The following is a 55,405-nucleotide window of genomic DNA, read 5'->3' as shown; positions in this document are numbered from 1 at the left end:
TGCTGGCCGGCATCTCGCACGACCTGCGCACGCCACTGGCGCGGCTGCGGCTGGAAACCGAGATGAGCGTGGCCGACGAAGACGCGCGCGACCACATGGCCGCCGACATCGCGCAGCTCGACGCCATCATCGACAAGTTCCTCGACTACGCCCGGCCCGACCATGTCGACCAGCGCCCCGTGCTGCTGCGCGACGTGATCGACGCCTGCACCTACGCCGTGCAGGACTACGAAGAGATGAACATCCACGTCGACGTGCCCGCCGACCTGAAGGTGATGGGCGACGAGGTGGAGCTCACGCGCGTGATCTCCAACCTGGTCGAGAACGCGCGGCGCTACGGCAAGACGCCGTCGACGGGCGTGGCCGACGTCACGATCCAGGCGCAGGCCAACAACGACGCGGTGCTGATCAAGGTGCGCGACCACGGCGCGGGCGTCGAGCCCGCCCTGCTCGTGCAGCTGACCAAGCCCTTCTTCCGCGGCGACGCAGCGCGCACCTCGGCGGCCGGCGCCGGCCTGGGGCTGTCGATCGTGGCGAAGAACATCGAGCGCATGGGCGGCACCTTCGCGCTCACCAGCACGCCGGGCCGGGGCCTTGCGGCCCACATCCGGATGCCGCGCGCGATGCCGGCGGGCAGCAGCAAGCCCGGCGAGGTGCCGGGCAAGAAACAGGTCGCCTGAAGAAGAACCCCGGGCTCAGCGGTGCAGCAGCACCGCGGCGCGGGCTTCCATCGCCCGCCCCTCGCCCACCGGGCCGAGCTTCTCGGCCGTCTTGGCTTTCACATTGACCTGATCGCGCGCAATGCCCAGCGTGTCGGCGATGCGCTGGCACATGGCCGGGATGTGCGGCGCCAGCTTGGGCGCCTGCGCGATCACGGTGCTGTCGACGTTGCCGATCTCCCAGCCGCTGGCCCGCACGCGGCGCGCCGCCTCGGCCAGCAGCACGGCCGAATCGGCGCCGCGGAACTGGGCGTCGGTGTCGGGAAAATGCCGACCGATGTCGCCCAACCCGGCCCCGCCGAGCAGCGCGTCGGTGATGGCGTGCAGCAGCACGTCAGCGTCCGAATGCCCGAGCAGGCCGGTGGTGTGCGGCACCTCGATGCCACCCAGGATGAGCTTGCGCCCCGCCACCAGCTGGTGGACGTCCCAGCCTTCGCCGATGCGGATGTTGAACGGTGTCGTCGTCATGCCATGGCCTTCTTGCGGCCGAGCAGCACCGCCTCGGCCAGTGCGAAATCTTCGGGGAAGGTGACCTTGAAGTTCTGCGCGCTGCCGGGCACCAGCAGCGGCGCCAGGCCGAGGGTCTCGATGGCGCTGGCCTCGTCGGTCACCACGTCGCCCACGCGCTCCAGCGCGTCGAGCAGCATGCCGATGCGGAACATCTGCGGCGTCTGGGCCAGCCACTTGTCGGCGCGCGGCAGGGTCTGGGTCGCGCGGCTGTCGGTCGACGAGACCTTCAGCGTGTCGGCCAGCCGCTGCGCCAGCAGGCCGCCGACGGCGTCGTGCTCGCAGGCGGCAATGAGCGCCTCGATCTGGCTGGACGTGACCAGGCAACGCGCCGCGTCGTGCACCAGCACCCAGTCGTGCGGCCCGGCGCCCTTCTGGCGCAGTGCCACCAGGCCGTTGCGCACCGAGGCGGCGCGCGTCAGGCCGCCCACGCGCAGCAGGTATTCGCCGGTCGCCGGAAAGCGCGGCAGCGCCGTCTGCACCTCGCGGTCGTCGGGCGACACCACCACGGCCACGCCCGCGAAACGCCCGGTCAGCGCACGGAACGCGTCCACCGTGTGGGCCACCATCGACTGGCCCGCCAGGCGCCGGTACTGCTTGGGCTGCGTGCCGCCGGCGCGGTGACCGGAGCCGGCACAGGGGATCAGCACGTAGAAACGGGAAGATGACATGGAAGATGCGGCACGGGCCAATGGCCGACAAGCGAATAAGGGGCCGCCATTCTAGAATTGACATTCGCACACCCCTCGCCGTCCGGCGCGGGGTGTCGTGCATTTTTCGAGCCGCTCCATGGACCTCCCCCTTCTCCCGGCGGGCAAGCGTTTCACGCTGCCGCGCCCCCCGTTGTCCGCCGATGCGCTGATGCTGGCCCAGCTCGGCATGCGCGAGAAGGCCGTGGGCCGCGCCACCGCGATGTTCACCGCCGACGCGAACGACGCCCAGCGGCTCATCGACGAAATCGCCTTCTTCGCCCCCGAGCTGCGCTGCGCCCTGTTCCCCGACTGGGAAACGCTGCCCTACGACAGCTTCTCGCCGCATCAGGACCTGATCAGCGAGCGCCTGGCCACGCTGTGGCGCATCAGCCAGAAAGAGGCCGACGTGGTGCTGGTGCCCGCCACCACCGCGCTGTACCGGCTGGCGCCGCCGGCCTTCCTGGCCGGCTACACCTTCCAGTTCAAGGCCAAGCAGAAGCTGCAGGAGTCCAAGCTCAAGGCGCAGCTCACGCTGGCCGGCTACAGCCACGTGACGCAGGTGGTGAGCCCGGGCGAGTACGCGGTGCGCGGCGGCCTGATCGACCTGTTTCCCATGGGCTCGCTGGTGCCGTTCCGTGTCGACCTGTTCGACGACGAGATCGACTCCATCCGCACCTTCGACCCGGACACCCAGCGCAGCCTGTACCCCGTGCCCGAGGTGCGCCTGCTGCCGGGCCGCGAGTTCCCGATGGACGACGACGCTCGCGCGCGCTTTCGCAGCCGCTGGCGCGAACTGCTCGATGGCGACCCGACCAAGAGCCGCATCTACAAGGACATGGGCAACGGCGTGGCCACCGCCGGCATCGAGTACTACCTGCCGCTGTTCTTCGATGAGACGGCCACGGTGTTCGACTACCTCGGCCCCGACGCCACCGTCGTGCTGCACGGCGACCTCGAACCCGCGTTCCAGCATTTCTGGCAGGACACGAACGAGCGCTACCGGCTGGTGCAGGGCGACCCCGAACGCCCGGCGCTGCCGCCCGACGCGCTGTTCCTCAACGCCGAGCAGTTCTACCAGCGCGCCAAGCCGCATGCACAGCTCGCCATCCGCGGCGACATCGCCACCGACGCGCCCTACGCCGAGTTCGACAAGCTGCCGCCCTTTGCCGTGGTGCGCGGCGCCGAGGACCCGCTGGTCGGCCTGAAGGCCCACATTGCCGCCACGCCGCACCGCGTGCTGCTGATCGCCGAGAGCGACGGCCGCCGCGAGAGCCTGCTCGACTTCCTGCGCGCCAGTGGCGTGAACCCGCCGGCCTTCGACTCGCTGGCTGAGTTCGAAGCCTCTGGCGACGAAAAAATCGGCATCGCCACCGCCGCGCTGGCCTCGGGCTTCGCGTGGCGCGAACAGGCGATCGACTTCGTCACCGAGACCGAGCTGTTCGCCACCGCGCCCACCACGCGCCGGCGCAACAAGAAGCAGGAACAGGTCAGCGACGTCGAGGCGCTGATCAAGGACCTGTCCGAACTCAACGTGGGCGACCCGGTGGTGCACAGCGCGCACGGCATCGGCCGCTACCGCGGCCTGATCCACATGGACCTGGGCCAGGGCACGGGCGCCGACGGCAAGCCGCTGCTGCAGGAAATGCTGCACCTGGAGTACGCCGACAAGGCCACGCTCTACGTGCCCGTGAGCCAGCTGCACCAGATCAGCCGCTACACCGGCGTGAGTGCCGACGAGGCGCCGCTGCACAAGCTGGGCTCCGGCCAGTGGGAAAAGGCCAAGCGCAAGGCCGCCGAGCAGGTGCGCGACTCGGCCGCCGAGCTGCTCAACATCTACGCCCGCCGCGCCGCGCGCGAGGGCCATGCCTTCCGCTACTCGCCGGCCGACTACGAGGTGTTCGCCAACGACTTCGGCTTTCAGGAAACCGCCGACCAGAAGGCCGCGATCCACGCCGTGGTGCAGGACATGATCTCGCCCCAGCCGATGGACCGCCTCGTGTGCGGCGACGTGGGCTTCGGCAAGACCGAGGTCGCGCTGCGCGCTGCCTTCATCGCCGTCACCGGCGGCAAGCAGGTGGCCTTCCTGGCCCCCACCACGCTGCTGGCCGAGCAGCATTACCAGACGCTGGTCGACCGCTTCGCCAAGTGGCCGGTGAAGGTGGCCGAGATGAGCCGCTTCCGCTCGGCCAAGGAAATCACGGCCGCCGCCAAGGGCCTGGCCGAGGGCCAGGTCGACATCGTGGTGGGCACGCACAAGCTGCTCTCGCAGTCGGTCAAGTTCAAGAACCTGGGCCTGCTGATCATCGACGAGGAGCACCGCTTCGGCGTGCGCCACAAGGAGGCGATGAAGGCGATGCGCGCCGAGGTCGACGTGCTCACGCTCACGGCCACGCCGATTCCGCGCACGCTGGGCATGGCGCTCGAAGGCCTGCGCGACCTGAGCGTGATCGCCACCGCGCCGCAGCGCCGGCTGGCGATCAAGACCTTCGTGCGCAACGAAGGCACGGGCGTGATCCGCGAAGCCGTGCTGCGCGAGCTGAAGCGCGGCGGCCAGGTCTACTTCCTGCACAACGAGGTCGAGACCATCGAGAACCGGCGCCAGAAGCTCGAAGAGATCCTGCCCGAGGCCCGTATCGCCGTGGCCCACGGCCAGATGCCCGAGCGCGAGCTGGAGCGCGTGATGCGCGACTTCGTGGCCCAGCGCTACAACATGCTGCTGTGCTCGACCATCATCGAGACCGGCATCGACGTGCCCACCGCCAACACCATCGTGATGAGCCGCGCCGACAAGTTCGGCCTGGCGCAGCTGCATCAGCTGCGTGGCCGCGTCGGTCGCTCGCACCACCAAGCCTATGCGTACCTCATGGTGCCCGACACCGAAGGCCTGACCAAGCAGGCCTCACAGCGGCTCGAGGCCATCCAGCAGATGGAAGAACTGGGCTCGGGCTTCTACCTGGCGATGCACGACCTGGAGATCCGCGGCACCGGCGAGGTGCTCGGCGAAAACCAGAGCGGCAACATGATGGAGATCGGCTTCCAGCTCTACAACGAGATGCTGAGCGAAGCCGTGCGCTCGCTGAAGGCCGGGCAGGAGCCCGACCTTCTCTCGCCGCTGTCGGTCACGACCGAGATCAACCTGCACGCCCCCGCCCTGCTGCCCGACGACTACTGCGGCGACGTTCATCTGCGCCTGTCGTTCTACAAGAAGCTCGCCACCGCGAAGAACCCCGACCAGATCGACACGCTGCTGGAAGAAATCGTCGACCGCTTCGGCAAGCTGCCGCCGCAGGCCCAGACGCTGATCGACACGCACCGCCTGCGCGTGCTCGCGCGGCCCTACGGCGTGGTCAAGGTCGATGCGGCGCCGGGCATCATCAACATCACCTTCCGCAAGGACGCGCCGGTGGACGGCATGGCCATCATCCAGCTGATCCAGAAGAACAAGCACATCAAGCTCGCCGGCAACGAGAAGCTGCGCATCGAGCGCGAACTCAAGGAGCCGAAGGACCGCGCCCAGATGGTGCGCGACGTGCTGCGCAGCCTCGGACAACCCCTCGTCAAGGAAACCGCCCCCGCATGAGCGCTACGACAGAAATCTCCCCCGGCCTCGTCCTCCAGCGCGTGAAGCCGCCGCTGAAGCTCGCCGACTTCAAGCTGATCGCGTTCGACATGGACTCGACGCTGATCAACATCGAGTGCATCGACGAGATCGCCGATGCCGTCGGCAAGAAGGCCGAGGTGGCTGCGATCACCGAGGCCACGATGCGCGGCGAGATCAAGGACTTCAAGGAAAGCCTGCGCCGCCGCGTGGCGCTGCTGCAGGGCGTGCCCGTGGCCGCGCTGCAGCAGGTGTACGACGAGCGCCTGAAGCTCAACCCGGGCGCCACCGAACTGGTCGCAGCCTGCAAGAAGGCCGGCCTCAAGGTGCTGCTGGTGTCGGGCGGCTTCACCTTCTTCGCGAACCGCGTGAAGGACCGCCTGGGCATCGACTTCGCACGCTCCAACCTGCTCGACGAAGCCGACGGCCAGCTCACCGGCCAGGTCGTGACGCAAAGCTGGGGCGACATCTGCGATGGCGCCGAAAAGCGCCGCACGCTGCTCGAAGTGGCCTCGCTCATGGGCATCTCGCCGCAAGAGACCATCGCCGTGGGCGACGGCGCCAACGACCTGCCGATGATGGGCGAGGCCGGGCTTTCGGTGGCCTATCACGCCAAGCCGAAGGTGCGCGAGCAGGCCATGGTGGCGATCAACGAAGGCGGACTCGACCGCGTGCTGGAGATCCTGAAATGACAGAAGCCGCCCCGCTCTACCGCGCCGACGCGCTGCGCGACTACGCCAGTGCCCTGCTGCAGAAGGCGGGGCTCGCGGCCTCGATGGCCGACAGCGTGGCACGCACGCTGGTCGAAGGCGACCTGCTGGGCCACGACACGCACGGCCTCGCGCTGCTGGCAGGCTATGTGAAGGAAATCGAATCGGGCGGCATGGCCCGCGACGGCGCGCCCGAGGTGCTGTCCGACCGCCCCGCCGCCGTGCTGTGGGACGGCAAGCGCCTGCCCGGTCCCTGGCTCATGGACCAGGGCATGGACCTGCTGGTGCCGCGTGCGCGCGAACTGGGCACGGCCTCGCTCGTGATCCGCCGCAGCCACCACATCGCCTGCCTGGCCGTCTACATGCTGCGCGCGCTGCAGGAAGACATGCTGATGCTGCTGGCCTGCTCCGACCCCAATGCCGCCAGCGTCGCGCCCTTCGGCGGCACGCAGGCGGTGTTCACGCCGAATCCGCTGGCGATGGGCTTTCCGCTGTCGCAGGGCGGCGTGATGGTCGACATCTCGGCCTCCATCACCACCAACGGCATGAGCAACCGCAAGCGCGCGGCCGGCGAGACCTTCGCCGAGGAATGGCTCATCGATGCATCGGGCAAGCCGTCGAACAACCCGCAGGTGCTGTTCGACCAGCCGCCCGGCACCCTGTTGCCCGTGGGCGGCCTGAGCCACGGCCACAAGGGCTACGGCATGGCGCTCTTGGTCGAGACGCTCACGGCCGGCCTCGCGGGCCACGGCCGCGCCGACCCGCCCGAAGGCTGGGGCGCGACGGTGCACCTCACGCTGCATGACCTGCACGCCTTCGGCGGCAAGGACGCTTTCCTGCGCCAGATGGACCACGTGGCCGAGAAATGCCGCGACAACGCGCCCGTCGACCCGGCCAAGCCTGTGCGGCTGCCGGGTGAAGGCGGGTTGAAGCGTCGGGAAGCGCAATCGGCGAACGGGGTGCGGCTGCACCCGTCGATTGCGCGCTCGCTGCAGGAAGTGGAGCAGCGGCATGGCCTGCGGCTGGCGCAGGCGCTGATCTGACGGGGCTTATTCCTCGTCGTCGTTCTCGGTGTGCGCGGGTGCGCCCGCCGGCCGCGGCTGGCGCTTGCCGGGCTTGGCCAGGATCTCGATGTAGAACTGCTTGCCGCCCTCTTTCACCACACCGTCGATGAGACCGGTGATGGCTGTGAGGTGGATGGTTTCGGCGGATTCCTGGGCGGTGCCGAACCGGCAGTCGAAGTCCCAGAAGTCGGCGCCTTCGGGCAGGTCGCGGCGGCGCTCGCGCTTGATGTACTTGCGGATCTCGTGCTTGACGGCTTCGAGGTGACGGTCGGGGTGCTTGCCCTCGACCTGAAGCTGGAAGGTTTTTCTCATGGGTGATGGTAACCCGCTGTGTACAGTCGGCGCATTCAACGGATTACAGGTGAAAGCATGGCACGCGCAAACGACTGGGCAAGCAAGGTGATGGCATTGGTGAACGGCGGCAACGCCCCGGCGGCGATCGCGCAGATCAAGGTCGCTCCCTCGGTCAAGGACCTGAAGGCACTGCAGACCATCATGACGCTCTCCAAGATGAAAGGCCGCTATCCGAACGTGGATGCGTCCATTTCAGAGAACCTGGACCTGCTGGCGGCGCCCCGCCTGCACCGGTCCCCCTGACGATTTACAGGGCCTGGCCGAGGCGCTTCACGCCCTCTTCGATCTTCTCGATGTCGGCCGTGGCAAAGCTCAGGCGCAAGGTCGCCACGTCGGGCTTCTCGGCGAAGAACGGCGCGCCGGGCACGAAAGCCACCAGCTTCTCGATCGCACGCTTGGCCAGCTCGTTGGCATCGGCCAGCTTGCCGTTCGCGCCCGTCAGGCGCGCCCAGAAGAACAAACCGCCGTTGGGCTGCGTGAAGCTCACCGCATCGCCCAGCTCGCGCGTCAGCGCGGCGCCCATGGCCTGCGCACGCTGGCCGTAGACCTCGCGCACATGCGCCAGCGTGCCGGGCATGCGGCCGCTCTTGAGGTACTGCGCGGCCGTGGCCTGCGCGAAGGTGCTGGTGTGGGCGTCGCTGAACTGCTTGCACATCGTGGCCTTGGCCAGCAGCTCGGGCGGCGCGATCATCCAGCCGATGCGCAGGCCGGGGCTGAGCACCTTGCTCAGGCTGCCGCAATGGGCCAGCAGCTCGCGGCTGCCGGGCACGTCCTTGCTCAGCGACATGATCGACGGCGGCGGCGCTTCGCCGAAGTACAGGTCGCCGTAGGGGTCGTCCTCGACGATCAGCGTCTGGTACTTCACCGCGAGTTCGAGCACCTTCTTGCGGCGCTCCAGGCTCAGCATGGCCCCGCTGGGGTTGCCGAAGGTGGGGATCAGGTAGACGAACTTGGGCTTGTGCTCGGCGATGAGCTTCTCGAGCTCGTCGGTCTTCACGCCATTGGCATCGATGGGCGCGCTGATGAGCTGCGCGCCGTACAGGCGAAAGCACTGGATCGTGGCCAGGAAGGTCGGGCCTTCGACGATCACCTTGTCGCCGGGCGAGATCATGGTCTTGCCCAGCAGGTCCAGCGCCTGCTGGCTGCCGGTGGTGACGATCAGGCCGCTGGGGTCGACGTCGACGCCCTTGGTCTTCATGAAGGAACTGAGCTGGTTGCGCAGCGGCTCGTAGCCTTCGGTGGCGCCATATTGCAAGGCCGCGCCGGGCTCTTCGGCCAGCGCCTTCTGGCTCGCCTCCTTCAGGCCCTCGACGTCGAACATGGCGCTGTCGGGAAAGCCGCCCGCAAAACTGATGATGCCGGGCTTGCCCAGCAGCTTGAAGAGTTCGCGGATGGCGGAGGTTTCGACGTTGTCGAGGCGGGAGGCGAATTGCATGGTCAGTCTCACTTTCTGGGCGTCATTGTCGCGAAAGCCCGGGCAGGAAAGCTGCGTAGGGCCATGCCTTTTCGACGATATATTGCATCCATCGCCGCAAACGCCGGTGCTCGCCCTGCCTTCCGCGGCATGCGCCCCGCGAGCCCCCGCCGTGAACGGTGGCCCCCACGATCCATGAAAAAATCCGACATCCCCCTCTTCTTCGCCACCCTGCAGGCCGCCAACCCCGAGCCGCGCACGGAGCTCGAATACACCACGCCCTTCGAACTGCTGGCCGCCGTGCTGCTGTCGGCACAAGCCACCGACGTGGGCGTGAACAAGGCGACGCGCCGGCTGTATCCGGTGGCGAACACGCCGCAGGCGATCCTCGACCTCGGGGTGGAAGGGCTGGAGTCGTACATCAAGACGATCGGGCTGTACCGCAGCAAGGCCAAGCACCTGATCGAGGCCTGTCGCATGCTGGTCGAGCTGCACGGTGGCGAGGTGCCGCGCACGCGCGCCGAACTCGAGGCGCTGCCGGGCGTGGGGCGCAAGACGGCCAACGTGGTGCTCAACGTGGCCTTCGGCGAGGAGACCATCGCGGTCGACACGCACATCTTCCGCATCGGCAACCGCACCGGGCTCGCGCCCGGCAAAACGCCGCTGGACGTGGAACTCAAGCTCGAAAAGCGCATCCCACCCGAATTCCGCCTGCACGCGCACCATTGGCTGATCCTGCACGGGCGCTATGTCTGCGTGGCGCGCAAGCCGCGCTGCTGGGAATGCGCGGTCTCCAGCTTCTGCTCGTTCAAACCCAAGACACCTGCCCCCAAGACCGCCTGAGCGGCACCACACCATCTCGCACATGACGACGACAACGATTTTCAAGAAGACGCCTTCCGCCGCCCTCCTCTTCCTCGCAGCGCTGTGCAGCGCGGGCGCCGCCTGGTCGCGCGACGGCGTGCTGCCGCCGGAGACGATGGCGCTCTACGGCGGGCGCTGGTCCGCCAACTGCGCCGACGCAGCCGCACCGACGCTGCAGGTGCGCGAAGACATGCTGATCGCCGAGCGCGGCAAACGCCGCGTCGTGGGCCGCCAGCCGGACACGGCGCACAGCTTCTTCGGCAACCAGCCGCCCCCGCCGAACTTCGACGTGGCGCTGATGAGCCGCGTGGGCAAGGGCGACAACGCGATGATGAATTTCCTGGTCTTTCGCGATGCGCGCGGCCAGTCGATCACGCTGAAGGCCGACAAGCCGGTCATCGGCCAACTGGGCCCGGAGTTGATGAAGCAACGCTACTGGCGATGCGACGGTCCGGCTCGCGCCGCGACGCCGCCCGCAGAACCTGCTGCCACGATCAAGCCACCAGCACCGGCCACGGGCAGCCCGGCCGCCCTCGCCCGGGGCCCCGCGATGGACAAGGCCTGGCGCGCCGCGCTGGGCACGCGCGAAACCGAACGCTGGCTGGTGCGCCGCGAAGGCCCGGCGCCCGAGCCGCAATGGGTGACGGTGGACGGCACGCGCTACCTGCTGCATGCCTTCTGCAAGCCGCACGACTGCTACGACCACAACGCGATCGCGCTCTACGACCAAGGCTCGGGCCGGCTCTATGGCCTGGTGCAGCGCAACGGGCAGAACCAGCTCCTGGGCGGCCCTTCGCCGCAGTTCGCGGGGCAGCTCGACCGGCTCTGGCGCGAGCAGTGGCGCGCCAAGAACTGACAACGCCTCGTCAGCCGACCGGCGCCGCGACCACGCGCCAGTCACCGAAAGCCGCCGCGTCGTTGGGCCATTGATCGGCCCGCTCCGGGCACGACACGCCCTGCGACAGCAACTGCACCGCCCGCAGCACGCCCGCATGCGTGACCCACAGTGCATCCGCGCCGGTCGCCAGCCAATCGGCATGCGCCAAGGCCACGCGCTGCATGAAGGCGCGCACGCTTTCGCCGTCGCCTCCCGCCGGGGCATCGGCGAAGCGATTCGTCCAGGCCTCGAATTCCTCGCGGGCCACGGCCGACCAGAGGCGCCCTTCCCAGGCGCCAAAACTCATCTCCGCCAGCCGTGCATCGCGCCGCACCGACAGATCCGGCCGCAGCGCGACGATGGCATCCGCCAGCATGGCGCAACGCCGCAGCGGCGAACTCCACAGCGCGATCCCGATCGGCAGCACCGCCGCGATGCGCGCGGCAGCGGCCTGCGTGCCGTCCGTGTGGGCGTCGAGGTCGGTCGCGCCGTAGCACAGGCCCGCCGGCGCGATCACCGGCGCGTGGCGCTGGAGCCAGAGCTGGGCGGTCGCGGCGCTCATGCCTTCCACGCCAGCGCGAGGTAGATCGTCAGTTCACACACCTGCTGCGTCGCACCGAGCCCGTCGCCCGTGAAGCCCTGCAGCCGACGCACGAAGAGCCGCGCCATCCAGCCCCCCGCGAGCACCAGCGCCACGAGCGCCGCGCCCACGTGCACCGCGTCGTGCGCGCACAGCAGCAGCGCCACGGCGGGCGCGACCCAGAGCACGGCGACGAACAACGCACCGCCGCTGATCGCATCGGCCAGCGGCTTGGCCTTGCTGCCGCTGCTGTCGCCCACATAGGGCAGCCAGCGGATCAGGAACAGCGGCGCCAGCCGCGACAACACATGCGCGCCGACGATGGACACCGCCGCCACGTCCAGCCCGCGCGCGGCCAGCGCGGCCAGCAGGCCGAATTTCAGGCCCAGCGCCAGCACCAGCGCGACCGCGCCGAAGGCGCCGATGCGCGAGTCCTTCATGATCTCCAGCGCGCGCTCGCGGCTGGCCGAGCCACCGAGGCCGTCGGCCACGTCGGCCAGGCCGTCTTCATGGAAGGCGCCAGTGAGCATCACAGTGGCGACGGTGCTCAGCACGGCCGCGACCAGCGCCCCTGCCACGCCCGGCAGGCCCGCGCCCACGGCGACGAACACGGCCGCCGCCACCCCGCCCGCGATCCAGCCGATGGCCGGCAGGTGCGCCGCGGCAGCGCGCAGCATCTGCGGGCTGAAGCCGACCCAGGCGGCGAGTTTTCCCGTCACCGGCACGCGGGTGAAGAACTGGACGGCCAGCAGGAAATGGCGCACGCCGTTCATTGCTGGCGCGACACGCCCGCCGATTCGAAGCTCGCCATCTCGCGCAGGATGCGGCAGGCCGATTCGAGCAGCGGCCACGCCAGCGCACCGCCCGAGCCTTCGCCCAGACGCAGCTCAAGGTTCAGCAGCGGTTCGAGCCCGAGGTGCTTCAGCAGCAGCGTGTGCCCCGGCTCGGCCGAGCTGTGCGCCGCCACGCAGCGCTGCGTGACCTGCGGGCGGATCGCCTGGGCGACCAGCACGGCGGCGCTGGCGATGAAGCCGTCCACCACGATCACGCGCCGCTCCTGTGCCGCCTGCAGCACGGCGCCGACCAGCGTCGCCACCTCGAAGCCGCCGAACGCGGCCAGCGCGTCGAGCGGCGCGGTCGCGCCGGCGTGCAGGGCGAGCACCTCGCGCAGCACCTCGCGCTTGCGCGCCAGGCCGTCGGCATCGAGCCCCGTGCCGGCGCCGGTGCACAGGCCGATCTCCAGCCCGGCCAGGCGCGACAGCAGCAGCGCGGCGGACGAGCTGTTGCCGATGCCCATTTCGCCCAGCAGCAGCGCGTTGCCCGGCAGCGCGCGCACCACCTCGCGGCCGTTGGCGATGGCCTGGGCGCACTGTTCGGGCGTCATGGCGGGGCCGGCCGAGGCGTCGGCCGTGCCGGCGGCGATGCGCCGCGACACCAGGCCGGGGCGCGGCTGGAAGTCGCGCCGCACGCCGCAATCGACCACGGTGAGCGCCAGGCCGTGCTGGCGCGCCAGCACGCTGACGGCCGCGCCGCCGGCCAGGAAGTTCTCGACCATCTGCCAGGTCACGTCGCTCGGGTAGGCCGACACACCGCGCGCCGCCAGCCCGTGGTCGCCCGCGCACACGAGCATCTGCGGCGCCTCGAGCACGGGCTGCTCGGTGCCCAGGATGGTGCCGATGCACAGCGCCAGCGCCTCGAGGCGGCCCAGCGCGCCGACGGGCTTGGTCTTGTTGTCGAGTGCGGCCTGCAGGCGCGCCGCAAGTGCGCCGTCGGCGATGTCAGGAATGGCGGGAATCAAATCGGTGTCGGTCATGCGATCAGGCCGGCGAGCACGCCAGCGTCGAAGTGGGTGTCGATGAAGTCGGCCAGGCCGTCGAAGGTGGCGTCCAGCGTGGGCGCCGTGGTGCCGAACAGCGCCTGCAGCGCGGCCGGGTCTTCGAACAGGCCGTGCAAATAGAGGCCCAGCACGTTGCCGCGCGCGTTCTGCCAGGCCAGGCCCTCGGGCATCACGGCGCGGCCGTCGTGGGCCAGTTGCGGGTGGGCGGCCGTCTGGCCGTGGTGGATTTCGTAGCCGGCGATGCGCACGCCCGCCAGCGCGGCCCAGGGGCCTGCGACGAGGTCGCCCGAGAAGGTCGCCTCGCGGTGCCGCACGGTCTTCTCGCGCTCGAACACGGTCACGAGCGGCAGCAGCCCGAGCCCGGGCGCGTTGCCGTCGATGCCGTGCGGATCGACCAGCGCCTCGCCCAGCATCTGCAGCCCGCCGCACACGCCCAGCACCGCGCCACCGCGCCCGGCATGCTCGGCCACCGCGCGGTCCAGCCCCTGCGCGCGCAGCCAGGCGAGGTCGCCGCTCGTGTGCTTGGAGCCCGGCAGCACGATCCAGTCGGCGCCGGCCACGTCGGCCGGCGTGCGGGCCCAGACCAGGCGCACGCCGGGTACGTTCTTCAGTGCCTGGAATTCGTCGAGGTTGCTCAGGCGCGGGTACGCGACCACCGCCACCGTGCGCGTGACCACGCCGCTGGCGCGGCTGCGGTCGTCGAACACGCCGTCTTCCTCGGGCAGGCCGTGCTGCCACCACATCGGCAGCGTGGCCACGGTGGGCACGCCGGTCAATTCCTGCAACTGCTGCGGCGCGGGCGCCAGCAGCGACGCGTCGCCCCGGAACTTGTTGAGCACGAAGCCATGGATGAGCGCCCGGTCGGCCTCGGGCAGCAGCGCCCAGGTGCCGTACAGGTGGGCGAAGGCGCCGCCGCGGTCGATGTCGGTCGCCAGCAGGCAGCGCGCCTGGGCGTGGCGGGCGACGCGCAGGTTGACGATGTCGCTGGCCATGAGGTTGATCTCGGCCGGCGAACCGGCGCCTTCGATGACGACCACATCGTTCTCGGCCCGCAGTTCGTCGAAGGCCTGCGCGATCTGCGGCCAGACGCGCTCGCTGCGCCCGCGCCACGGCAGGGTCGACAGCGCCTCGCTCACCTGGCCCATCAGCACCACCTGGCTGTGGGTGTCGCGCTCGGGCTTGAGCAGCAGCGGGTTCATGCGCACGTCAGGCACGGCGTTGGCGGCCAGGGCCTGGAAGTACTGGGCGCTGCCGATCTCGCCGCCCTCGACCACGCGGGCGTTGTTGCTCATGTTCTGCGCCTTGAAAGGCGCCACCCGCAGCCCCTGGCGGGCATACCACCGGCACAGCGCGGTGGCCAGCCAGCTCTTGCCGGCACCGCTGGTGGTGCCCAGGACCATGACGCAGCGCGCCGGCCCGCGTGTCGCTCTAGAACTCATCCGGGGATTGTCGTTGAGCGCTGAACCGAATCCGGAAAGCCGAATCGGACGTACCAAGGGGTGCGGCCCGCTGCGGGCCGCATCCGCAAGCCATGTCCGCCCTCAACGATCTGGCGCTGACGGTCGAGGAACGCGAGCCGGGCCGGTTCTACTGGCTCCTGCTCGAAGCCGTCCACGACACCGGCAGCACCTCCGACACGCTCGGCTACCGGCCGTTGCGGGTGGCTGCGCGCCCGCAGGCCAGCTATTCGAGTGCGCTCGCGCTGGGCGCGGTGGCGCTGAAACAGGCGGCCGCCACGGCGACGCATCCGGGCCCTGGCGACGGCGCCTGAGCCCGGATCGACCCGATCAGCGGGTCGCCACCTTCTCCGTGGCCGGCACTTCCCAGCCGCCGCCGATGGCGCGGATCAACCCCACCGTCGCCTGGTACTGGGCCGACTTCACCTGCAGCGCCTGGCGCCGGTTGCGCAGTTCGCTGCGGCGCGCGTCGAGCAGGTCGAGCTGGCTCACGTAGCCGTTGCGGTAGCGCGTGTCCGACAGGCTGGTGGCGCGCTGGGCCGAGGTCACGGCCTGCGCCTGCACCACCGACTGCTCCTGCAGGATGCGGATGGCGGCCAGCTGGTCTTCGACCTCCTGGAACGCCACCAGCACCTGCGAGCGGTAGCTGGCCAGTGCACCGTCGAGCTGGGCGTTGGCGCCCTGCACACCGGCCTCGCGGCGCCCGCCGTCGAAGATCGGCAGCGACAGCAGCGCACCCACGCCCCACGAACGGGCCGACCACTTGAAGAGGTCGCCGATCTCGGGCGAGGCGTAGCCGGCCGCGCCGGTCAGCGAGATGTTCGGGAACCACGCGGTCTGCGCCACGCCCACGCGGGCCTGCGCCGCCATGACGGCGCTCTGCGCGGCCGACACGTCGGGCCGGCGCGTGAGCACGGTGGACGGCACGCCCGGCGGGATCACCGGCAACGCGGTGCCCCAGTCGTCGGGCCGCATGCCGAAGCTGGAGGCCGAATCGCCCACCAGCACGGCCAGCGCGTGTTCCACCTGGGCGCGCTGGCGGTCGAGCGCGAGCGCGTCCGACTCGGTGGACGACACCTCGGTCTGCACGCGCGCCACGTCGAGCTCGGCGATGTCGCCGGCCTGCTGGCGGCGCTGCGTGAGGCGCAGCGTGTCGCGGTAGGCCGCGACCGATTCGCGCACCAGCACGCGTTCGGCGTCGAGCGCGCGCAGCTGCAGGTAGGTCTGCGCCACCTCGGCCTGCACGGCGAGGCGGGTGCTCTGCAGCAGCGCCTCGCGGCCGGCCGCGTCGAGCTTGGCCGCATCGGCCGCGCCCGAGAGGCGGCCGAACAGGTCGACCTCATACGAGAAGGTCGCGCCGATGTTGGTCATGGTGCCCGGCCGGGTGCTGGCCGTGGCCTTGTCCAGGCCCGCACCGCGGTTGGCGCCGGCGCCCAGGCCGATCTGCGGCAGGCGGTCGGCCTGGGCGCTGCGCGCCAGTGCACGGGCCTCGGCCAGCCGCGCGGCGGCGGCCTGGATGTTGGTGTTGTCGACCTCGGCGCGCTGGATCAGCGTGTTGAGCACCGGGTCGTTGAACGCCAGCCACCACTCGCCGCGCGGCTGCGCCTCGGCGGGCGTGGCCCGGGTGAAGCCGGCCGGCGCCGTGGCGCCCGGTTGCTGCTGCGGCTGTTCCTTGAACTGCGCCGCGGTCGGCACCGTGGGCATGCCCGAAGGCACGCTGGCGCAACCGGCCAGCACCAGGGCCGCCACCAGCGGCAACACGGCGGCGCGCAAGGGGCGCATCAGGGTTGGGATTGCGAATGTCATGGACAACCTTCTTTCTTCTTGTCGATCAGTCATGCGCGCCATGCGAGGGGCGCGGCGAGGCCGGCACCGGGTGCAGACCGCCACCACCGCCACCATGCGAAGGCACCACCGGATGGTCGGCCGACACGAAGTCGTCGCCGTGCGGCACTTCGCCATGCAGCTTGAGCGGCCGGTTGCCCGCCAGGCGGCGCATCAGCACATAGAACACCGGCGTCAGGAACAGGCCGAAGGCCGTCACGCCGATCATCCCGGCGAACACCGCCACGCCCATCGCCTTGCGCATCTCGGAGCCGGCGCCGGTCGAGAGCACGAGGGGCAGCACGCCCATCACGAAGGCCAGCGAGGTCATCAGGATCGGGCGCAGGCGCAGGCGGCTGGCTTCGATCGCGGCCTGGATCGGCGTGCGTCCCGCGAACTCCAGCTCCCGTGCGAACTCCACGATCAGGATCGCGTTCTTCGCACTCAGCCCCACCAGCACGATCAACCCGATCTGCGTGAAGACGTTGTTGTCGCCTCCCGAGATCCACACGCCCGCCATCGCGGCCATGATGCCCATCGGCACGATCAGGATGATCGCGATCGGCAGCGTCAGGCTTTCGTACTGCGCGGCCAGCACCAGGAACACCAGCAGGATCGCCAGCGGGAACACCAGGAAGGCAGAGTTGCCGGCCAGGATTTCCTGGTAGGTCAGCTCGGTCCACTCGAAGCTCACGCCCTTGGGCAGCGTCTCGGCCGCGATCTTGGTGATCACATCCTGCGCCTGGCCCGACGAATAGCCGGGGGCCGGGCCGCCGTTGATGTCAGCGGCCAGGTAGCCGTTGTAGCGCATGGCGCGTTCCGGGCCGAAGGTCGAGTTGACCTTCATCAGCGCGGCCAGCGGCACCATCTCGCCCGAGGTCGAGCGCACCTTCAGCATGCCCACGTCTTCGGCACGGGCGCGGTACGGCGCATCGGCCTGGACGCGCACGGAGTACGTGCGGCCGAACTTGTTGAAGTCGTTGGCGTACAGGCTACCCAGGTAGATCTGCATCGTGTCGAAGATGTCCGTCACCGGCACGCCGAGCTGGCGCGCCTTGGTGCGGTCGATGTCGGCGTACAGCTGCGGCACGTTGACCTGCCAGCTCGTGAACATGCCCGTCAGCTCGGGCGCCGCATACGCCTTGGCCATGAAGGCCTTCACCGCCACGTCCATCTGGTCGTAGCCGACCGAGGCGCGGTCTTCGATCTGCAGCTTGAAGCCGCCGGTCGTGCCCAGGCCTGCCACCGGCGGCGGCGGGAACATCACGATGAACGCGTCCTGGATGCTCGAGAACGCACCGTTGAGCTGGCCCGCCACCGCACCGCCGCTCTGGTCGGCGCGCTTGCGCTGGTCGAAGGGCTTGAGCGTGGCGAACACGATGCCCGAGTTCGAGCTGTTGGTGAAGCCGTTGATCGACAGGCCCGGGAAGGCAATGGCGTCTTCCACGTTCGGGTTCTTCTTCATGATCTCGCCCATGCGGGTGATCACCTCTTCCGTGCGGTCGAGCGTGGCGCCGTCGGGCAGCTGGGCAAAACCGATGAGGTACTGCTTGTCCTGCGCCGGCACGAAGCCGCTGGGCACCGCCTTGAAGAGGCCGAAGGTCACACCGACCAGCGCCAGGTAGATCACCAGCATCAGCGTCTTGCGCGAGATCACGCGCTTGACGCCGCCGCTGTAGGCCTCGGAGCCGCGATGGAAGAACTTGTTGAAGCCGCGGAACAGCCAGCCGAAGGCCTTGTCCATGCCACGCGTCAGGGCGTCCTTCGGCTGGTCGTGGCCGCGCAGCAGCAGCGCCGCAAGGGCCGGCGACAGTGTCAGCGAGTTGATGGCCGAGATCACCGTCGAGATCGCGATGGTCACCGCGAACTGCTTGTAGAACTGGCCCGTGAGACCACTGATGAACGCCAGCGGCACGAACACGGCCACGAGCACCAGCGCGATCGCGATGATGGGGCCCGACACTTCGCGCATGGCGCGGTACGTGGCCTCGCGCGGCGTGAGCCCCGCCTCGATGTTGCGCTCGACGTTCTCCACCACCACGATCGCGTCGTCCACCACGATGCCGATCGCCAGCACCAGCCCGAACAGGCTCAGCGCATTGATCGAGAACCCGAGGATGTGCAGCACCGCGAAGGTACCGATCACCGACACCGGCACGGCCAGCAGCGGAATGATGGAGGCGCGCCACGTTTGCAGGAACAGGATCACCACCAGCACCACCAGCGCGATGGCTTCGAGCAGCGTGTGGATCACCGACTCGATCGATGCGCGCACAAACTGCGTCGGGTCGTAGGCGATGCGGTATTCCAGGCCTTCCGGCATGTTCTTGTTCAGCGCTTCCATCGTCTTGCGGACGTTGGACGAGATGTCGAGCGCATTGGAGCCCGGTGCCTGGAACACGCCCATGCCGACGGCCGGGTCATTGTTCAGCAGCGAACGCAGCGAGTAGTCGGCGGCGCCCATTTCGAGGCGGCCGATGTCGCGAAGGCGCGTGACGGCGCCGTCGGTGCCGCTCTTGACGATGATGTCGCCGAACTCTTCCTCGCTCTGCAGGCGGCCTTGCGCATTGATCGACAGCTGCATGTCCACGCCCGACAGGCCCGGCGATGCACCGACCACGCCGGCCGCGGCCTGCACGTTCTGGCCACGGATCGCAGCCACCACGTCGGAAGCCGAGAGGCCACGCTGCGCGACCTTCTGCGGGTCGAGCCAGACGCGCATGGAGTAGTCGCCGCCGCCGAAGATCTGCACCTGGCCCACGCCTTCGATGCGCGCGAGCGGGTCCTTCACGTTCAGCACCGCGTAGTTGCGCAGGTAGTTGATGTCGTAGCGGTTGTTCGGCGAAACGAGGTGGACCACCATCGTCAGGTCGGGAGCGCTCTTGACGGTCGTGATGCCGAGGCGCCGCACCTCTTCGGGCAGGCGCGGCTCGGCTTGCGAGACGCGGTTCTGCACCAGCTGCTGGGCCTTGTCGGGATCGGTGCCGAGGCGGAAGGTGACGGTCAGCGTCATCACGCCGTCGGTCGTCGCCTGGCTGCCCATGTAGAGCATGCCTTCGACGCCGTTGATCTGCTCTTCGAGCGGCGTCGCCACCGTTTCAGCGATCACCTTCGGGTTGGCGCCCGGGTACGTTGCGCGCACCACCACCGAGGGCGGCGCGACTTCGGGGTACTCCGAGATCGGCAGACCGCGCAGCGCAATCAGGCCGGCGATCAGCATCAATAGCGACAGCACGCCGGCAAAGATCGGCCTGTCGATGAAGAATTTTGAGAGATTCATGTTGGTTCTCCGGCGGGCGCCAGGGCGCCCTCCTCCGAAATCAGGACTTCGCGGCCTCGGCCACGCGTTCCGGTTGTTGTTGCTTCGTATCGAGCTTGGCGTCCATCGTCACGGTCTGCGGCACCACCAGCGCACCCGGGCGGATGTGCTGCAGGCCGTTCACCACCACGCGGTCGCCGGCCTTCAGGCCCTTGCTCACCACGCGCAGGCCGTTGATGGGTGCGCCCAGCGTCACCTCGCGGTACATGGCCTTGTTGTCGTCGCCCACGACCATCACGAACTTCTTGTTCTGGTCGGTGCCGATGGCGCGCTCGCTCACCAGCAGCGCGGTGTCGTTGCGGGCCTGGCCCATGCGGATGCGGGCGAACTGGCCGGGAATGAGCGCGCCGTCCTTGTTGTCGAACGAGGCGCGCACACGCACGGTGCCGCTGCGGGCGTCGACCTGGTTGTCGATCAGCTGCAGCTTGCCGGTGAAGGGCGTGCCTTCGAGGCCGGCGGTGCCCATCTGCACGGGGATCGTGTCGATCTGGCCGCGGGCGCCGGCGTTGGCCGGCAGGTCCTTCAGCGCGCGGGTGATCACCTGCTCGTCGGCATCGAAGCTCGCGTAGATCGGGCTCACCGACACCAGCGTGGTCAGCACCGGTGCGCCGGGGCCAGCGGCCACCAGGTTGCCCACGGTCACTTCGAGCTTGCCGATGCGGCCCGACACCGGTGCGCGCACCTGGGTGTAGCCCAGGCTCAGGCGTGCGGTCTGCAGCGAGGCTTGCGCGGCGCGCAGGTTGGCTTCGGCTTCACGGCCGGCGTTCACGCGCTCGTCGAGTTCACGCTGCGCGATGGCCTGCTCGTCCCACAGGCGCTTGGCGCGCTCCTGCTCGCTGCGGCTGAAGGCCTGGCGGGCTTGTGCCGACGCCACCTGCGCTTCGGCACGCTCCACCTCGGCGGCGTACGGCGCGGGGTCGATGGTGATGAGCAGGTCGCCCTGCTTCACCAGCGCGCCTTCGCGGAAGTGCACCGCCTGCACGGCGCCCGCCACGCGGGAGCGCACATCGACGCGCTGCACGGCTTCGAGACGGCCGGAGAACTCGTCCCAGGCGTTGATCTCGCTCGACGCCACGGTGGCGACCGACACCGGCGTGCCCTGTTGCGCGGCGACCGGGGCGGTGGCCTCGGCCTTGAAGCTGTACATGCCCACCACCGCGGCGGCCACGGCCAGCACCGCGGTGAGGCCGGTGACGGCGGGCCACAGGCTCTTGCGAGCAGCGGAAGACAGCGATTGTTCGTTCTTGTTCGACATGATGGTTCGTCCTTCTCGATGACTTTTTCGGGATGCAACAGGCCATCCCGGCGCCGACGGCGGCAGGAGGCGGAATTCGGAGAACAGAAAGCCCTGCCACCCGCCTCGGTGGAGGCGGCGGCTTGGTTCAGGGGGCGGAGCGGACCCTCGCGGGCCTAGCTGGGCTCAGGGACCGCCGGGGGCGGTGTGGTGGCGCTGAAGAACTCGCGGAAGTGCTGCTGCACGCTGGCTTCGCAGGACGCACAGCCCACGGCCTCGGTGTCGTACAGCGCCTTGGGCCAGTTGTCGGCGCCGGTCAGCACGCTGCTCGTGACCTCGATGCCGGCCGAGCGCAGGCGGCCCGCGAAGGTCATGGCCTCGTCGCGCATCGCGTCGTCGGGCCCCACCAGCACCAGCGCCGGTGCGAGCGAGGCCAGCCGCAGCGATCCGCTCGGCACCGCATAGGGGTGCGTGGCGTTCGAGGGACAGCTCAGGTACTTGGCCCAGCCCGTGGCCCAGCGGCATTCGGCCGCGTCGTTGGTCGCATTGCGCAGCGAGGCGGTGCCGGCGCACGGGTCGAGCATGGGCGACAGCAGGATCTGGCCTGCCAGCGGCGGATGGGCGCGGTCGCGGGCCACCAGGGCCACGCTGGCCGCCAGGTTGCCGCCGGCCTCTTCGCCGGCCAGGTACACCTGGGCGCCCTTGCCGCCGAGCTTCACGCGCTGCTTGTAGAGCCATTCGAGCGCCGCATAGCCCACCTCGACCGGCTCCGGGAACGGGGCCGCCGGGGCCAGCGGGTAGTCCAGCGACACCACCACCGCGCCCGCGCCGGCCAGCAGCCGGGCCACGTTGCGGCCGTTGTCGAGGTTGCCGCAGATGAAGGTGCCGCCATGGAAGTGCAGCACCAGCGGCACGGTCTCGCCCCGTGGACGCAGTCCGTAGACACGGGCAGCCACGGGCTCGCGGCCGGGCAGCTCGATCGACAGATCGGACTCCACGCCTTGCGCCGCGGCAAGCGCAGCAGCTTCAGCGGACCGGGACGATGGACGGGGTGACATGGGCGACCTCAGGGGGATGGGCGATGGTTGAAATATAAGGCGCTACAAGCACGTTGAAACAGGAAACACAGCCCTACTCTGTTTCCAAACGGAGAACAATCGGGCACTCCGTAGGGGCGCATTCCTTGTGTGAGAATCCGCCTCCTTCCGGCATATGCCGGTCTCCCTGAACAGGCATTCGATGGATCAAATCCAGGCAATGCGGATCTTTGTCCGCGTCGTGGAAGCCGGCACCTTCACCCGTGCCGCCGACTCTCTGGCCCTGCCCAAGGGCACCGTCACCAAGCAGATCCAGGCGCTGGAATCGCGCCTGCGCGTGAAGTTGCTCAACCGCACGACCCGGCGCGTCACCGTCACGCCCGACGGCGCCGCCTACTTCGAGCGCGCCGCGCGGCTGCTGAACGACTTCGACGACATGGAAGCCAGCATGACGAATGCGCAGGCCAACCCCACGGGGCGGCTGCGCATCGACGTGGGCACCTCGGTGGCGCAGCAGATCATCCTGCCCAACCTGGCCAGCTTCTGCGACCGCTACCCCGACATCCAGGTCGACCTGGGCGTGAGCGACCGCACCGTCGACCTGATCAGCGACAACGTCGACTGCGTGATCCGCGCCGGCGAACTCAACGACCAGTCGCTGGTGGCGCGCCGCATCGGCACCCTGCACTTCGTCACCGTGGCCTCGCCGGCCTACATCAAGCGCTATGGTGCGCCGCAGCATCCGAACGACATCGAGAAGCGCCACCACGTCGTGAGCTACTTCTCGGGCACCACCCGGCGCGTGTACCCGCACGAGTTCAAGAAGGGTGACGAATACATCGAGCTCAACGGCCCCTACCGCGTGTCGGTCAACGAGAGCAACGCCCACATGACGGCCGTGCTCGCGGGCTTCGGCCTGTCGCAGTGCATCACCTTCACCGCCGAGCCACTGCTGGAAAGCGGCGAACTCGTCGAGGTGCTGGCCGACTGGCAGCGCGACCCGCTGCCGATCCACGTGGTGTACCCGCCGAACCGGCACCTGAGCGCGAAGGTGCGGGCGTTTGTGGACTGGGCGGCGGAGTTGTTTGCGAAGAATCCGCGGTTGCAGCGGCGCTGAGGGGCGCCTTTTCCCGTCTTTTCAGGGCTGGATCAGCGCTGCCAGCGCACGCGCCGGCAGCGATTCTTCTCGGGACAGGTGCTCGACCAGGCTGCGCCGGTCGGCCTCGGTGCGCTGCTGCGAAAGGAAGCGCTTGCCGGTCAGCGCGAGGATGTCGATCTCGAACCCGACCAGCCGCTGCAGCGCGTCATCGACGAATTCGGGCGATGCATCGGCCAGCGACCAGGGCTCGTCACGCCCCGCTTCCTGCGACCGCGTCAGCGCTTCGAGGTGCGAGCGCAGCCAGGCGGCGTCTTCGATGAACCGCAACCGCCCGGTCGCCTGCACCGCGATGTAGTTCCAGCTCGGCGCCAGCCGCCCACTGCGCTGGCCGTTGACGTACCAGCGCGGGGAGATGAACGCGTTCGGGCTCTGGAACACGACGGTGACGTCGCAGCCGCCTCGCGCCTCGCTGGTCCACAGCGCATGGCTGCGGGCCACGTGACCTGCCAGCACACCGTGCGTGCCGCGGTCGATCACCTCCAGCGGCAGCAAGTTGGCATCGACCGCCCCGCCCGCGACCGTGAAGAGCGTGGCCAGCGGGTAGGCACGCATGAGCCGGTGAAGCTCGTCGCGCGCCTCGATGGCGAAGAGGGGCTGGATGTGCACGGGGAGACCTTTCGGGGGATCGATGCCCGTCGAGTATTGCGCCCGGGCCGGCCCGCAGCAGTCGCGGATACGACCGGTGCAAAGCCCTCAAAAACCGGACACGGAAAAATCCTGTCCCGCATAGCTGCCCTGGAAAGACCGCACAGGATTTGCAACGTAGCGCCCCACATCCCTTTTCAGTTTTTCGTACTCCGCGCTGTCCATCTTGTACGCGTAAGTGGAGCCGATCTTCAAGATGGGGACTCCCACCGTGCCGAGCGCTTCCGACTCGTGATACCCCGACAGCAGGATGGCGGAAATCTTTCTTCCGCTGTTCTGCACGACCCAGCGCACCGGTTCGTAGCTCGACAGCACGAGAACGAGGGGGGTCGACGCGGGCTGCACGTTGACGCGCACGACGTTCAGGCCACGGCCGGCGTCGGCACCACGCCCCCTCCCCTTCGACTCGTAGACCCCGACCACCGCCACCTGCGCGTCTTGGGGGACATGGTTCAACAACGGCGGGGGCGCAGGAGCGAAGCTTCCCCCAGGCATCGCGCCTGGGCCCGAAGGGGGCGTGACGAGCTTCGCCAGCTGCTTCTCCAATTGCGCCGCAGCAATCGCCTTCTGCAGATCTTCAGGGGGCCCCGATTCGATGTCGTCCCCGCCGACGATCGTGACCGTGCCGTATCGCATGTAGCCGCTGCGCGGTGTCAGCGGCAGCAGCACCCCGTCGCCCTGCTGGTAGTTCGGAACGGGCGCGACCGTGCCCTGCAGCACGTCGATCACCTTGCCCTGCCCGGTATAGGACCCCGGCATGGAACTCGAAAGGAACACCGTGCTCTCGTTGAGCTTCGCGTACCCGTGCTGGATGTGCAGGGCCGATGTCTCCCAGAAGCCTTGTTCGCCCGTCGCAAGATCGATCCAGGCCAGATTTCTCGCGTCGAGGTAGAACGCCTTCTTGCCGTTCTCCATCAGAAACGGAGAAGACGAGGACGGCACCGACTTGGCAAGCCGCCAGAAACCGACCTGCGTCGCGGACAACGTGCCGTCGGACTCCCGGGCATGCGCCATGATCGCGGCGCTGCTGCTGCCGCCGATGAGGTGTCGACTCTCGTTGCCTGGCAGCGCCAGCGCCCATGTCGGACGCTTCTCGGCCAACGGGTAGCCCGTTTCCTTGCCGTTCAGCGCATCGACGATCACGGCTTGCTGCCCTTGCGCGCTCTGGAGCAGCACCATCGCATTCAGGGTCGGAAGCCAGGTCACGAGGCCGAGGTACTTGTCGGTCGTCCACAGCGCGGTGCCGGTCTCGACGTCGATCAGCCTCAATCCCGAGCCGGTATCGGACGGCGCTGCAAACAAGCGCCCATTGGGCGACAGCGAGAAACCCGGGCGGGCGTTGTTCGCCGCGGTGAACGTCTGCAGGGGCTTTCCATCGGGAAGCCGGACGGCATGGAAGGTTCCGCTGCCGGACTTCAGGACCGCGACATTGGATTCCGCCGATGTCACGATGCCGATGGTGCCCGCGCCCCGGCTCTTTTCCGCAGGCAGTGCCTGCTTGCCACGCAGCTCAACGCGCGGGTACAGAGGCGGCTTGCTCAACAACGCGGAGGCACGGCGCAACCCGATCCATTCGGCCAACTGCGCGTCCTGGTCGCGAAAACAACTCCCGTCGGCCACCTTCTTCCGGATGTCCGACGGTGTGTCGAAGCGTCCGATTCCTGATGCGGCGGTGCATGTCAGCGCCCGGACCTGCAGCAGACGCTCGTACTGTTCTTTCAGTGCGCGCGCTTCCTTGTCGTCTTCTGCCACCGAAGTGATCAGCTTGCTCATCCCGAGCAGAACCTCTTCGGAGGCCGGGAACGCCTTGTTGATCCGCTCCGGGGCTGGGGTAAAGGCGGCCGTCATCTTGTCGCAGCCACTCAGCAGGCACACGGTCACCAACAGCACGAGCACACGAAGCATTCTTGATCTCCCTCGGGATGCGACTCAGGATGCGATGGCGAGGCACCGCACCGTTCAATTCAGGAATCGCATCGTAACAATTTGCTTCGCCTGATGATCGCTTCAGGAGCTCTCGTAGACCGGCTCGCACCTCACCTCGGTCTTCACCGAATTCGCAATGAAGCACTCCTCATGCGCCCGATGGTGCAGGTGCTCGATCTGCTCCCGCGTCGGCAGGTTCTCACCCGAAAACCTGACCTGAGGTCGCAGCGTGACGACGGTCATCGCCATCTTTCCCTCGGCGTTCTTCTCCATCACGCCTGTGGCCGCATCGACATAACGGTCGACCACGAACTTGCGCTTCACCGCCATGGTGAGGAACCACAGCATGTGGCAGCTGGACAGCGAGGCCACGAACATCTCTTCCGGATCGACCGCCGATGCGTCGGAGAACGGCAGCGGCACCACGTGCGGCGACGAGGAGCCCGGCACCTGCGCGCCGCCGTCGAAGCGCAGCACGTGGTGGCGGCTGTAGGTGTTGGCCAGGAAGTCCTGGTCGCCCCGCTCCCAGACGATCTCGGCGGTGTACTCGGACATGGGTCGTGCTCCTCGATGGATGGAATGAATGATCGAATGTCAGACGCTCATCAGCTTCACGATCAGCGGCACCAGCAGCGCGGTCGCGATGCCGTTGAGCCCCATCGCCAGCGCCGAGAACGCGCCCGCGGTTTCGTTCACCTGGATGGCGCGCGCCGTGCCGATGCCGTGCGCCGCCATGCCGACGGCAAAGCCGCGCACGGCGGGTTCCTTGATGCGCAGCAGATTCAGCAAGCCCGTGGCCATGATCGCGCCCGAGATGCCGGCGATGGCCGCGGCCACGGCCGCCAACGACGGCAGGCCGCCGATCTTTTCGGCCACGCCCATCGCGATCGGCATGGTGGCCGACTTGGGTGCGAGCGACATCAGGAGCTCGTGCGAACCGCCGAGCACCCAGCCGATGCCGATGGCCGACACGATGGCAGCGACCGAGCCCACCAGCAGCGCCACGCCGATCGGCAGCCACAGGCGCCGCAGCCGGCCGACCTGGCTGTACAGCGGCACGGCCAGTGCCACGGTGGCCGGGCCGATGAGGAAGTGGACGAACTTGGCACCCTCGAAGTAGGTGTCGTAGGGCGTGCGCGTGAGCAGCAGCACGCCCACGATGACGATCACCGACACCAGCACCGGGTTGACCATCGGGTTGCGCCCGCTGCGCGCGTGCAGCCACAGCGCGCCCAGGTAGGCCAGCAGCGTGAGCGACAGCCACAGCAGCGGCGACTGGGCCAGGAAGACCCAGATCTCGGAGAGCTTGGCGGGCGCGTTCATTCCGCGTCCTTGCCGGTGATGCGGATCATCCAGCGCAGCGTGAGCGCGGTCACTGCCATCGTGAAGGCACCGCCCACGACACCGGCCGCCAGGAACGGCAGCCACTCGCGCCCCACCCGCTCGAAATGCAGCATGACGCCGGTCACCGCCGGGATGAACAGCAGCATCAGGTTGCGCAGCAGGTGGCCCGAGGTGTCGGTCAGCTCCTGCGGCACGCCGCCGCGCACCAGCAGGCCGACGAACAGCAGCAGCATGCCGATCAGCGGACCGGGAATCGGCAGCGACAGCCACTGCACGAGCAGTTCGCCGGCAAGCTGGCACAGGAAGAGCGTGGTGATGGCGTAGAGCATGGGCCTGTTCGTTTTCCTTTTCTTGAGACGGCCCTATTGTGGTGCGAGGTGCGTTCAGCCGCTGTGTCGTGCGGCGCTGGCCCTCGCCCACGCGGTCTTCAAGGCCTGCTGGCTGGCCGGCGGCAGCACGCCCAGGCGCAGGTGCCCGGGCAGGCCAAAGGAGGCGCAGTCGCGCAGCTTGATGCCCTCGGCGCGCAGCGCGGCGGCGCGGGGCGGGTATGGCACATCGGGCTGCGCACCGAAGAAGTTGGCGTCGCCGGACAGCACCTGCCAGCCCAGCGATTCGCACACAGCGCGCTGCCGCGCTTTCCAGTCGCGCAGGATGTCGAGGCTGCGCGCGAGCCAGCCTTGCGCTTCGTCGGTGATCCAGGTCGTGAGCAGCGCGACGCCGTGCGTGCCCAGCGGCCACGACGGCGCGAGGCGCGCGAGCCGCGCCAGCAGCGGGCCTGCCACCTCGGCGTTCGCGGGAGCAATGGCGTAGGCGGCGCGGATGCCCGTGAGGCCCATGGCCTTGTTCGGTGTCCACAGCTGCCAGAGGCGATCGCGCTGCGCGGCGTCGTGCGACGGCTGGCCTTCAAGGCGCAGCGGCTCGTAGGCCATGTCGAGCACGCAAACGGCATCGCTCGCAGCATGTTCGGCAATGTCGGGCTGCGGCTGGCCGAACGGGCTCGACGGTTCGCAGCACCAGCGCAGCGCGGCGCCGTCGGCCTCCTCGGGTGCGCGCCGCACGCCGAGGCCCCAGGCCAAGGTCGAACGTTCGTAGTCGCCGTAGCTGTGCGCGGGCAGCCAGACATCTTCGCCGCCTGCTTGCGCCACGGCGGCGCTGATGCGGTGGATGAATTCGCTCGCGCTCGCGGCGATCGCGATGCGCTCCACGGCCACTCCGTGGAAATCGGCGAGCGCGGAACGCAGCGCGGTGTAGCGCGGATCGGGATAGTGCGCCGCGTCGGCCTCGCGCAGCGCAGCCAGCACCGCAGGGCACGAGCCGACCGCGTTGCCGTTGGTCGAGAAGTCGTGCGGCGCGGCGCCCGTCTCGTCGGGGCCGCCGTGCACCATGGCGGGGGTCGTCATGCCCACCTCGCCAGCAACGGCGACAGCATCGCCAGCGAAGCGATCACCGCCAGCCCCCACGCCGCCCGTTCGCCGAGTCGCGCGGTGCGCGCGGTGTCGGCCGACGTGGCGGCGCGCCCTTCCCCGTTCAGCGCATAGACACCCGGCTTGGCGAGCCGCACGCCCAGCAACAGCGCCATCGCCCCCATCGGCCAGCCGCTGTTCGGCGACGGCGTGCGGCGCGCCTCGCGGGCCACGCCGCGCGGCCAGCGGCCGACCGCGAGGGCCAACAGCAGCACGGTGAGGCGTGCGGGCAGCCACGAGAGCACGTCGTCGGCGCGCGCGGCCCACTTGCCGAACCAGGTCCAGTCGCGCCCGCCGCGTTCGCCGCGGTAGCCCCACATGGCATCGGCGGTGTTGGCGAAGCGGTAGAGCGCCGCGCCGGGCAGGCCGAACAGCACGAACCAGAACACGGGCGCCACCAGCGAGTCGTTGAGGTTCTCGGCCAGCGACTCGATGGCGCTCTCGCGCACTTCGCGCTCGCTCAGCAGCGAGACATCGCGGCTCACGAGGCGCGCGAGCCGTGCGCGGCCCGCCTCGAGCGATTCGCCCAGCGCGGCTTCGACCGCCTGCACCTCGTCGCGCAGCATGCGCCATGCAAAGAGCGGCTTGAACGCGAGCCCGAGCACCACGGCCATGGCCCAGACCGGCAGCCATTGCATCGCCAGGCTCTGCACCGCCGACGCGACGGCGAACGCGGCCATCGCACCCACGCACCAGCTGAGTGCCCCCATCGCGAAGCCGGGCAGGTCGCGCGGCTTCGCGTCGGCCGCGCGCGGTGCGAGGCGGCTGCCCATCCAGTCCAGGTAGCGCCCCATCCACACGACCGGATGCAGCGCGGCGGGCGGCTCGCCCAGCCAGCGGTCGACGGCCAGCGCCAGCCACAAGGCGGCGACCAGCGCGAGGGCGAAGACGGTGAAGGGATCGAGCGCGGGCATGGCAGGCATTCTCGTGAATCAGGCGGCAGGCACGGCCCGGCCGCGCCGCCATTGCACCAGCGCGCCGAGGGCCAGCAGCAAGGCTGCGCCGAATGCGGCGAGCAGGCGCGGCAGCACGGCGGATGGCGGCGGGGGCGATGGGGTGTCGGCGACGGGCTTCAGCTGGAGGCCGGCCACCGGTTGTGCGAGGTCCGCTGCGGCGGGCGATGCGGGTGCGGGCTGGCTCGCTTCGACGGGCGCGACGGCGGGTGCGACGACGACCGGTGCAGGAGCAGTGACAGGCGACGGCGCGAACGCAGCCTGCGCAAACCGCTGCACCACCTCGTTGCGCTCCCGCAGACCCGTGGCGCGCACCGCCTCCGTGTAGGCCTGCGCCAGCTCGCGCCGCGTCGCGGCATCGGGCTTCCAGTAGTTCAGCCGCACGGCATCGAGCATGCGCTCCAGCGTCTGCGCGAACGCGGCGCGGTTCTCGCGCTCCAGCCACTGCCGCGTGCCGAGCTTGTAGGTGTCGCGCACATAGACCTCGTGCAACGACTGCCAGTGGTCCGCGCGCACGGCGGCGGGCGCGGTCGCCTGCCAGCCCCAGAGGAACTGCGCGGTCTTGAGCACCTGCAGCGCGCCGCTGTAGCCCTCGGCCTTCTGCGCCTCGATCCACTGGGGGTGCAGGTAGCGCGTCTGCATCTCGCGCGCGATGGCGCCGGCGGCGGTGTCGGTGCGCACCGCCGCGCTGTCCCGCAGGTTCTGCACGTACAGCGCCGGGTCCTTGCCCGTGAGGTGGCGCACAGCCAGCGCGATGCCGCCCAGGTACTGGAACGGGTCGTCGTTGGTCAGCACGCCGTAGAGGTTGGAGGTGCGCGCCATCAGCGCCGCATCGACCTGCGCGAGGTTGCCCGCGAAGGCACCCGGGCGCGCCGCGCCGTCGAGGCCGCGCCCGTAGGCGTGGCCCATGCGGTCCATGTAGAGCCCCGCCATCTGCGCGTCGCCGCCGCCGCGCTGCTGGCCCTTCCAGAGTTCGGTGGCGAGCACCGCTTCCTCGAGCCCGGCGCCGTAGCTGCCCTGCTCGTTCGAGAACACGCGCGCGGTCGACCAGCGCCGCGCCTCGGCCGCCGTCGCGCCCCCGGCACGCAGCGTGCGCGCCATCGCCTCGCTGTGCTGCGCGACGGCGTTGCCGGGCTCGTCGAGCGCGGCCACCTGCTGCACGGCCTCGTCGAGCCAGCGCATCACGTGCGGGAACTGGTCGCGGTACGAGCCGGTGACGCTGATCAGCACGTCCATGCGCGGCCGCTTCAGCACCGCGGCCGGCACGACCTCGATGCCGACCATGCGCCCGGCCTCGTCCCAGCGCGGCTTTACGCCGAGTGCGTGGAAGGCCTGGCTCTCGGTCACGCCCTGGTGGCGCGAGGCCTCGCCGGCCCAGAGCGTGAAGGCGATCTTCTGCGGCGCACGGCCGCCGTGGGTGCGGGCGTGCGCGGCGATCCAGTCGTCCATCGCGGCGACGCCGGTGTCCCAGGCGGCGCGCGTGGGCACGCGGCTGGGGTCGAAGCCGTAGAGGTTGCGCCCGGTCGGCAGGCTGACGGGGTCGCGCACCGGGTCGCCGCCGTAGCGCGACTTCAGGTAACGGCCGTCGAGCGCGGTGAGCAGGCCTTCGATTTCCTCGTTGTGGGCCAGCACGGCGTCGAGCGCGCGGGCCCGCGCGGCCAGGGTGCGCAGAGGTTCAGCGTCGGCCGTGTCGTTGCCCGCCAGCACGGCCTCCAGCCAGCGCGCAGGCTTCGACGCTGCGATGCCCTGCGCGTCGGTGAGAAACATCTCGTCCAGGTCTTCGCCCATCGCCTGCGCCACGGGCTTACCGAGGATCTGCAGGATCGTCTGGCGCCGCCGCTGCGCATCGGGCGCCTCGCCGAAGGTGGCCAGGCCCAGCGGCTGCGCGGTCTGCGCGAGCTCGTCGAGGTACGGATGCAGCACGGCGATGAAGCCGGCGAAATCGGCGCGGATGCGCGCGGGCGTCCATTGCAGGTCGCGGTCGTAGTGCTGCGCGACGAAGTCGGTGGTGAGGCGCCGTTCCAGCGCGGTCTTTACCGCGCCGGGCGACAGCGTTTCCCAGTCGTGCAGGCGTTCGTGCATGTCCCGCACGCCGGGTCGGAAGCCCGCGGGCGCAAACATCGGGGTCGAGTGGCTCACCATGGTCGCGCGGCCGCGGCGCTTGGCGGTGGTCGCCTCGCCGAGGTTGTCCATGATGTACGGATAGACGTTGGGCACCTCGCCCAGCGCGAGCAACGAATCGTCCTGCACCGAGAGCCCGCGCTCCTTGCCTGCCGACCACTCGACCGTGCCGTGCGTGCCCACGTGCACCAGCGCGTCGGCGCCGAAGCGGCTGCGCAGCCAGAGGTAGGTCGCGAGGTAGCCGTGGCTCAGCGGCACGGCCGCGCGGTGGTACACCTGCTGCGCCTTGTCGGCCACCTGCGTGCCGGGCTCGAAGCGCGGCGGCTGGCGCAGCACGACCACTTGGCCGAACTGCACGCGCGGCACCACGAAGGCTGGCGCGCCGCCCACGGGCCGCAGCATCTTCGAGGCCTCGGGCGGGCCCCAGTAGGCCTCGATGCGGCGTTGCGTCTCCGCGGGGAGCGCGCGGAACCAGGCGAGGTACTGCGACAACGGCAACGTGTCGGCCAGACCCTGGTCGAGCAGCGGCTGCAGCGCATCGCCGCCTTGTGCCGTCGGGTAGTAGGCCTTCATCGTGGCCTGCACCTGCGCGATGACCTTCTCCGCGCCCGGCGCCTCGGTGCGGTAGCCGGCCGCCTGCATCGCGGACAGCATCCGGTCGACGCTGCGCGGCACGTTGAGGAACGACGCGCCGAAGTTCGCCTCGCCCGGCGGGTAGTTGTAGACCAGCATCGCCACGCGGCGTTCGGCGGCGGGCGTGCGCCGCAGGTGCAGCAGCGCGGCGGCCTTGTCGGCGACGGCGTCGATCTGCGCGGGCAGTGGCTGCAGGCTGCCGGTGACGGCGTCGCGTGCCGTCACGAGCATCGGGTCGGTCATGCCTGCGAGTTCGCTCGGGCTGTAGTAGGCCGCGATGTCGGTCTGCGCCAGGCCGTCCCTACTGCGCGCCCATTGCGCCGCGTCCATGGCCAGCGAGGGCAGCGTCTGCAGCACGGGCACGCCGATGCGCTCGAGCTCGGCCTTGCGTTCGTTCGGGCTGAATACCAGCGCGGCGTTGATGAGGAGGTCGGCCACGCGGCGATCGCCCTCCCCCGCGTGCGTCATGCGGAAGAACAGGTCCTTCTGCTGGCGCGGACCGTAGAAGGCATAGGCGCGCAGGCCGCGCTGCGCGAGCGTGCCGATCAGGCCGTCGAGCCAGCCGGTGTCGTCACCGGTGAGCGTGGTGCTGTTGACGGCGATGGCGACGGTGCCTTGACCGCCTGGCAGTGCCTCGACGGCGGCGATGCTGCTTTCGACGCGCGGCCAGTCGGGGTGATAGAAGCCCGCGAGCGGCAGCGGCACGGGGTCAGGGAGTCCGGCTGAATCGCCGACCCGCGCCATCGCCTGCACCGAGGCCTTCAGGTTCGCCTCGCCCGGAAAACGCCAGTAGGCGCGCAGGCGCTGCGCCCAGGCCGCATCGACGCCGCGCTCGGCCGCGAGCGGCGGCACCTCGGGTGGCTTCTGGCCCTTCGCCACCAGGGCGAATTCGCCGATCTGCACATAGGGAACGGAGGTTCGCGCAATGACATCGCCGAAGCGCGCCGCCGCCGACTGCGCGACGCTGAGGTGCGGCGCATCGATGACCAGCAAGCGCGCACCGTCAAGCGCGGCGGCGAGCGCATCGGGCGTGTCCTGCGCAGCCGACACCACCTGCATCGGCACGCCGGCCTCGCGCGCCGCCGCTTGCAGTCGCACCACACGCGCAGGCGACACCAGCGCGGTGCTCAACACCACGACACGCGACTCGGCCGCCACCGCAGGCTGCGCCATCAGGCACAGGAGCCCGAGCCAGAAGACGAAAAGCCGCGTCACTTCCCGCCCGGTGCCGGCACCGCGTCCGCCGGCACGTAGATCATCGTGCCGTCCTTCAGGCGCCAGGCAGTGCCGGCCTTTTCGCCGTCGCCCTGCCCCGTCGCACCGCTGGCCTTGAAGCGCGTCACCTTGCGGCCTTCGCGCGTGATGATCTCCATGTCGGGCTGGCCCTCGTGGCGGATGACCGTCACCTTGTCCTGCGAGAACGGGTTCACCGGGTTGTTGATGACCGCGATCATCAGCATGCCGATGACGACCATGAAGACGTCGATCAGGTTGATGGTCGAGAGCACCGGGTCGTCGTCGTCGCTGTCCAGGCTGCTCAGGATGGAGAACTGGCGTCGGCTCATGACAGCCGGTCCCGCGCGTCGAGCAGCATCACCAGCTCGCGCATGAGCCAGCGGCGGCGCACGGTGTAGACCACGAAGGTGATCGAGGCCGAGGCCAGCGCCACGATCACGGCCGCGAACGCGGGCGCCAGGCTCTGCGCCACGCCCTGCGATTCGCCCGAGGCCACGGCGACGAGCGCCGGGCCCATGGGAATCATGGTGGCGATCAGCCCCAGCATCGGCGCCACGCGGCTGCACAGGCGCACGCCTTCGAGTTGCTTGAGCACGACCAGCTCCATCTGTTCCTGGCTGGCCTGTGCGTGGCGCTGCAGCACCAGCGCGCGCGACGGATCGCGGCGGCGCTGCCACCACTCGATGCCGAAGGCGCCGAGGCAGTACACCGCATAGACGAAGGACAGCAGCACGCCAAGCGTCACGGGCCAGAGGAACAGGCGTGCGAGCTCGAAGAGAACGGTGTCGAAGGCCAGCATCAGGTGGGCTCCACGCAAGAAGATGAAGTGGAAGAAGGATCGAACAGGTCCGACGGCCGGCCCCAGCTTTCGTCGAACACCAGCGAGGCCAGCGGCGCGCGCTTCGCCCAGCGTTCGCGTTGCAGCATCGGCTCTTCGTAGAACGCATGCACCGGGCCCAGGCACAGCAAGGCGATCGGCTCGGCGCCTTCGGGCAGGCCGAGCAGCACGCCCAGCTCGGCGGGATCGAACAGCGACACCCAGCCCATGCCCAGCCCTTCGGCGCGCGCCGCGAGCCAGAGGTTCTGGATCGCGCAGGAGGCCGAGGCCAGGTCCATCTGCGGCAGCGTGCGGCGCCCGAACACATGCGGCTCGCGACCGTCGGCCAGCGTCACCACCAGCAGTTCGGCCGCATCTAGCACGCCCTGTACCTTGAGACGCATGAACTCGTCTTCGCGTTGGCCGAGCGCGCGGGCGGTGAGCACGCGTTCGCGCTCGACCACCTCGTGCAGCTGCCGGCGCAGCCCTTCGCCGCGCACGCGGATGAAGCGCCACGGCTGCATGAAGCCAACGCTGGGCGCGTGGTGCGCGGCATCGAGCAGGCGGCGCAGCACCTCGGGCGCCACCTCGCCGCCCGCAAAGTGGCGCATGTCGCGCCGCTCGTGGATGGCGCGGTACACCGCCTTCGCCTCATCGGCCGCGAACGCGTGCGCCGTCATCGGGTTCAGTCTTCGATACCGCGTTGGGCCGGGATGCCGGCCTTGAACGCGTGCTTGACCATCTGCATCTCGGTGACGGTGTCGGCCAGCTCGATGATCTCGGGCGGGCAGCGGCGGCCGGTGAGCACGACGTGCACGTGCTTGGGGCGCGCGCGCAGGGTCTCGAGCACGCCTTCGAGCGGCAGCCAGCCGTAGATCAGCGGGTAGGTGATCTCGTCGAGCACCACGAGGAAGAAGTCGCCCGACAGGATGGCGGCCTTGGCCTTTTCCCAACCGTCGCGCGCGAGCTGGCCCGAACGTTCGAGGTCCTGGCTCTTCCAGCTGAAGCCGTCGCCCAGGCCTTCGATGGGAATGCCGATCTGCTCGAACATGCGGTGCTCGCCGAAGCGCGCCGACGGCACCTTCATGAACTGGTAGATCTTCACGGCCTTGCCGCGCCCGTGTGCGCGCAGGGCAAGGCCGAAGGCGGCCGTGCTCTTGCCCTTGCCGTCGCCGGTGTTGACGATGACGATGCCGCGGCGTTCGCCTTCGGGCTTTTCGTAGGGCTTTTCGCTGGGAGGGGTTTCTATTTGCATGAGGTATTCCGTTTGCTTGGGTTCTTGACGCTGTCGTTCACGGCGTGTGCACAGGCGCGAAGCTTCATAGCGGCAACGCGATCCATTGGTCTGCCACGCGATGCACGCGAATGCGATGGTCGAACACCTGCTCCAGCGCCTGGTGAGTCTCAGGTTCGGAACAAGCACCGTGATGCGTCACCCGCCCCCGATTCATCACCACCAGTTCATCCGCGGCCAGCGCCATCGGCAGCTCGTGCAACACGCTGACCACGGTGCGGCCTTGCGCGACCAGTTCGCGTGCCGTCTGCATCCAGTCCGCCTGATGCGGCGGATCGAGGTTGGCCAGCGGCTCGTCCATCAGCAGCAGTTCGGCCTCGACCGCCAGCGCACGCGCCAGCAGCACACGCTGCCGCTCGCCGCCCGACAGCTGCCCCAGCGGACGGTCGCGCCAGTCCCAGGCCTGGGTGCTGCGCAATGCGCGCTCCACCGCATCGCGATCGGCTTCGCTGGGTGCCGCGAGCCAGCGCTGGTGTGGCAGCCGCCCCAGCATGGCGACGTCGTAGACCATCAGGTCGTCGGCACTGCCCTCACCCGTGCCGCTCTGGCCCAACCAGGACAGGCGCCGCGCGCGCACGCGGGCCGGCACAGCAGCCTGCGCCTCGCCGAAGAGCCGCACTTCGCCGCGATGTGAGAGCAACCCTGCCAGCGCTTTCAACAACGTCGACTTGCCGGCACCGTTCGGCCCGACGATGCTGGTCCAGCGGCCGGCCGCGAGCGACAGGTCGATGCCGTGCAGCACCTCGACCGACCCGAGCGTGGCGCTGAGACCATGCGCTTCGAGCGCGGCGGATGGCGTGCGGCTCACAGTCCGCCTCCCTTCGCGCCGCGCCGGTGCATCAGCCACAGCAGGTAGCTGCCGCCGAGCACGGCCGTGAGCACGCCCACCGGCAGCTCCTGCGGCGCGATCAGCCAGCGCGCCAGCAGGTCGGCCGCCATCAGCAGCAGCCCGCCCATCAACGCCGACAGCACGATCAGCCGCGCATGCGTGGTCTTGACCACCGAGCGCACCAGATGCGGCGCGGCCAGGCCGACGAAAGCGATCAGGCCGGTCTGCGCGACGGCGGCGCCGGTCGCCAGCGCCAGCACGGCCACCAGCGCGGCACGCATGGCGCCCAGCGGCAACCCGAGGCTGCGCGCCGTGGCCTCGCCGAGCGCGAGCCCGTCGAGCACCGGCGCGAGCGCCCAGGCCAGCAGCAGGCAGGCCGCGCCGACCGCGGCCATCACGGCGCAGGCTGCCCAGCCGACCAGCCCGGTGCTGCCGAGCACGAAGCCCTGCAGCGCCTGAAGAATGTCGGCCGAGGCGATGGTGATGAGGTCCTTGGCGGCGCCCAGCACCACGCCGACGATCACGCCCGCCAGCAGCAGGCGCAGGGTCTGCTGCACGCCGCGCGCCAGCGTGAGCGTGAGCAGCACCGCGGCCACCGCGCCGACGAAGGCCGCGCCGGTGAGCCCCAGGCGCATCACCCATTGGGTGCTGGTGACGGAGCCGCCGAACAGCATCAGCGCCAGCGCCACGGCCAGCGACGCGCCCGAGGCGCTGCCCAGCAGGTACGGATCGGCCAGCGGGTTGCGGAACAGGCCCTGCGCCACCGCGCCCGCAAGCCCGAGCAGCGCGCCCGCCAGCCATGCACCGAGGGTGCGCGGCAGGCGGATGTCCCACACGATCTGCAGCGCCACCGGGTCGTGCCGTGCGGACAGCAGGCTCTGGAAGCCGGTGCTGCCGATGCCCAGGCCGAAAAGCAGCAGCGCCGCGCCCAGCACCAGCAGGCCGGCACCGAGCAGCAGCACGCGACGCAGGTGCACGGAATGCATGCCGCTCACCGCCCCTTGTCCGACAGGCACTGCGCCATCAGGCGCGCGGCCTCGTCCATGCGCGGGCCGGGGCGCACGACCACGTCGGTCTGCTCGGCGTCGAAGCGGCACACGCGGCCTTCGCGCACCGCGCGGATGCCGCCCCAACCGGGTCGCTGCTCCAGCCCCATGGCGCTGCGCACGCTGACCATGATGAGGTCGGGGTTCGCGCGCACCACGAACTCGGGGTTGAGCTTGGGAAAGGGGCCGAGCGACGCCGGCACGATGTTCTTCACGCCCAGCCGCGCGAGCGTCTCGCCGATGAAGGACGACTCGCCCGCCGCATAAGGGCCAGTGTTGACCTCGAAGTACACGCGCAGGCCCTTGGCGCTGGCGGGCAGCGACTGCGCCGCGGCCGACACGGCTGCGTCGATGGCGCGCCACACGGCGGGCGCCTCGTGCGTGCCGAGCACCTGGTCGAGCGCGCTCAATACGCGCCGCACGTCGGCGTGGCTCTTGGGTTCGAGCACGATCACCTTCAGGCCCAGTACCTCGAGTCGCTGCGTGACGCGCGACGATTTGGCGAGCAACACCACGTCGGGCTTGAGCGCGACGATGGCTTCGACGTTCGGATCGATCCCGCCGCCGAGCTGCGGCAGCGCGCGCACCTGCGCGGGCGAGTTGGAGTAACGGTCGACGCCGATCAGGCGGTCGCAGGCGCCGAGCGCGCAGACGCCTTCGGTCAGCGACGGCAGCAGCGAGACGATGCGCTGCGGCGGCTGCGCCAGATGCACGGTGACGCCGCGCTCATCGACCACGTCGACGGCCTGCGCCGCCTGCGCGCCCACCACCAGGGCGAGCCCGAGCAACGACGCGCGCAGCCAGGTCTTCATGCGATCGAAGTTCATGCGCCGGGCGCCTTCAGCGTCAGCGGCAGGCCGGCGACCATCAGCGTCGCGCGGTGGCAGGCGGCCGCGACGTCCTGGTTCAGCCGGCCGAGCACATCGACAAAGGCGCGGGTCTCGCGGCCCAGCGGGATCACGCCCAGGCCGATCTCGTTGCCGACCAGCACCACCGGCCCGCGCGCCTCGCGCAACGCGATGAGCAGCAGCGTGGCGTGCGCCGAGGGCGTGCGCGTGACCACCGCGGCGCCTTCGGTGCGCAGCGGCATCAGCAGGTTGGTGAGCCACAGCGTGAGGCAGTCGACCACCACGAGCGTGTCGGGCGCGCTCTGCGTGACGATGGCGCGCCCCAGCTCGATCGGCTCCTCGAGGGTCTGCAAACCGGGCACGCGCTCGGCACGGTCGGCCTGGTGGCGCGCGATGCGCTCGCGCATCTCGTCGTCGTGGGCCTGTGCGGTGGCGATCAGCACCGCGCGGCGCGATGCGGGCCCGGACGCCAGCCAGTCGGCCGCGCGCTGTTCGGCGCGGCGCGACTTGCCGCTTTTCTGGCCGCCGAGGATGAATTCGTGCTCAGTGAGGGGCATCGGGGGGCGCCTGTGCGGCGTGGCTGTCGAGTTCGAGGGGCATGGCGCTGAAGAGCCGCGCGGTCGCTTCCGGGCTGGACGCGAACCACGCATGGAAGTAGCTCGCGCGCACGGGGCCGTGCACGTACAGCGCCTCGCCGCCGCGCGTGCCGACGGTGCGCGCGGCGGGCGCGAGCGGCGTCTCGCAGCGCGAGTAGTGAAAGGTGTGGCCGCGCAAGGCATGCGCGCCCAGGTCGAGCTGCTGCGGGCCGAGGCCGGCCAGCCGCTTCTGCATGACGGCCCTCCCCGGCAGCACGCCCCAAAGGCGGTGCACGTCGGTCGGCTCGGCGTCGTCGCGCGTGGCGAGTTCGTCGAACAGCGCCATCATGCCGCCGCACTCGGCCCAGATCGGCTTGCCGGCCGTGACGTGGTTGGCGAGCGAGAGCCGCAACCGGTCGCTGGCCGACAGCACGGCCGCATGCAGCTCGGGATAGCCGCCGGGCAGCCAGGCTGCGTCGCAGGGCGGCAGCGGTTCGTCGGCCAGCGGCGAGAAGAACGCGAGCCGCGCGCCGAGGGCCTCGAGCACCTCGAGGTTGGCCGGGTAGATGAACGAGAACGCCGTGTCGCGCGCGATGGCGATGGTGCGTCCGGCCAGCAGCGGCGCGACGAGCGCAGCGGCCTCCGGCTCGAAGCGCACCTGTGGCAATTGCTCGGGCGTGCGCTGTCCGAGCGGCGTGGCGGCGAGCACGTCGGCCGCGGCATCGAGCCGCTCCATCGCATCGCCGAGTTCGGCGGCGCCGACCAGCCCCAGGTGGCGCTCGGGGAGTGCGAAGTCGGCGCTGCGCGGCAAGGCACCGAGCCAGTCGCCGGGCTCGCGCAATGCGTCCTTCAGCATGTCGGCGTGGCGCTCGCTGGCCACGCGGTTGGCGAGCACGCCGGCCCAGGGCAGGCCCGGGCGGAAGTTCTGCAGGCCGTAGGCCAGCGCGCCGAAGGTGCCGGTCATGGCCTGGGCGTCGATCACGGCCAGCACCGGCAGGCCCAGGCGCTCGGCCAGCTCGGCTGCGCTGGGCGTGCCGTCGAACAGGCCCATCACGCCTTCGACGATCACCAGGTCGGCCTCGCTCGCGGCGGCATGCAGGCGCGCGCGGCAGTCGGCCTCGCCGGTCATCCACAGGTCGAGCGAATGCACCGGCGCGCCGGTGGCCAGCGCGAGCCAGTGCGGATCGAGGAAGTCGGGCCCGCACTTGAAGGCCCGCACGCGGCGGCCCTGGCGCACGTGCAGCCGCGCCAGCGCAGCGGCGACCGTGGTCTTGCCCTGCCCCGAGGCCGGCGCGGCCACGAGCACCGCGGCGCAGGTGACGGCTGCGCCGGGCGAAGGGCGACGGGTGTTTACTGCGGAGTCCACTTGAGTCCGACGTACGCGGTGCGGCCCCCGGTGGCGTAGAGCCGTGCGAACTGGTAGTCCTTGTCGCCCACATTGTCCACGCGCGCCACGAGGTTCAGGTCGCGCGTGATCTGCTTGCTGGCCGACAGGTTCAGCAGCGTGTAGCCGCCGAGCTTGACGGTGTTGGCCGCGTCGTCGTAGCGCTTGCCCGAGCTTTGGACCTCGGCGCCCAGCGTCCAGCCGGCGATGCGCCAGTCGGCGCCCAGCGTGCCGTGGGCCCGGGCGCGGCGTGCCAGCAGGTGGTCGGTGGCGAGGTCGCGCGGGTCCTGGTAGTCGAGCGAAGCGCGCAGCGTGACGTCGCCGATGCGGTGGCCGCCCGTGAGCGTCACGCCCTGGTAGCGTGCGCGCGCCGTGCTGGCGTAGCAGCCGAACGACGACTGGCAGCCCTTGGCGCTGCCGTCGAACACGATCAGGTTCTGCACCCGGTTGCGGTACAGCACGATGCCGGCCTGCGTGGCGCCGGCCGTGTACTGCAGGCCCAGCTCGACGTTGCGGCTCGATTCGGGCTGCAGGCTCGCCAGGCCGTACTCGCTGAAGCGCTGGTACAGCGTGGGCGCGCGGAACGCGGTGCCGGCCGACACGGTGGCACGCAGGCTCGGCGTGATCGCGTAGCCGTAGGCGGCGCTGCCGGTGGTCTTGCCGCCGAACTCGCTGTCGTCGTCATGGCGCACGTGCAGCTGCAGCGAATGCGGGCCCTTCACATAGCCGTAGCCCAGTGCGGCGGCGTTCTGCGAGCGGTCGCGCGAGAACAGCTTGGCCGAGGTGGTCGGCGCGTTCTCGAGCGCGTCTTCGCGGCGCTCGAGCGTGGCGGTCACCAGGTGCGCGCCGAAACGGAATTCGTTCTGGAACAGGTAGCCGCGCAGGCGGGTTTCGGTGCGATAGAACGAAGGCTGGGTCTTGTAGACGGTCTGCGAATCGGTCGCCTGCAGGCGGGTGCTGTAGATGTCGTTCCACTTGGCCGACCAGGTCAGGCCGGCGGTGCGCAGCTCGTTGGTCGACACGTCGTCGCGGAAGGTGATCGGCGGCTTGGTGCGAAAGCTCACCGAGGGGTCGTAGGCCGCTTCGGTGTTGCTGGTGAGCAAGGTGGCGTCGATGCGCTGGTCGGGCGTGATCTGGAAGCCCAGCTTCAGGTTGCCCGAGGTGCTGCGGTAGCCGTCGCGGTCGGGATTGGTGAAGCCGTCTTTGGAGGGCGTGCGCTTGGCGATCGGCTGGATGTTGAAGCCCTTGCTTTCCTCATGCGCGACGCCGAACGAGTAGTCGAGCAGGCCCGACTTGCCGCTCACGCCGCCTTCGATCCGGCGCAGGCCGTGGCTGCCGAAGCCAATGCCGGCGTAGGGCGACACGCCCTCCTCGCCGCGCTTGGTGAAGAGCTGGATCACGCCGCCCACGGCGTCCGAGCCGTACACCGCAGCGGCCGGGCCGCGCAGCACTTCGATGCGGTCGATCTGCGCGAGCGGAATGCCTTCCCAGCCGGCGCCGCCGGTCGATTGCGAATCGATGCGCACGCCATCGAGGTAGACCGCGGTGAAGCGCGATTCGGCGCCGCGGATGAACACGCTGGTGGCGTTGCCCACGCCGCCGCTGCGCGAGATCTCCATGCCGGGCAGGCGCGCCAGCACGTCGGCCACGCCGGTGGCGCCGCTGCGCTCGATGGTCTTGCGGTCGATGATGGAGACATCGCCCACCAGGTCCGACAGCGCCTGCGGCGTGCGGTTGGCGGTGACGACGGTCTCGTCGAGCGTGGCAGATGCAGCAGCTTGCGCCTGCGCGGCCAGCGGCACCAGGGCCAGGCCGCCGAAGGCCGAGGCCAGGGCGAGCGTCAGCGGCAGGCACGCGGGACGGTTGCGGCGCACGCTGGCGCGGCCGCTGGAGAGGGAAACACAGGAAATCATGGGGTGAACCGAACGAACTTCTATGCCCTGGCCGGCTTCCCCGCCGGCGCCATGGGCGTCATGGCTGCCGATGCGGCAGCCGCCTTGTTGGCCGGTATCCGGGCTGGCAGATCGACCCTTTGCCGCCTTCCCAGGCACCTGTTTCAGGGCGCCCAGTGGCTGGATGGAAAGGGGTGACGCCTTGCGGCGTCGTCTGCTTGACCGTTGCGGGGGCAGCGCAGGCGGCTTCGGCCCCGGGGGACGTCCACTCCTGCTTCCCGTTGAACTGCGCCGTGCGAACCACGCCGCGAGCACCAACGGGCGAGATTTTAGGCCCACGGGGCGGCCACGCCACACCCGGTTTGATCACCGGCGGCGCAGGCCCCAGAATCTCGGCCACGTCCGGCGCGCGCCCGCGCGGTGCGCCAGACCTTCCGAATTCCCGGGAAACTACAATCGCCAACCATGCCCGCCTCCAGCCCCATCGACCAGATCGCCGAGCGTGTGGAACGCCTGCTCGTGCGTCACGAAGAGGTGCAGCGCACCAACGCGCTGCTGCAGGAACAGGTCGATGCGCTCACGCGTGAACGCGACGGCCTGAAGTCGCGGCTCGCCGCGGCCCGCACCCGCCTCGATGCCCTGCTCGAACGGCTGCCGGCCGAACCCCCTTCCGAAGATTCCCATCACGCATGAAGCAGATTGAAGTACAGATCATGGGCCAGAGCTACTTGCTCGGCTGTCCCGACGGCGGCGAAGCGCAACTGCGCGAGGCCGTCGACCGCGTGGACGCGGCCATGTGCAAGATCCGCGACGCAGGCAAGGTGAAGGCACGCGACCGCATCGCCGTGCTCGCCTCGCTGAACCTGGCCTTCGATCTCGCGGCCCAACAGGCCAGTTCTGCCGCTGCTGCCGCCGCACCGGCCCCTGCTGCTGCACCTGCAACGAGCACCGACGAAACCTCCGGTGGCACCGACCCGCAGGCCGCCCAGCTCATTCAGAGACTCGATCAGGCCCTGGCGGGCGATGGACATTTGCTCTGAAGGCAAGCGGCACGACGCAGACGGGGCGTAAAATCCATTTTGTCTGCAGACGTGTCGGGCTTAATATTTCCTTGTTCCAATGCTCTCCGGAGCCGGGCTTGGTACATCGCTTGACGGGCGTGATCATCTCGCGTCAGATGAACCCGAAGTCCTGCTGCCCTCGCCCACCTGAACCCTGGTTCAGGATGCGGGTCCGGCACACCATCTGCAGACACCTTTTCCCGCCACGGCCCCCTGCTTCACCGCACGGGGCCGTTGCTTTTTCAGCCGCTCTTTTTCCCCACACCCCGTGAACTTCACCGCCCTGCTCGACCCGCTCCTGATCGCCGAACTCGCCGCGCTCGGCCTGGGCACCGGTTTCCTCGCGGGCCTCCTGGGCATCGGCGGCGGCATGCTGATGGTGCCGTTCATCACGATCATCATGGGCCAGCGCGGCGTGCCGGCCGACCTGGCGGTGAAGATGGCGATCGCGACCTCGATGGCGACGATCATCTTCACGTCGGTGTCCAGCGTGCGCGCGCACCACAAGCGTGGCGCGGTGCGCTGGGACATCGTGCAGCGCCTGGCCCCCGGCATCGTCATCGGCAGCCTCGCGGGCAGCCTGGGCGTGTTCGCGCTGCTCAAGGGCACGGCGCTGGCCATCTTCTTCGCGCTGTTCGTGGGCTTCTCGGCCACGCAGATGTTCCTCGACAAGAAGCCCAAGCCCACGCGCCAGATGCCGGGCACCGGCGGCCAGCTCGCCGCGGGCGGCACCATCGGCTTCATCTCGGGCCTGGTGGGCGCGGGCGGTGGCTTCATCAGCGTGCCGTTCATGACGTGGTGCAACGTCGCGATCCACAACGCGGTGGCGACCAGCGCGGCGCTGGGCTTTCCCATTGCGGTGGCCAACGTGCTGGGCTATGTGCTCAGCGGCCAGTCGGTGCAGGGCCTGCCGGCCGGCGCCTTCGGCTACATCTGGCTGCCCGCGCTCGTGGTGATCGCGGCCTGCAGCGTGTTCACCGCGCCGCTGGGCGCCAGGGCCGCGCACAGCCTGCCGGTGAAAAAGCTCAAGCGCGTGTTCGCGAGCATCCTGTACCTGCTGGCCGCCTACATGCTCTGGAAGGGCCTGCGGGGCTGAGGCATATCAAACACTCGCTGGCTTTCCTGTGCCATCCTATGTGGCAGTTCTTCACAGTCGTACAAGGAAAGCCATGAAAATCCTCATCGCAGTCGACGGCAGCGCCTACACGCAAAAAGCCCTCAACTACCTGCTCGCCAACCGCGCCATGTTCGTGGACGGCCATGAGCTGGTGGTGGTGAATGTCTGCACCGGCATCTCCGGCCACGTGGCACGACACCTCAGCAAGGAAATCGTCGCTGACTACTACGCCGAGGAAAACGCCAAGGTGCTCGACCCGGTGAAGGCCTGGTTTGCCGAAAAAGGCGTGACCAACTTCACCGCCGATGCGCGCCATGGCCACGCGGCCGAAGAAATCCTCAAGTCGGCCACCGAGTCGAAGGCCGAGCTGATCGTGCTGGGCACGCACGGCCACGGCATCCTGGGCCGCGCGCTGATGGGCTCGGTCGCGACCAAGGTCGTGGCCGAGACCGACATCTCGGTGCTGCTGGTCCAGTAAGAAGACCCGGTCACCCCCGGCGACGGCCGATGCGCCGTGGCCGCGGTCATTGCGGCGAGCGCTGCTGCCGCCATTCGCGCGGCGAACACCCGAAGCGCTCGCGAAACGCGCGGCTGAAATGCGCCGCGTCGTTGAACCCCCTCCCGTACGCGATCTCTCCCACGGGCCGCCCTGCCAGGCGCGGCTCCAGCAGGTCGCGGCTGCATGCGTCGAGCCGGCGCTCCCAGATGTACTGCGAGGGCGTCAGCGGCTCGCTCTTGAACACGCGGTGGATGTGGCTCACCGACATGCCCAGCTGCGCCGCCAGCGTGCCCACCGACAGCGTCGGATCGGCCAGCTGCTCGTCGATGCGCTGCTTCACGCGCCCCAGGTGGTACGCCGTGAGCTTGCTGAGCGCCGGTGCGTGCGCCGCAGGCAGCGTCTGCAGGCCGGCCACGAGGATGTTCTGCACGCCATGGGCCACCGCCAGCGCCGAGGCCGGCTGCAGCGCGTCGAAGTCCTCGCGCAGCGTGCGGATCATGCCCAGCAGCAGGTGCCCCGCGCCCTCGCGCCCTGACACCGTGGTGGCCGTGAGCGCCTCGGTGTCGCGCAGTTCGCTGCGCAGCCGCTCGCCGGGCAGCTTGAGCACGATCTGTTCGAAGGGCCGGTCGAACAACAGCTGGTAGGGCCGCGTGCTGTCGTACAGCGCGAAGTCGCCGGCGCCGAGCACGGCGTCGCGCCCGTCCTGGCGCACCACGCCCTGCCCGCGCGCCTGGATGCTCACGAGAAAACAGTCGTCGCTCGACGCCGCGATGTGGCCCGGCGTGCGCATCACCTTCTGCGCCCGCGAGGTCACGACCGACATGCCGAGGCCGGGCAGTGCGTGCTGGCGGATGCTGCCCTCGAAGTCGCCGCCCTCGCCGGTGCGCACCGCGTCGCATTCGAGCTGCACGTAGACGTTGCAGATCATGTCGGTCCAGTACGCGAGCCGTTGGTCGCGCGGGACGGCATCGGTGCTGAGCAAGGGGGTCATCGGGGTCCTCGGAAGGCCTTCGCAAGGCACATGCAACGCTGGAACAAGAACGCCGCCAATCCGGGTCAAGGCGTTCCGGCGGCGCGAATTTACGCTTCATGCAACCCGCATGCCACCGCGCAAACCCGGTGCGCACAGCGGGGATTTCGTTACGTTCATTGCCCCCTGGAGAACACCCCATGCCGACCACCGTCCACCCCCAACTCCGCGTCGCCGCCGTGCAGGCCGCGCCCGTGTTCCTCGACCTAGACGCCACCATCGACAAGACCATCGACCTCATGGCGCAGGCCGCGAAACAGGGCGTGCAGCTCATCGCCTTTCCCGAGACCTGGGTGCCGGGCTACCCGTGGTGGGTCTGGCTCGATTCGCCGGCCTGGGGCATGCAGTTCGTGCAGCGCTACCACGACAACTCGCTGGTCATCGGCTCGCCCGAGTTCGAACGCCTGCAGGCGGCGGCGCGCCAGCACAAGATCTGGCTCTCGCTCGGCTACAGCGAGAAAGCGGCGGGCAGCCTGTACATCGCGCAGGCGCTGATCGACGACCAGGGCCGCACCGTGCAGACGCGCCGCAAGCTCAAGCCCACGCACGTGGAACGCACCGTGTTCGGCGAAGGCGACGGCGCCGACCTGCACGTGGTCCAGACGCCGCTGGGCAACATCGGCTCGCTGTGCTGCTGGGAACACCTGCAGCCGCTGAGCAAGTACGCGATGTACGCACAGAACGAGCAGATCCACTGCGGTGCATGGCCGAGCTTTTCGCTCTACCGCGGCGCGGCCTACGCGCTGGGCCATGAGGTCAACAACGCCGCGAGCCAGGTGTATGCGGTCGAGGGCGGCTGCTTCGTCATCGCGCCCTGCGCCACGGTGTCGAAGGCCATGAGCGAGCTGATGTGCACCGACGACGGCAAGCGGCAGATGCTGGGCGTCGGCGGCGGGCATGCGCGCATCTACGGCCCGGACGGTTCGCCACTGGGCACGCCGCTGGCCGAAGACGCCGAAGGCCTGGTGGTCGCCGACATCGACCTCGGCATGATCGCGCTCGCCAAGGCGGCGGCCGATCCGAGCGGTCACTATGCGCGGCCCGACGTCACACAGCTGCTGCTGAACAAGACGCGGCGCGCGCCCGTGGTGGTGCAGCTCACGCCGGAGCCCGAGGGCAGCATGCCCGAGCCGGTGCTGGAGTGAACCGGTGGGGATTGCCTTAGGATGCCCGGCCCAACCCAAGGCCGCAAGGCAAGGACCCCGACCATGTGGAGCGATCTCGAAAGCCTCGTCGAAGCCTCGATGCAGGAATGGCAAGTGCCCGGCCTTGCGCTGGCGGTGATACAGGACGGCGAGGTGGCGCTGCTCAAGGGCTACGGCGTGCGCGACACCGACACCGGCCTGTCCGTGACCCCCGACACGCAGTTCCTGCTGTGCTCGATCACCAAGTCGTTCACCGCGGCCGGGCTCGGCCTGCTGGTCGACGAACGCAAGCTCGACTGGGACCGGCCGGTGCGCGAGGTGATTCCCGAATTCCGCCTGCACGATCCGGTGGCGACCGGGCGGCTCACGGTGCGCGACCTGCTGTGCCACCACAGCGGCCTCCCGCGCCACGACTGGATCCACATGCCCGGCGACCTGAGCAACGCGCAGATGCTGGCCGCGCTCAGGCACCTCGCGCCGAACAAGGACCTGCGCGACACCTTCCAGTACTCGAACCTCGGCTACCTCGTGGCGGGCATGATCACCGAGCGCATCAGCGGCCAGCGCTACGAAGACTTCACGACCGAACGCCTGATGAAGCCGCTGGGCATGCAGCACTTCGGCTTTTCCATCGAGGCGCTCGGCGCCGCCGACAACGGGGCCCGCCCGCATGCGATCGACGGCGACGAGCGCCACCGTTCGCCGCTGTCGCCCATCCGTGCCACGCCGGCCGGCGGCATCAACGCCTCGGTGGCCGACCTGGCGAAGTGGGCGCGCTTCCTGCTCGACGGCAAGGCGGACGGCCGCCAGCTGCTTTCGCCGCAGGCGCTGCGCGAGATGACGACGCCGCGCGTGCACATGGGCCGCTCCGAACACGCCGAGATCGGCGATTCGCACTACGGGCTCGGTCTCTTCTGCGAGCAGTACCGCGGCGATCGCACGATCGCGCATTCGGGCTCGTGGACCGGCTGGAGCACGCTCATGACGCTGCTGCCCGAACGCCGCGCAGGCGTCGTGGTGCTGACCAACCGCACGCCGGGCGGCGCCACGCCCATCCTCACCTTCGCGGCGCTCGACCGGCTCAGCGGCCGTGACCCCATCGACTGGTTCGGCCGGCTCGCCCCCAAGCGCAAGCAGGCCGTCGAGCAGCAGAAGCTCGACAAGAAGGCCAGCGCGGACGTTCGCCACAGCGACACCCGGCCGAGCCACCCGCTCGAAGACTACGTTGGCGACTATGAGCACCCGGCGTATGGACGCATCCACATCGAACAGCGCGCGGACGGGCTTGCGTGGCGCTGGCGCGGCACCGAGGACCTGCTCCAGCACCGCCACTACGACGTCTTCGTCACCCCCGACCGGCCGACGATCATGCATCCGAGCGACCGCACCCTCACCTTTCGCTATGACCGGCAGGGCCACATCGACCGCGTCGAAGTGCCCCTCGAGCAGATGGTGGACGACATCGTGTTCCGCCGCGTCGCGGCCGGCGAGGTGCTCGACCCCGCATTCCGCCGGCTGTGCGCCGGCGACTACCTGCATGCGGGGCGCGTGATCGAGATCCGGCTCGACGCCGGCGACCAGCTCAGCATGACGATCCCGGGCCAGCCGACCTACCGGCTGCTGCCGGCCGGCGGGCGCCGTTTTCATGTCGAAACGCTCGACGGCTTCGGCGTGGAGTTCCGCCGGCCTTCACCGGAGGCGGTGGACGCGCTGGTCTTTCACGAGCCGCGCATCACGGCCCTCGCGCCGAGGATCGCGAAGACCTAGGCGAACAGCCCCTTGTGCTCCGCACGCAGCAACGCCTTCTGCACCTTGCCCATCGTGTTGCGCGGCAGTTCCGGCACGACGAAGCAGCGCTTCGGGATCTTGAAGTTCGCCAGCTTGGCCTTGAGCTCGGCCACGATGGCGTCGGCGTCGATCGTGGCGCCGCCCTTGGGGATCACGATGGCCACGCCCACCTCGCCGAAGTCGGGGTGCGGCACGCCGATGACGGCGCTTTCGGCCACGCCGGCCATCTCGTTGATGTAGCCCTCGATCTCGGCCGGGTAGACGTTGTAGCCGCCGCTGATGATCAAATCTTTGCTGCGCCCGACGATGGTGATGTAGCCGCGCGCATCGATCTTGCCCACGTCGCCGGTCTTGAAGAAACCGTCGGCGGTGAACTCTTCCTTCGTCTTCTCGGGCATGCGCCAGTAGCCGGCGAACACGTTGGGGCCCTTGACCTGGATGCCGCCGATTTCGTCGACCGGCAGGTCCTTGCCCTCGTCGTCGCGCACGCGCAGCTGCACGCCGGGCAATGCGAAGCCCACGGTGCCGCCACGGCGCTCGCCCTTCTTGGCGTCATACGGGTTGGACGTGAGCATGGCGGTCTCGCTCATGCCGTAGCGTTCCAGGATGGTGTGGCCGGTGCGCTCGCGCCATTCGTCGAAGGTCTCGATGAGCAGCGGCGCCGAGCCCGCGACGAACAGGCGCATGGTGCGCACCGCCTCGCGCGTGAGGCCCGGCTCCGCCAGCAGGCGCACGTAGAGCGTGGGCACGCCCATGAACACGGTGGCCTCGGGCAGCTTGGCGACGATGCGCTTGGGGTCGAACTTCGAGAACCACAGGATCTTGCTGCCATTGAGCAGCGCACCGTGCAGCGCCACGAACAGGCCGTGCACGTGGAAGATCGGCAACGCGTGAATCAGCACGTCGCCCTTCGTCCAGCCCCAGTAGTCCTTGAGCACTTCGGCGTTCGACAGCAGGTTGCGGTGCGTGAGCATCGCGCCCTTGCTGCGGCCGGTGGTGCCGCTGGTGTACAGGATGGCGGCGAGGTCGTCGGGCTTCTTGATCGCCACGGTGTGCCGATCGCTGCAGCGCGCCGCCGCGTCGAGCAGCGTGCCGGTGCGGTCGTCGTCCAGCGTGAACACATGGCGCGTGCCGGCCGCTTCGGCGATGGGGCGCACCCAGGCCGCGTTGCGACCGGTGCACACGACCACGGCGGGCTCGGCGTTGCCGATGAAGTACTCGATCTCGGCGCTCTGGTAGGCCGTGTTGAGCGGCAGGAACACGTAGCCCGCGCGCAGGGTCGCGAGGTACAGCAGCATGGCTTCGACCGATTTCTCGACCTGCACGGCGACGCGCGCGCCCTTCTCGAGCTTCAGGCCGTCGAGCAGGTTGGCGATCATCGCGCTGGCGCGGTCGAGGTCGCGCCACGAATAGTGCAGGCCGTTGTCGGTCTCGACCGCGATGGCGTCGAGGTCGGCGGGAAAGGCGGCGCGCAAGGCGGCGAACAGGTTGGCGTTGGGGGAGGACTTCGTCTTCATCATCTTCGTCATCATCGAACGGCAGGCTCAGGAAGAGCGGAAATTCGGAGGGCGCTTGCCCAGGAAGGCATCGATGCCCTCGCGGTGCTCGGCGGTGTCGGCATAGTCGTACGCGGTGGCCAGCAGCTGCTGCGCCGCCTCGCCGCCGCGCTTGAGCGCAGTGAAGGTGGCCTTGTGCAGGCGCGCGGCCTGGGGCGACAGCGCCGCGATGCGCGCGGCATGCGCTTGCGCTGCACCCGGCACTTCGGCGTCGGGCAGCACGTGCAGCAGAAAGCCCGCGTCGTACAGCCGCTGCGCACCGTGCACGCCGGCGGCCAGCAGCATGTCGCGCGCCAGCACGTCGCCGATCGCGCCATGCACCAGCGCGGCTTCGCGCGGCGCCATCGGAAAGCCCAGCTTCGCGATGGGTGCGCCGAACTTCGCCGACGCACCGGCCAGGCGGATGTCGCAGCAACTCGCCATCTCGACGCCGGCGCCCATGCAGGCGCCTTCGATCTGCGCCACCAGCGGCAGCGGGCAGTCGAGCATCGCCTGCAGCGCGGCCCAGACTTCGTTCTCGTGGAATTCGCGCAGGCTCGCTTCCTCGAAACGGAACGAGGGGTACTCGGAGATGTCGCCGCCCGCGCAGAAGGCACCGCCCTCCCCGCGCACGACGACGCAGCGCAGGGCGGTGTCGCCGTGCAGGTCGTCGAACACCGCGCGCAGCGCGCGCCACATGGCGCGCGTCATCGCATTGAGACGCCCCGGGTTCGACAGCGTGACGAGCGCCACGGCGCCTTCGCGGCGCAGCGAAACCTGCCGATCGGTCATTCGAGCTTGGCGCCCGAGGCCTTCACGACGGCGGCCCAGCGCTTGATCTCGGCGTTGACGAAGCGGCCGTAGGCGGCGGTGGTGACGTTCGGGATCTCGGAGCCGTTCTGGGCCCAGATGGCCTTCAGCTCGTCGGTGCCCAGCGCCTTCTTCATCGTGTCGATGATCTGCGTCTGCGCTTCGGCCGGCGTGCCCTTGGGCGCCCACAGGCCATACCAGGTGGTGACGGTGTAGTCGGGCAGCCCGACCTCGGCGGCGCAGGGCACGTCGGGGAACGCGGGGTTGCGCTTGGCGCCGGCGACCATGAGCGCCTTGATGCGGCCGCCCTTGATGTGCTGCGCCGAAGAACCCAGGCCGTCGAACATCAGGTCGACGTTGCCCGCGATCAGGTCGGACAGCGCCGGGCCCGCGCCGCGGTACGGAATGTGGGTGATGAAGGTGCCGGTCTGCAGCTTGAACAGCTCGCCCGCGAGGTGGTGCGAGGTGCCCGAGCCGGCCGAGCCGTAGTTGAGCTTGCCGGGGTTGCGCTTGGCGGTGGCAATGAGCTCCTGGATGGTCGCGGCCTGCACCCGCTTCGGGTTGACCACCACCACCTGCGGCACGTTGGCCAGCAGCATCAGGGGCACGAAGTCTTTCTCGAGGTCGTAGTCGAGCTTGGGGTAGATCGACGGCGCGATCGCGTGGTGCACGGCGCCCATGAAGAGCGCGTAGCCGTCGGCCGGCAGCTTGGCCGCGATGCTCGCGCCCACGGTGCCGCCCGCGCCGCCGCGGTTGTCGATGACCAGCGTCTGGCCCGCCGCGCGGGAGAACTGGGCCGACAGCGGGCGCGCGAAGGCGTCGGTGCCTCCGCCGGCCGGGAACGGCACCACCATGGTCACCGGCTTGGTCGGCCAGCCTTGGGCGCGCGCACCGCCGCACAGGGCCACGGCCCCGGCTGCTGCGGCGACGCGCAGCACATCGCGTCGTTGAAAACTCTGTTGCTTCATCTGTCTCGTCTCCTGTCGTCGTCGTTGTAGATGTTGCCGCCCTCCGGCGGTCAAGGTGCGGGCCGCAGCGCTGCCGCGGCGAAGCGAACGGACTCAGCCTTTTTTGAGGAACAGGCCTTCGATGTCTCCCGAAACCGCGATCTTGCCTTCGGCCAGCCAGCCGCGATGCCGGTCCAGGCGCTTGAGGTCGTACAGGTAGTTGACCATGAGGCCGTACGACTGCTTGAGCCCCTTGGCCGACGGGTCGCCGGCCCAGTTGAGCCGTTCGACGCGCGCGCCGTTGCCCAGGTGGAAGCGCGCCACCGGGTCGGCCGGCGTGCCGTCGACCAGCGTGCGGCCCAGGTACTCGGCGGTGGCCTGCAGCAGCCATTGGCGCAGCGGCGATTTCGCGTCGAATTCTGTTGCTGCATCAACCGCGGCCAGCAGGCGCTCGGCCGTGGGCGGCACCGAGCCGACGAGGCGGCCGAGTTCGGCTTCGCGCTTCTCGTCCAGGCGCGGCAGCAGTTCGGCGGCGTTCTTGGCGAGCCACGCGCGCAGGCCCGGAATGGGCGACAGCGTGGCGAAGGTCTTCAGGCGCGGCAGCTCGTCCTGCAGGGTCTCGACCACGCGCTTGATGAGCGAGTCGCCGAAGCTCACGCCGCGCAAGCCGGTTTGCGTGTTGCTGATCGAATAGAAGATCGCGGTGGTCGCCTTGGCCGGCTGCACCGGCACGGCGGCCTCGTCGAGCAGCGGCATGATGCCTTCGCTGATGCGGTCGACCAGCGCCACCTCGACGAAGATGAGCGGCTCGTTCGGCAGGCGCGGATGGAAGAAGCCGTAGCAGCGGCGGTCGCTGTCATCGAGCCGGTTCTTCACGTCGGACCAGCTCTTGATGTCGTGCACCGCCTCGTAGCGGATGAGCTTCTCGATCAGCGAGGCCGGCGAGTTCCAGTCGATGCGGCGCAGCTCGAGAAAAGCCACGTCGAACCAGGTGGAAAACAGGTGCTCCAGCTCGGCCTCGAGCGCGAGCAGGCGCTTGTCGGACTTCAGGCACGGCAGCAGGTCGGCGCGCAGGTCGACCAAAAAGCGCATGCCGCCGGGCTCGACCGCGAAGCGCTGCAGCAGCCGCATGCGCGGCGACACCAGCGCGCGGCGCAGGCGCAGCTCGGCCTGCCCTTCGTCGGGCGTGCCGACGGCGCTCTGGTGCTGATCGCGCGCGCTCTTGAGCTTGCCCGCGTCGGCGGCGAAATGCTCGCTCATGAGCGCCCAGTAGTCGCGGCGCTCTTCGGGCGAGGCGCCGGCGTAGGCCTGCGCGATGGCATGGGCGCGGCGGCCGCCCTCGACCTCGCTCACGCGCGGATCGATCACGGCCTGCAGCTCGGCCAGCACGCGGCGCAGCGTGCGCGGCGACAGCGCCTCGTCGGCCTTGCGCAGCGTGGCCTGCAACCGCTCGGCGGTGGTGCGGGCGCTGGGCTTGGGCGTGTGGCGGGCCGGGCCTTTCGTGGCGCCGTTGCTCGCCACGGGAACCTTGGACGATTCGCCCATGCGCAGGCGCGCCTGGAACCACTCGGTCGCACTCATCGATCTGCTCCTGTGCCGTTGGCTGTGTCGGTGCTGATGCGTGTCACGGCATCACCCGGGATTTCTGCTGTTGCATGACTTCGCGCAGCGCCTCGCGCTGGCGCGTCATGTGGGTGCGCATGGCGGCGTCGGCGCCTTCGCTGTCGCGCGCCTTGAGCGCCGCGAACACGGCCAGGTGCTCCGACAGGCTCTGGTCGAGCCGCCCCGGCGCGTGCAGCTGCTGCAGCCGCGCGAGCTTCAGGATCTTGCGCAAGTCGCCGATCACCTGGGCCAGCCACTTGTTGTCGGCGAGCTTGATGATCGCCTCGTGAATGATGTGGTTGGTGGCGTAGTAGTCGTTGATGCGCCGCGCCTTGGCGTGGCGCACCAGGCGCTCGTGCAGCGCGTCGAGCTCGTTCAGCTCGGCGTCGCTGGCGTTGCGCGCGGCCTCGTAGGCGCAGCGGCCTTCGAGCAGCGCGATGACCGGAAAGATTTCGTCGAGGTCGCGCTCGGTCACCTCGTTCACGAAGCAGCCGCGGCGCGGCTCGTGGCGCAGCAGGCCTTCGGCGGTGAGCACCTTCAGCGCCTCGCGCAGCGGCGTGCGCGAGATCGACAGCCGCTCGCACAGGGCCACCTCGTCCACGAAGCTGCCGGGCGACAGCGTGCCGTCGAAGATCTGCTCGCGCAGTGTGGCGGCGACTTCGTCGTGAAGGGAATTGGGGACCAGGCGCATGCGTGAAGGACTCGGAAAGTCGGCGGGCGTTTCGCGTAATTTCCTGTAATTACGCATAATTGTGAGTGCATGGTTAACGCAATGCAAGGGCCGCGCCCTGCCCTTGCGGCCCGGAATTACCCTGAGACCGACGAAAAAAAGCGGCGCCCACCCGAAGGTGCTGCGCCGCGTTGTGCGGGGGTCTGAAAGATCAGGCGCGCGCGGTGCTGCCGGTCTTGCCGGCGCGGCCGAACCAGATCCACAGCGCGATGCCGCCGATCACCATCGGCACGCTGAGCCACTGGCCCTGGCTCAGGCTGAGCGCGCGCAGGCCCAGGAAATCGTCGGGCTCGCGGAAGTACTCGGCCACGAAGCGCAGCACGCCATAGCCGATGAGGAACACGGCGGCCACCTGCCCCTGCTTGCGCTCCTTGCGCGCATAGAGCCACATCACGACGAACAGCAGCAGCCCTTCGAGCAGGAACTGGTAGACCTGCGACGGGTGGCGCGGCAGCATCGAACCGCTTTGCGGGAACACCATGCCCCACGGCAGCTCGGGGCTGCTGAAGCGGCCCCACAGCTCGCCGTTGATGAAGTTGCCCACGCGGCCCGCGGCCAGGCCGGTCGGCACGCAAGGCGCGACGAAGTCCATCACCTGCCAGAACGGCCGCGCACGCGAACGCGAGAACCACACCATGGCGCCGATCACGCCGAGCAGGCCGCCATGGAAGCTCATGCCGCCCTGCCACACGTACAGGATCTCGAGCGGGTGCGTGAGGTAGTACTCGGGCTTGTAGAACAGGCAGTAGCCGAGCCGGCCGCCGACGATCACGCCCATGACGCCCAGGAACAGGATGTCCTCGATGTCCTTGCGTTGCCACACGCCGGCCGTGGCCAGCGAGCGGAACGGCTCGTGGTGCAGGCGGCGCGTGCCCAGGAAATAAAACAG

52 protein-coding genes and 1 riboswitch (2 of these 53 running past the window's edge) are annotated in these 55,405 nt (G+C 69.5%); of the genes, 15 read left to right on the top strand and 37 right to left on the bottom strand.

Features of this window, described 5'->3' with window-relative positions; all coding sequences use genetic code 11:
• Positions 1–680, top strand: the 3' end of a protein-coding gene (locus AC3WQM_RS11550) for a sensor histidine kinase (RefSeq protein WP_062480711.1). 742 nt of this gene lie to the left of the window's left edge; 680 of the gene's 1,422 nt are visible here — the last part of the coding sequence; its start codon lies beyond the left edge, outside the window; it ends in the stop codon at positions 678–680.
• A gap of 15 nt (positions 681–695) precedes the next feature.
• Here AC3WQM_RS11550 and ispF read toward each other — a convergent pair whose 3' ends face one another.
• Entirely contained in the window at positions 696–1,187 is a 492-nt protein-coding gene (gene ispF, locus AC3WQM_RS11545; RefSeq protein WP_492678803.1) for a 2-C-methyl-D-erythritol 2,4-cyclodiphosphate synthase, read from the bottom strand.
• Complete coding sequence (gene ispD, locus AC3WQM_RS11540; protein ID WP_492678801.1) at positions 1,184–1,897, bottom strand: 2-C-methyl-D-erythritol 4-phosphate cytidylyltransferase; 714 nt, start codon at positions 1,895–1,897, stop codon at positions 1,184–1,186. The genes ispF and ispD overlap by 4 nt, the downstream gene beginning before the upstream one ends.
• Before the next feature lie 118 nt (positions 1,898–2,015).
• On the opposite strand from ispD, the gene mfd reads away from it, so the two are divergent.
• Genes mfd through AC3WQM_RS11525 form a run of 3 tightly spaced genes read left to right on the top strand, consistent with a single transcriptional unit; the run spans position 2,016 to position 7,269 of the window.
• Entirely contained in the window at positions 2,016–5,498 is a 3,483-nt protein-coding gene (mfd, locus tag AC3WQM_RS11535; protein ID WP_492678799.1) for a transcription-repair coupling factor, read from the top strand.
• The gene (gene serB / locus AC3WQM_RS11530; protein ID WP_062480719.1) at positions 5,495–6,208 is read left to right on the top strand and encodes a phosphoserine phosphatase SerB; all 714 of its coding nucleotides are present in this window, start codon (positions 5,495–5,497) and stop codon (positions 6,206–6,208) included. The genes mfd and serB overlap by 4 nt, the downstream gene beginning before the upstream one ends.
• Positions 6,205–7,269, top strand: a complete 1,065-nt coding sequence (locus AC3WQM_RS11525) for an Ldh family oxidoreductase (protein WP_492678797.1) — start codon at positions 6,205–6,207, stop codon at positions 7,267–7,269. Before serB ends, AC3WQM_RS11525 begins: the two co-directional genes overlap by 4 nt.
• A 6-nt stretch (positions 7,270–7,275) precedes the next feature.
• Here AC3WQM_RS11525 and AC3WQM_RS11520 read toward each other — a convergent pair whose 3' ends face one another.
• On the bottom strand, positions 7,276–7,602 hold the full coding sequence (locus AC3WQM_RS11520; protein WP_095947743.1) for a DUF6172 family protein: 327 nt from the start codon (positions 7,600–7,602) through the stop codon (positions 7,276–7,278).
• A gap of 57 nt (positions 7,603–7,659) precedes the next feature.
• On the opposite strand from AC3WQM_RS11520, the gene AC3WQM_RS11515 reads away from it, so the two are divergent.
• On the top strand, positions 7,660–7,887 hold the full coding sequence (locus AC3WQM_RS11515; protein ID WP_492678795.1) for a hypothetical protein: 228 nt from the start codon (positions 7,660–7,662) through the stop codon (positions 7,885–7,887).
• 4 nt (positions 7,888–7,891) lie between these two features.
• Here the strand turns inward: AC3WQM_RS11515 and AC3WQM_RS11510 are convergent, their stop codons facing one another.
• On the bottom strand, positions 7,892–9,079 hold the full coding sequence (locus tag AC3WQM_RS11510; RefSeq protein ID WP_447743806.1) for an aminotransferase-like domain-containing protein: 1,188 nt from the start codon (positions 9,077–9,079) through the stop codon (positions 7,892–7,894).
• Between the two features lie 174 nt (positions 9,080–9,253).
• On the opposite strand from AC3WQM_RS11510, the gene nth reads away from it, so the two are divergent.
• The gene (gene nth / locus AC3WQM_RS11505) at positions 9,254–9,901 is read left to right on the top strand and encodes an endonuclease III (RefSeq protein WP_492678793.1); all 648 of its coding nucleotides are present in this window, start codon (positions 9,254–9,256) and stop codon (positions 9,899–9,901) included.
• A gap of 22 nt (positions 9,902–9,923) precedes the next feature.
• Positions 9,924–10,778, top strand: coding sequence for an Ivy family c-type lysozyme inhibitor (locus AC3WQM_RS11500; protein ID WP_492678791.1), 855 nt, complete (start codon positions 9,924–9,926; stop codon positions 10,776–10,778).
• Between the two features lie 10 nt (positions 10,779–10,788).
• On the opposite strand, the gene AC3WQM_RS11495 is transcribed toward AC3WQM_RS11500, so the two are convergent.
• From AC3WQM_RS11495 to AC3WQM_RS11480, 4 genes are read right to left on the bottom strand one after another with little or no spacing between them, the layout of a single operon-like run.
• Positions 10,789–11,361, bottom strand: a complete 573-nt coding sequence (locus AC3WQM_RS11495; RefSeq protein WP_492678789.1) for a histidine phosphatase family protein — start codon at positions 11,359–11,361, stop codon at positions 10,789–10,791.
• Positions 11,358–12,152, bottom strand: a complete 795-nt coding sequence (locus AC3WQM_RS11490) for an adenosylcobinamide-GDP ribazoletransferase (protein WP_492678787.1) — start codon at positions 12,150–12,152, stop codon at positions 11,358–11,360. Before AC3WQM_RS11490 ends, AC3WQM_RS11495 begins: the two co-directional genes overlap by 4 nt.
• Positions 12,149–13,192 (bottom strand): nicotinate-nucleotide--dimethylbenzimidazole phosphoribosyltransferase, encoded by a 1,044-nt coding sequence (cobT, locus tag AC3WQM_RS11485; protein ID WP_492678785.1) that lies wholly within the window; start codon positions 13,190–13,192, stop codon positions 12,149–12,151. The genes AC3WQM_RS11490 and cobT overlap by 4 nt, the downstream gene beginning before the upstream one ends.
• Positions 13,189–14,655, bottom strand: coding sequence for a cobyric acid synthase (locus AC3WQM_RS11480; RefSeq protein WP_492678783.1), 1,467 nt, complete (start codon positions 14,653–14,655; stop codon positions 13,189–13,191). Before AC3WQM_RS11480 ends, cobT begins: the two co-directional genes overlap by 4 nt.
• A gap of 92 nt (positions 14,656–14,747) precedes the next feature.
• Here AC3WQM_RS11480 and AC3WQM_RS11475 point away from each other — a divergent pair, with 92 nt between their 5' ends.
• Positions 14,748–14,987 (top strand): hypothetical protein, encoded by a 240-nt coding sequence (locus AC3WQM_RS11475; RefSeq protein WP_070060711.1) that lies wholly within the window; start codon positions 14,748–14,750, stop codon positions 14,985–14,987.
• A 16-nt stretch (positions 14,988–15,003) separates the two neighbouring features.
• Here the strand turns inward: AC3WQM_RS11475 and AC3WQM_RS11470 are convergent, their stop codons facing one another.
• From AC3WQM_RS11470 to AC3WQM_RS11455, 4 genes are all read right to left on the bottom strand, one after another.
• Complete coding sequence (locus AC3WQM_RS11470; protein ID WP_492678781.1) at positions 15,004–16,479, bottom strand: efflux transporter outer membrane subunit; 1,476 nt, start codon at positions 16,477–16,479, stop codon at positions 15,004–15,006.
• Positions 16,480–16,504: 25 nt separating this feature from the next.
• The gene (locus AC3WQM_RS11465) at positions 16,505–19,777 is read right to left on the bottom strand and encodes an efflux RND transporter permease subunit (RefSeq protein WP_492678779.1); all 3,273 of its coding nucleotides are present in this window, start codon (positions 19,775–19,777) and stop codon (positions 16,505–16,507) included.
• Between the two features lie 40 nt (positions 19,778–19,817).
• Positions 19,818–21,071 (bottom strand): efflux RND transporter periplasmic adaptor subunit, encoded by a 1,254-nt coding sequence (locus tag AC3WQM_RS11460; protein ID WP_489056936.1) that lies wholly within the window; start codon positions 21,069–21,071, stop codon positions 19,818–19,820.
• Positions 21,072–21,226: 155 nt separating this feature from the next.
• Positions 21,227–22,108, bottom strand: coding sequence for an alpha/beta hydrolase (locus tag AC3WQM_RS11455; protein ID WP_307693759.1), 882 nt, complete (start codon positions 22,106–22,108; stop codon positions 21,227–21,229).
• 181 nt (positions 22,109–22,289) lie between these two features.
• Here AC3WQM_RS11455 and AC3WQM_RS11450 point away from each other — a divergent pair, with 181 nt between their 5' ends.
• A complete protein-coding gene (locus AC3WQM_RS11450; protein ID WP_492678777.1) occupies positions 22,290–23,204 on the top strand; it encodes a LysR family transcriptional regulator in 915 nt (304 codons plus the stop codon).
• Between the two features lie 21 nt (positions 23,205–23,225).
• On the opposite strand, the gene AC3WQM_RS11445 is transcribed toward AC3WQM_RS11450, so the two are convergent.
• The 18 genes from AC3WQM_RS11445 to AC3WQM_RS11360 form a co-directional block, all read right to left on the bottom strand.
• Positions 23,226–23,852 carry an FMN-binding negative transcriptional regulator gene (locus AC3WQM_RS11445; RefSeq protein ID WP_492678775.1) on the bottom strand — a complete coding sequence of 209 codons (627 nt, stop codon included), beginning with the start codon at positions 23,850–23,852 and terminating at the stop codon, positions 23,226–23,228.
• Between the two features lie 87 nt (positions 23,853–23,939).
• Entirely contained in the window at positions 23,940–25,796 is a 1,857-nt protein-coding gene (locus AC3WQM_RS11440; protein ID WP_492678773.1) for a hypothetical protein, read from the bottom strand.
• Between the two features lie 102 nt (positions 25,797–25,898).
• Complete coding sequence (locus tag AC3WQM_RS11435; RefSeq protein WP_492678771.1) at positions 25,899–26,372, bottom strand: OsmC family protein; 474 nt, start codon at positions 26,370–26,372, stop codon at positions 25,899–25,901.
• A gap of 39 nt (positions 26,373–26,411) precedes the next feature.
• Entirely contained in the window at positions 26,412–27,140 is a 729-nt protein-coding gene (locus tag AC3WQM_RS11430; RefSeq protein ID WP_099796765.1) for an LrgB family protein, read from the bottom strand.
• Positions 27,137–27,490 carry a CidA/LrgA family protein gene (locus AC3WQM_RS11425; RefSeq protein ID WP_056581435.1) on the bottom strand — a complete coding sequence of 118 codons (354 nt, stop codon included), beginning with the start codon at positions 27,488–27,490 and terminating at the stop codon, positions 27,137–27,139. Before AC3WQM_RS11425 ends, AC3WQM_RS11430 begins: the two co-directional genes overlap by 4 nt.
• Positions 27,491–27,544: 54 nt before the next feature.
• Positions 27,545–28,561 (bottom strand): aminotransferase class I/II-fold pyridoxal phosphate-dependent enzyme, encoded by a 1,017-nt coding sequence (locus AC3WQM_RS11420; protein WP_492678769.1) that lies wholly within the window; start codon positions 28,559–28,561, stop codon positions 27,545–27,547.
• Positions 28,558–29,538, bottom strand: a complete 981-nt coding sequence (cbiB, locus tag AC3WQM_RS11415; RefSeq protein ID WP_492678767.1) for an adenosylcobinamide-phosphate synthase CbiB — start codon at positions 29,536–29,538, stop codon at positions 28,558–28,560. The genes AC3WQM_RS11420 and cbiB overlap by 4 nt, the downstream gene beginning before the upstream one ends.
• An 18-nt stretch (positions 29,539–29,556) precedes the next feature.
• Positions 29,557–33,546 carry a cobaltochelatase subunit CobN gene (gene cobN, locus AC3WQM_RS11410; RefSeq protein WP_492678765.1) on the bottom strand — a complete coding sequence of 1,330 codons (3,990 nt, stop codon included), beginning with the start codon at positions 33,544–33,546 and terminating at the stop codon, positions 29,557–29,559.
• Positions 33,543–33,896, bottom strand: coding sequence for a DUF2149 domain-containing protein (locus AC3WQM_RS11405; RefSeq protein ID WP_070060498.1), 354 nt, complete (start codon positions 33,894–33,896; stop codon positions 33,543–33,545). Before AC3WQM_RS11405 ends, cobN begins: the two co-directional genes overlap by 4 nt.
• Positions 33,893–34,366, bottom strand: a complete 474-nt coding sequence (locus tag AC3WQM_RS11400) for a MotA/TolQ/ExbB proton channel family protein (protein ID WP_095745109.1) — start codon at positions 34,364–34,366, stop codon at positions 33,893–33,895. Before AC3WQM_RS11400 ends, AC3WQM_RS11405 begins: the two co-directional genes overlap by 4 nt.
• Entirely contained in the window at positions 34,366–35,064 is a 699-nt protein-coding gene (bluB, locus tag AC3WQM_RS11395; RefSeq protein WP_492678763.1) for a 5,6-dimethylbenzimidazole synthase, read from the bottom strand. The genes AC3WQM_RS11400 and bluB overlap by 1 nt, the downstream gene beginning before the upstream one ends.
• Positions 35,065–35,069: 5 nt before the next feature.
• The gene (cobO, locus tag AC3WQM_RS11390; protein WP_095745107.1) at positions 35,070–35,639 is read right to left on the bottom strand and encodes a cob(I)yrinic acid a,c-diamide adenosyltransferase; all 570 of its coding nucleotides are present in this window, start codon (positions 35,637–35,639) and stop codon (positions 35,070–35,072) included.
• Between the two features lie 64 nt (positions 35,640–35,703).
• Complete coding sequence (locus AC3WQM_RS11385; protein WP_492678761.1) at positions 35,704–36,486, bottom strand: ABC transporter ATP-binding protein; 783 nt, start codon at positions 36,484–36,486, stop codon at positions 35,704–35,706.
• Positions 36,483–37,493, bottom strand: coding sequence for a FecCD family ABC transporter permease (locus AC3WQM_RS11380; RefSeq protein ID WP_492678759.1), 1,011 nt, complete (start codon positions 37,491–37,493; stop codon positions 36,483–36,485). Before AC3WQM_RS11380 ends, AC3WQM_RS11385 begins: the two co-directional genes overlap by 4 nt.
• A 5-nt stretch (positions 37,494–37,498) precedes the next feature.
• A complete protein-coding gene (locus AC3WQM_RS11375; RefSeq protein ID WP_492678879.1) occupies positions 37,499–38,365 on the bottom strand; it encodes an ABC transporter substrate-binding protein in 867 nt (288 codons plus the stop codon).
• An 11-nt stretch (positions 38,366–38,376) separates the two neighbouring features.
• Positions 38,377–38,958 (bottom strand): bifunctional adenosylcobinamide kinase/adenosylcobinamide-phosphate guanylyltransferase, encoded by a 582-nt coding sequence (locus AC3WQM_RS11370; RefSeq protein ID WP_159271953.1) that lies wholly within the window; start codon positions 38,956–38,958, stop codon positions 38,377–38,379.
• Positions 38,945–40,342, bottom strand: coding sequence for a cobyrinic acid a,c-diamide synthase CobB (locus tag AC3WQM_RS11365; RefSeq protein WP_492678757.1), 1,398 nt, complete (start codon positions 40,340–40,342; stop codon positions 38,945–38,947). The genes AC3WQM_RS11370 and AC3WQM_RS11365 overlap by 14 nt, the downstream gene beginning before the upstream one ends.
• Entirely contained in the window at positions 40,327–42,273 is a 1,947-nt protein-coding gene (locus AC3WQM_RS11360; RefSeq protein WP_492678755.1) for a TonB-dependent receptor domain-containing protein, read from the bottom strand. The genes AC3WQM_RS11365 and AC3WQM_RS11360 overlap by 16 nt, the downstream gene beginning before the upstream one ends.
• 72 nt (positions 42,274–42,345) lie before the next feature.
• Positions 42,346–42,585: riboswitch (cobalamin riboswitch) on the bottom strand.
• A gap of 132 nt (positions 42,586–42,717) precedes the next feature.
• Between AC3WQM_RS11360 and AC3WQM_RS11355 the strand changes: the two genes are divergently transcribed.
• The 4 genes from AC3WQM_RS11355 (at position 42,718) to AC3WQM_RS11340 (ending at position 44,908) form a co-directional block, all read left to right on the top strand.
• Positions 42,718–42,945, top strand: a complete 228-nt coding sequence (locus AC3WQM_RS11355; protein WP_056581479.1) for a hypothetical protein — start codon at positions 42,718–42,720, stop codon at positions 42,943–42,945.
• Complete coding sequence (locus AC3WQM_RS11350) at positions 42,942–43,292, top strand: cell division protein ZapA (protein WP_492678753.1); 351 nt, start codon at positions 42,942–42,944, stop codon at positions 43,290–43,292. The genes AC3WQM_RS11355 and AC3WQM_RS11350 overlap by 4 nt, the downstream gene beginning before the upstream one ends.
• Positions 43,293–43,581: 289 nt before the next feature.
• Positions 43,582–44,409: a sulfite exporter TauE/SafE family protein gene (locus AC3WQM_RS11345; RefSeq protein WP_492678751.1), complete on the top strand. Its 828-nt coding sequence runs from the start codon at positions 43,582–43,584 to the stop codon at positions 44,407–44,409.
• Positions 44,410–44,482: 73 nt separating this feature from the next.
• Positions 44,483–44,908 (top strand): universal stress protein, encoded by a 426-nt coding sequence (locus AC3WQM_RS11340; protein WP_492678749.1) that lies wholly within the window; start codon positions 44,483–44,485, stop codon positions 44,906–44,908.
• Positions 44,909–44,954: 46 nt separating this feature from the next.
• Here AC3WQM_RS11340 and AC3WQM_RS11335 read toward each other — a convergent pair whose 3' ends face one another.
• Entirely contained in the window at positions 44,955–45,920 is a 966-nt protein-coding gene (locus AC3WQM_RS11335) for an AraC-like ligand-binding domain-containing protein (RefSeq protein ID WP_492678747.1), read from the bottom strand.
• 179 nt (positions 45,921–46,099) lie between these two features.
• Between AC3WQM_RS11335 and AC3WQM_RS11330 the strand changes: the two genes are divergently transcribed.
• A complete protein-coding gene (locus AC3WQM_RS11330; protein ID WP_492678745.1) occupies positions 46,100–47,104 on the top strand; it encodes a carbon-nitrogen hydrolase family protein in 1,005 nt (334 codons plus the stop codon).
• Between the two features lie 63 nt (positions 47,105–47,167).
• Positions 47,168–48,871: a serine hydrolase gene (locus AC3WQM_RS11325; RefSeq protein WP_492678743.1), complete on the top strand. Its 1,704-nt coding sequence runs from the start codon at positions 47,168–47,170 to the stop codon at positions 48,869–48,871.
• Here the strand turns inward: AC3WQM_RS11325 and AC3WQM_RS11320 are convergent.
• The 6 genes from AC3WQM_RS11320 to lgt form a co-directional block, all read right to left on the bottom strand.
• On the bottom strand, positions 48,868–50,409 hold the full coding sequence (locus AC3WQM_RS11320) for a malonate--CoA ligase (RefSeq protein ID WP_492678741.1): 1,542 nt from the start codon (positions 50,407–50,409) through the stop codon (positions 48,868–48,870). The genes AC3WQM_RS11325 and AC3WQM_RS11320 overlap by 4 nt on opposite strands.
• 27 nt (positions 50,410–50,436) lie before the next feature.
• Positions 50,437–51,219 (bottom strand): enoyl-CoA hydratase/isomerase family protein, encoded by a 783-nt coding sequence (locus tag AC3WQM_RS11315; RefSeq protein ID WP_492678739.1) that lies wholly within the window; start codon positions 51,217–51,219, stop codon positions 50,437–50,439.
• A complete protein-coding gene (locus AC3WQM_RS11310) occupies positions 51,216–52,205 on the bottom strand; it encodes a Bug family tripartite tricarboxylate transporter substrate binding protein (protein WP_492678737.1) in 990 nt (329 codons plus the stop codon). The genes AC3WQM_RS11315 and AC3WQM_RS11310 overlap by 4 nt, the downstream gene beginning before the upstream one ends.
• A gap of 93 nt (positions 52,206–52,298) precedes the next feature.
• A complete protein-coding gene (locus AC3WQM_RS11305) occupies positions 52,299–53,765 on the bottom strand; it encodes a malonyl-CoA decarboxylase (RefSeq protein WP_492678735.1) in 1,467 nt (488 codons plus the stop codon).
• Between the two features lie 43 nt (positions 53,766–53,808).
• Positions 53,809–54,477, bottom strand: a complete 669-nt coding sequence (locus tag AC3WQM_RS11300; protein WP_062480546.1) for a GntR family transcriptional regulator — start codon at positions 54,475–54,477, stop codon at positions 53,809–53,811.
• A gap of 190 nt (positions 54,478–54,667) precedes the next feature.
• Positions 54,668–55,405, bottom strand: partial view of a prolipoprotein diacylglyceryl transferase gene (lgt, locus tag AC3WQM_RS11295; protein ID WP_492678733.1) — the 3' portion only. 93 nt of this gene lie beyond the right edge of the window; only the last 738 of its 831 coding nucleotides appear in the window; its start codon lies beyond the right edge, outside the window; it ends in the stop codon at positions 54,668–54,670.

The organism is Variovorax sp. FW301-JW7, from assembly GCF_058788795.1.
This window is presented reverse-complemented; position numbering and strand designations above follow the sequence as displayed.

Coding starts and splice junctions, on each gene's coding strand:
- ispF (WP_492678803.1), bottom strand. CDS start 1,187: ATGACGACGACACCGTTCAACATCCGCATCGGCGAAGGCTGGGACGTC.
- ispD (WP_492678801.1), bottom strand. CDS start 1,897: ATGTCATCTTCCCGTTTCTACGTGCTGATCCCCTGTGCCGGCTCCGGT.
- mfd (WP_492678799.1), top strand. CDS start 2,016: ATGGACCTCCCCCTTCTCCCGGCGGGCAAGCGTTTCACGCTGCCGCGC.
- serB (WP_062480719.1), top strand. CDS start 5,495: ATGAGCGCTACGACAGAAATCTCCCCCGGCCTCGTCCTCCAGCGCGTG.
- AC3WQM_RS11525 (WP_492678797.1), top strand. CDS start 6,205: ATGACAGAAGCCGCCCCGCTCTACCGCGCCGACGCGCTGCGCGACTAC.
- AC3WQM_RS11520 (WP_095947743.1), bottom strand. CDS start 7,602: ATGAGAAAAACCTTCCAGCTTCAGGTCGAGGGCAAGCACCCCGACCGT.
- AC3WQM_RS11515 (WP_492678795.1), top strand. CDS start 7,660: ATGGCACGCGCAAACGACTGGGCAAGCAAGGTGATGGCATTGGTGAAC.
- AC3WQM_RS11510 (WP_447743806.1), bottom strand. CDS start 9,079: ATGCAATTCGCCTCCCGCCTCGACAACGTCGAAACCTCCGCCATCCGC.
- nth (WP_492678793.1), top strand. CDS start 9,254: ATGAAAAAATCCGACATCCCCCTCTTCTTCGCCACCCTGCAGGCCGCC.
- AC3WQM_RS11500 (WP_492678791.1), top strand. CDS start 9,924: ATGACGACGACAACGATTTTCAAGAAGACGCCTTCCGCCGCCCTCCTC.
- AC3WQM_RS11495 (WP_492678789.1), bottom strand. CDS start 11,361: ATGAGCGCCGCGACCGCCCAGCTCTGGCTCCAGCGCCACGCGCCGGTG.
- AC3WQM_RS11490 (WP_492678787.1), bottom strand. CDS start 12,152: ATGAACGGCGTGCGCCATTTCCTGCTGGCCGTCCAGTTCTTCACCCGC.
- cobT (WP_492678785.1), bottom strand. CDS start 13,192: ATGACCGACACCGATTTGATTCCCGCCATTCCTGACATCGCCGACGGC.
- AC3WQM_RS11480 (WP_492678783.1), bottom strand. CDS start 14,655: ATGAGTTCTAGAGCGACACGCGGGCCGGCGCGCTGCGTCATGGTCCTG.
- AC3WQM_RS11475 (WP_070060711.1), top strand. CDS start 14,748: ATGTCCGCCCTCAACGATCTGGCGCTGACGGTCGAGGAACGCGAGCCG.
- AC3WQM_RS11470 (WP_492678781.1), bottom strand. CDS start 16,479: ATGACATTCGCAATCCCAACCCTGATGCGCCCCTTGCGCGCCGCCGTG.
- AC3WQM_RS11465 (WP_492678779.1), bottom strand. CDS start 19,777: ATGAATCTCTCAAAATTCTTCATCGACAGGCCGATCTTTGCCGGCGTG.
- AC3WQM_RS11460 (WP_489056936.1), bottom strand. CDS start 21,071: ATGTCGAACAAGAACGAACAATCGCTGTCTTCCGCTGCTCGCAAGAGC.
- AC3WQM_RS11455 (WP_307693759.1), bottom strand. CDS start 22,108: ATGTCACCCCGTCCATCGTCCCGGTCCGCTGAAGCTGCTGCGCTTGCC.
- AC3WQM_RS11450 (WP_492678777.1), top strand. CDS start 22,290: ATGGATCAAATCCAGGCAATGCGGATCTTTGTCCGCGTCGTGGAAGCC.
- AC3WQM_RS11440 (WP_492678773.1), bottom strand. CDS start 25,796: ATGCTTCGTGTGCTCGTGCTGTTGGTGACCGTGTGCCTGCTGAGTGGC.
- AC3WQM_RS11435 (WP_492678771.1), bottom strand. CDS start 26,372: ATGTCCGAGTACACCGCCGAGATCGTCTGGGAGCGGGGCGACCAGGAC.
- AC3WQM_RS11430 (WP_099796765.1), bottom strand. CDS start 27,140: ATGAACGCGCCCGCCAAGCTCTCCGAGATCTGGGTCTTCCTGGCCCAG.
- AC3WQM_RS11425 (WP_056581435.1), bottom strand. CDS start 27,490: ATGCTCTACGCCATCACCACGCTCTTCCTGTGCCAGCTTGCCGGCGAA.
- AC3WQM_RS11420 (WP_492678769.1), bottom strand. CDS start 28,561: ATGACGACCCCCGCCATGGTGCACGGCGGCCCCGACGAGACGGGCGCC.
- cbiB (WP_492678767.1), bottom strand. CDS start 29,538: ATGCCCGCGCTCGATCCCTTCACCGTCTTCGCCCTCGCGCTGGTCGCC.
- AC3WQM_RS11405 (WP_070060498.1), bottom strand. CDS start 33,896: ATGAGCCGACGCCAGTTCTCCATCCTGAGCAGCCTGGACAGCGACGAC.
- AC3WQM_RS11400 (WP_095745109.1), bottom strand. CDS start 34,366: ATGCTGGCCTTCGACACCGTTCTCTTCGAGCTCGCACGCCTGTTCCTC.
- bluB (WP_492678763.1), bottom strand. CDS start 35,064: ATGACGGCGCACGCGTTCGCGGCCGATGAGGCGAAGGCGGTGTACCGC.
- cobO (WP_095745107.1), bottom strand. CDS start 35,639: ATGCAAATAGAAACCCCTCCCAGCGAAAAGCCCTACGAAAAGCCCGAA.
- AC3WQM_RS11380 (WP_492678759.1), bottom strand. CDS start 37,493: ATGCATTCCGTGCACCTGCGTCGCGTGCTGCTGCTCGGTGCCGGCCTG.
- AC3WQM_RS11375 (WP_492678879.1), bottom strand. CDS start 38,365: ATGAAGACCTGGCTGCGCGCGTCGTTGCTCGGGCTCGCCCTGGTGGTG.
- AC3WQM_RS11370 (WP_159271953.1), bottom strand. CDS start 38,958: ATGCCCCTCACTGAGCACGAATTCATCCTCGGCGGCCAGAAAAGCGGC.
- AC3WQM_RS11360 (WP_492678755.1), bottom strand. CDS start 42,273: ATGATTTCCTGTGTTTCCCTCTCCAGCGGCCGCGCCAGCGTGCGCCGC.
- AC3WQM_RS11355 (WP_056581479.1), top strand. CDS start 42,718: ATGCCCGCCTCCAGCCCCATCGACCAGATCGCCGAGCGTGTGGAACGC.
- AC3WQM_RS11350 (WP_492678753.1), top strand. CDS start 42,942: ATGAAGCAGATTGAAGTACAGATCATGGGCCAGAGCTACTTGCTCGGC.
- AC3WQM_RS11340 (WP_492678749.1), top strand. CDS start 44,483: ATGAAAATCCTCATCGCAGTCGACGGCAGCGCCTACACGCAAAAAGCC.
- AC3WQM_RS11335 (WP_492678747.1), bottom strand. CDS start 45,920: ATGACCCCCTTGCTCAGCACCGATGCCGTCCCGCGCGACCAACGGCTC.
- AC3WQM_RS11330 (WP_492678745.1), top strand. CDS start 46,100: ATGCCGACCACCGTCCACCCCCAACTCCGCGTCGCCGCCGTGCAGGCC.
- AC3WQM_RS11325 (WP_492678743.1), top strand. CDS start 47,168: ATGTGGAGCGATCTCGAAAGCCTCGTCGAAGCCTCGATGCAGGAATGG.
- AC3WQM_RS11320 (WP_492678741.1), bottom strand. CDS start 50,409: ATGAAGACGAAGTCCTCCCCCAACGCCAACCTGTTCGCCGCCTTGCGC.
- AC3WQM_RS11315 (WP_492678739.1), bottom strand. CDS start 51,219: ATGACCGATCGGCAGGTTTCGCTGCGCCGCGAAGGCGCCGTGGCGCTC.
- AC3WQM_RS11310 (WP_492678737.1), bottom strand. CDS start 52,205: ATGAAGCAACAGAGTTTTCAACGACGCGATGTGCTGCGCGTCGCCGCA.
- AC3WQM_RS11305 (WP_492678735.1), bottom strand. CDS start 53,765: ATGAGTGCGACCGAGTGGTTCCAGGCGCGCCTGCGCATGGGCGAATCG.
- AC3WQM_RS11300 (WP_062480546.1), bottom strand. CDS start 54,477: ATGCGCCTGGTCCCCAATTCCCTTCACGACGAAGTCGCCGCCACACTG.